At 54.7% G+C, this 51,127-nt stretch carries 45 protein-coding genes; 20 read left to right on the top strand and 25 right to left on the bottom strand.

What is annotated here, in order from left to right:
• Positions 1 to 125 precede the first annotated feature (125 nt).
• On the bottom strand, positions 126 to 701 hold the full coding sequence (locus tag J0A66_RS03145) for a Swt1 family HEPN domain-containing protein (protein ID WP_206572302.1): 576 nt from the start codon (positions 699 to 701) through the stop codon (positions 126 to 128).
• On the bottom strand, positions 698 to 1,348 hold the full coding sequence (locus tag J0A66_RS03140) for a DUF5343 domain-containing protein (protein ID WP_206572301.1): 651 nt from the start codon (positions 1,346 to 1,348) through the stop codon (positions 698 to 700). The genes J0A66_RS03145 and J0A66_RS03140 overlap by 4 nt, the downstream gene beginning before the upstream one ends.
• 351 nt (positions 1,349 to 1,699) lie before the next feature.
• Between J0A66_RS03140 and J0A66_RS03135 the strand changes: the two genes are divergently transcribed.
• On the top strand, positions 1,700 to 2,671 hold the full coding sequence (locus J0A66_RS03135) for an IS110 family RNA-guided transposase (RefSeq protein WP_439098858.1): 972 nt from the start codon (positions 1,700 to 1,702) through the stop codon (positions 2,669 to 2,671).
• A gap of 28 nt (positions 2,672 to 2,699) precedes the next feature.
• Here the strand turns inward: J0A66_RS03135 and J0A66_RS03130 are convergent, their stop codons facing one another.
• Positions 2,700 to 3,224, bottom strand: coding sequence for a hypothetical protein (locus J0A66_RS03130; RefSeq protein ID WP_206572299.1), 525 nt, complete (start codon positions 3,222 to 3,224; stop codon positions 2,700 to 2,702).
• Positions 3,225 to 3,326: 102 nt separating this feature from the next.
• Positions 3,327 to 3,755, bottom strand: a complete 429-nt coding sequence (locus J0A66_RS03125) for a hypothetical protein (RefSeq protein ID WP_206572298.1) — start codon at positions 3,753 to 3,755, stop codon at positions 3,327 to 3,329.
• A 244-nt stretch (positions 3,756 to 3,999) separates the two neighbouring features.
• Between J0A66_RS03125 and J0A66_RS03120 the strand changes: the two genes are divergently transcribed.
• Positions 4,000 to 4,965 carry an integron integrase gene (locus tag J0A66_RS03120; RefSeq protein ID WP_206572297.1) on the top strand — a complete coding sequence of 322 codons (966 nt, stop codon included), beginning with the start codon at positions 4,000 to 4,002 and terminating at the stop codon, positions 4,963 to 4,965.
• Between the two features lie 399 nt (positions 4,966 to 5,364).
• Complete coding sequence (locus J0A66_RS03115; RefSeq protein WP_206572296.1) at positions 5,365 to 5,853, top strand: acyl-CoA thioesterase; 489 nt, start codon at positions 5,365 to 5,367, stop codon at positions 5,851 to 5,853.
• Positions 5,854 to 5,905: 52 nt separating this feature from the next.
• Here the strand turns inward: J0A66_RS03115 and J0A66_RS03110 are convergent, their stop codons facing one another.
• Positions 5,906 to 6,505, bottom strand: a complete 600-nt coding sequence (locus tag J0A66_RS03110) for a porin family protein (protein WP_206572295.1) — start codon at positions 6,503 to 6,505, stop codon at positions 5,906 to 5,908.
• A 245-nt stretch (positions 6,506 to 6,750) separates the two neighbouring features.
• On the opposite strand from J0A66_RS03110, the gene fldB reads away from it, so the two are divergent.
• The 5 genes from fldB to J0A66_RS03085 all read left to right on the top strand — a co-directional run bounded on the left by fldB (position 6,751) and on the right by J0A66_RS03085 (position 9,922).
• The gene (fldB, locus tag J0A66_RS03105) at positions 6,751 to 7,281 is read left to right on the top strand and encodes a flavodoxin FldB (protein WP_206572294.1); all 531 of its coding nucleotides are present in this window, start codon (positions 6,751 to 6,753) and stop codon (positions 7,279 to 7,281) included.
• A gap of 67 nt (positions 7,282 to 7,348) precedes the next feature.
• The gene (folM, locus tag J0A66_RS03100; protein WP_206572293.1) at positions 7,349 to 8,056 is read left to right on the top strand and encodes a dihydromonapterin reductase; all 708 of its coding nucleotides are present in this window, start codon (positions 7,349 to 7,351) and stop codon (positions 8,054 to 8,056) included.
• Between the two features lie 7 nt (positions 8,057 to 8,063).
• The gene (locus J0A66_RS03095; protein ID WP_206572292.1) at positions 8,064 to 8,846 is read left to right on the top strand and encodes a CLCA_X family protein; all 783 of its coding nucleotides are present in this window, start codon (positions 8,064 to 8,066) and stop codon (positions 8,844 to 8,846) included.
• A 65-nt stretch (positions 8,847 to 8,911) separates the two neighbouring features.
• On the top strand, positions 8,912 to 9,373 hold the full coding sequence (locus J0A66_RS03090) for a MarR family winged helix-turn-helix transcriptional regulator (protein ID WP_206572291.1): 462 nt from the start codon (positions 8,912 to 8,914) through the stop codon (positions 9,371 to 9,373).
• A 129-nt stretch (positions 9,374 to 9,502) separates the two neighbouring features.
• Entirely contained in the window at positions 9,503 to 9,922 is a 420-nt protein-coding gene (locus tag J0A66_RS03085) for an organic hydroperoxide resistance protein (RefSeq protein WP_206572290.1), read from the top strand.
• Positions 9,923 to 9,961: 39 nt separating this feature from the next.
• On the opposite strand, the gene J0A66_RS03080 is transcribed toward J0A66_RS03085, so the two are convergent.
• Positions 9,962 to 10,858: a diacylglycerol/lipid kinase family protein gene (locus J0A66_RS03080; protein ID WP_206572289.1), complete on the bottom strand. Its 897-nt coding sequence runs from the start codon at positions 10,856 to 10,858 to the stop codon at positions 9,962 to 9,964.
• A gap of 114 nt (positions 10,859 to 10,972) precedes the next feature.
• On the opposite strand from J0A66_RS03080, the gene J0A66_RS03075 reads away from it, so the two are divergent.
• Positions 10,973 to 11,446, top strand: coding sequence for a LabA-like NYN domain-containing protein (locus J0A66_RS03075; protein WP_206572288.1), 474 nt, complete (start codon positions 10,973 to 10,975; stop codon positions 11,444 to 11,446).
• Positions 11,447 to 11,476: 30 nt separating this feature from the next.
• Here J0A66_RS03075 and J0A66_RS03070 read toward each other — a convergent pair whose 3' ends face one another.
• The gene (locus J0A66_RS03070) at positions 11,477 to 12,223 is read right to left on the bottom strand and encodes a DUF4386 domain-containing protein (RefSeq protein ID WP_206572287.1); all 747 of its coding nucleotides are present in this window, start codon (positions 12,221 to 12,223) and stop codon (positions 11,477 to 11,479) included.
• 104 nt (positions 12,224 to 12,327) lie between these two features.
• Positions 12,328 to 12,780, bottom strand: a complete 453-nt coding sequence (gene soxR, locus J0A66_RS03065) for a redox-sensitive transcriptional activator SoxR (RefSeq protein ID WP_206572286.1) — start codon at positions 12,778 to 12,780, stop codon at positions 12,328 to 12,330.
• Between the two features lie 201 nt (positions 12,781 to 12,981).
• Between soxR and J0A66_RS03060 the strand changes: the two genes are divergently transcribed.
• Entirely contained in the window at positions 12,982 to 13,401 is a 420-nt protein-coding gene (locus J0A66_RS03060) for a VOC family protein (RefSeq protein ID WP_206572285.1), read from the top strand.
• A 26-nt stretch (positions 13,402 to 13,427) separates the two neighbouring features.
• Here J0A66_RS03060 and J0A66_RS03055 read toward each other — a convergent pair whose 3' ends face one another.
• Both J0A66_RS03055 and J0A66_RS03050 read right to left on the bottom strand, forming a co-directional pair.
• Positions 13,428 to 14,777: a GGDEF domain-containing protein gene (locus tag J0A66_RS03055; protein WP_206572284.1), complete on the bottom strand. Its 1,350-nt coding sequence runs from the start codon at positions 14,775 to 14,777 to the stop codon at positions 13,428 to 13,430.
• Between the two features lie 289 nt (positions 14,778 to 15,066).
• Complete coding sequence (locus tag J0A66_RS03050) at positions 15,067 to 15,696, bottom strand: glutathione S-transferase family protein (protein ID WP_206572283.1); 630 nt, start codon at positions 15,694 to 15,696, stop codon at positions 15,067 to 15,069.
• Positions 15,697 to 15,858: 162 nt separating this feature from the next.
• Between J0A66_RS03050 and J0A66_RS03045 the strand changes: the two genes are divergently transcribed.
• The gene (locus J0A66_RS03045) at positions 15,859 to 16,809 is read left to right on the top strand and encodes a helix-turn-helix transcriptional regulator (protein ID WP_206572282.1); all 951 of its coding nucleotides are present in this window, start codon (positions 15,859 to 15,861) and stop codon (positions 16,807 to 16,809) included.
• A 26-nt stretch (positions 16,810 to 16,835) separates the two neighbouring features.
• On the opposite strand, the gene J0A66_RS03040 is transcribed toward J0A66_RS03045, so the two are convergent.
• From J0A66_RS03040 to tkt, 12 genes are all read right to left on the bottom strand, one after another.
• Positions 16,836 to 17,825, bottom strand: coding sequence for an SPM autocatalytic domain-containing protein (locus J0A66_RS03040; RefSeq protein ID WP_206572281.1), 990 nt, complete (start codon positions 17,823 to 17,825; stop codon positions 16,836 to 16,838).
• Between the two features lie 61 nt (positions 17,826 to 17,886).
• Complete coding sequence (locus tag J0A66_RS03035) at positions 17,887 to 19,245, bottom strand: tetratricopeptide repeat-containing sulfotransferase family protein (protein WP_206572280.1); 1,359 nt, start codon at positions 19,243 to 19,245, stop codon at positions 17,887 to 17,889.
• A 93-nt stretch (positions 19,246 to 19,338) separates the two neighbouring features.
• Complete coding sequence (locus tag J0A66_RS03030) at positions 19,339 to 21,765, bottom strand: TonB-dependent receptor (RefSeq protein ID WP_206572279.1); 2,427 nt, start codon at positions 21,763 to 21,765, stop codon at positions 19,339 to 19,341.
• Between the two features lie 81 nt (positions 21,766 to 21,846).
• Entirely contained in the window at positions 21,847 to 22,707 is an 861-nt protein-coding gene (locus tag J0A66_RS03025) for a carbon-nitrogen hydrolase family protein (RefSeq protein WP_206572278.1), read from the bottom strand.
• A 125-nt stretch (positions 22,708 to 22,832) separates the two neighbouring features.
• Entirely contained in the window at positions 22,833 to 24,629 is a 1,797-nt protein-coding gene (gene pdxR / locus J0A66_RS03020; RefSeq protein ID WP_206572277.1) for a MocR-like pyridoxine biosynthesis transcription factor PdxR, read from the bottom strand.
• 43 nt (positions 24,630 to 24,672) lie between these two features.
• Positions 24,673 to 25,821, bottom strand: coding sequence for an MFS transporter (locus tag J0A66_RS03015; protein ID WP_206572276.1), 1,149 nt, complete (start codon positions 25,819 to 25,821; stop codon positions 24,673 to 24,675).
• A 140-nt stretch (positions 25,822 to 25,961) separates the two neighbouring features.
• On the bottom strand, positions 25,962 to 28,895 hold the full coding sequence (locus tag J0A66_RS03010; protein WP_206572275.1) for a choice-of-anchor D domain-containing protein: 2,934 nt from the start codon (positions 28,893 to 28,895) through the stop codon (positions 25,962 to 25,964).
• 144 nt (positions 28,896 to 29,039) lie between these two features.
• On the bottom strand, positions 29,040 to 29,837 hold the full coding sequence (locus tag J0A66_RS03005) for a DUF481 domain-containing protein (RefSeq protein ID WP_206572274.1): 798 nt from the start codon (positions 29,835 to 29,837) through the stop codon (positions 29,040 to 29,042).
• Between the two features lie 241 nt (positions 29,838 to 30,078).
• Positions 30,079 to 30,978 carry a fructose bisphosphate aldolase gene (locus tag J0A66_RS03000; RefSeq protein ID WP_206572273.1) on the bottom strand — a complete coding sequence of 300 codons (900 nt, stop codon included), beginning with the start codon at positions 30,976 to 30,978 and terminating at the stop codon, positions 30,079 to 30,081.
• A 134-nt stretch (positions 30,979 to 31,112) separates the two neighbouring features.
• Entirely contained in the window at positions 31,113 to 32,288 is a 1,176-nt protein-coding gene (locus J0A66_RS02995; protein ID WP_206572272.1) for a phosphoglycerate kinase, read from the bottom strand.
• Positions 32,289 to 32,300: 12 nt separating this feature from the next.
• Positions 32,301 to 33,314, bottom strand: coding sequence for an erythrose-4-phosphate dehydrogenase (gene epd / locus J0A66_RS02990; RefSeq protein ID WP_206572271.1), 1,014 nt, complete (start codon positions 33,312 to 33,314; stop codon positions 32,301 to 32,303).
• Between the two features lie 104 nt (positions 33,315 to 33,418).
• Complete coding sequence (gene tkt / locus J0A66_RS02985) at positions 33,419 to 35,419, bottom strand: transketolase (protein ID WP_206572270.1); 2,001 nt, start codon at positions 35,417 to 35,419, stop codon at positions 33,419 to 33,421.
• 277 nt (positions 35,420 to 35,696) lie between these two features.
• Here tkt and metK point away from each other — a divergent pair, with 277 nt between their 5' ends.
• Together metK and J0A66_RS02975 are read left to right on the top strand one after the other, a co-directional pair.
• Complete coding sequence (gene metK / locus J0A66_RS02980) at positions 35,697 to 36,848, top strand: methionine adenosyltransferase (RefSeq protein ID WP_206572269.1); 1,152 nt, start codon at positions 35,697 to 35,699, stop codon at positions 36,846 to 36,848.
• 178 nt (positions 36,849 to 37,026) lie between these two features.
• Positions 37,027 to 37,824: a M48 family metallopeptidase gene (locus tag J0A66_RS02975; RefSeq protein ID WP_206572268.1), complete on the top strand. Its 798-nt coding sequence runs from the start codon at positions 37,027 to 37,029 to the stop codon at positions 37,822 to 37,824.
• A 68-nt stretch (positions 37,825 to 37,892) separates the two neighbouring features.
• Here the strand turns inward: J0A66_RS02975 and J0A66_RS02970 are convergent, their stop codons facing one another.
• Complete coding sequence (locus tag J0A66_RS02970) at positions 37,893 to 38,750, bottom strand: mechanosensitive ion channel family protein (RefSeq protein ID WP_206572267.1); 858 nt, start codon at positions 38,748 to 38,750, stop codon at positions 37,893 to 37,895.
• Between the two features lie 320 nt (positions 38,751 to 39,070).
• Here J0A66_RS02970 and J0A66_RS02965 point away from each other — a divergent pair, with 320 nt between their 5' ends.
• The 5 genes from J0A66_RS02965 to J0A66_RS02945 all read left to right on the top strand — a co-directional run bounded on the left by J0A66_RS02965 (position 39,071) and on the right by J0A66_RS02945 (position 47,376).
• The gene (locus J0A66_RS02965) at positions 39,071 to 40,777 is read left to right on the top strand and encodes an autotransporter assembly complex protein TamA (protein WP_206572266.1); all 1,707 of its coding nucleotides are present in this window, start codon (positions 39,071 to 39,073) and stop codon (positions 40,775 to 40,777) included.
• Positions 40,777 to 44,559 carry a translocation/assembly module TamB domain-containing protein gene (locus J0A66_RS02960; RefSeq protein WP_206572265.1) on the top strand — a complete coding sequence of 1,261 codons (3,783 nt, stop codon included), beginning with the start codon at positions 40,777 to 40,779 and terminating at the stop codon, positions 44,557 to 44,559. Before J0A66_RS02965 ends, J0A66_RS02960 begins: the two co-directional genes overlap by 1 nt.
• Before the next feature lie 50 nt (positions 44,560 to 44,609).
• A complete protein-coding gene (locus J0A66_RS02955) occupies positions 44,610 to 45,056 on the top strand; it encodes a DUF4174 domain-containing protein (protein WP_206572264.1) in 447 nt (148 codons plus the stop codon).
• An 84-nt stretch (positions 45,057 to 45,140) separates the two neighbouring features.
• Positions 45,141 to 45,872 (top strand): 16S rRNA (uracil(1498)-N(3))-methyltransferase, encoded by a 732-nt coding sequence (locus J0A66_RS02950; protein WP_206572263.1) that lies wholly within the window; start codon positions 45,141 to 45,143, stop codon positions 45,870 to 45,872.
• A gap of 79 nt (positions 45,873 to 45,951) precedes the next feature.
• Positions 45,952 to 47,376, top strand: a complete 1,425-nt coding sequence (locus J0A66_RS02945; RefSeq protein ID WP_206572262.1) for a sensor histidine kinase — start codon at positions 45,952 to 45,954, stop codon at positions 47,374 to 47,376.
• A gap of 20 nt (positions 47,377 to 47,396) precedes the next feature.
• Here the strand turns inward: J0A66_RS02945 and J0A66_RS02940 are convergent, their stop codons facing one another.
• Both J0A66_RS02940 and J0A66_RS02935 read right to left on the bottom strand, forming a co-directional pair.
• On the bottom strand, positions 47,397 to 48,038 hold the full coding sequence (locus tag J0A66_RS02940; protein WP_206572261.1) for a response regulator: 642 nt from the start codon (positions 48,036 to 48,038) through the stop codon (positions 47,397 to 47,399).
• Entirely contained in the window at positions 48,035 to 49,168 is a 1,134-nt protein-coding gene (locus tag J0A66_RS02935) for a sensor histidine kinase (RefSeq protein ID WP_206572260.1), read from the bottom strand. The genes J0A66_RS02940 and J0A66_RS02935 overlap by 4 nt, the downstream gene beginning before the upstream one ends.
• A gap of 168 nt (positions 49,169 to 49,336) precedes the next feature.
• Between J0A66_RS02935 and J0A66_RS02930 the strand changes: the two genes are divergently transcribed.
• Both J0A66_RS02930 and J0A66_RS02925 read left to right on the top strand, forming a co-directional pair.
• A complete protein-coding gene (locus J0A66_RS02930) occupies positions 49,337 to 50,086 on the top strand; it encodes a hypothetical protein (protein ID WP_206572259.1) in 750 nt (249 codons plus the stop codon).
• A 64-nt stretch (positions 50,087 to 50,150) separates the two neighbouring features.
• A complete protein-coding gene (locus tag J0A66_RS02925) occupies positions 50,151 to 51,101 on the top strand; it encodes a tetratricopeptide repeat protein (RefSeq protein WP_206572258.1) in 951 nt (316 codons plus the stop codon).
• The last annotated feature ends 26 nt before the right edge of the window (positions 51,102 to 51,127 follow it).

Here is a 51,127-nt window from a genome sequence, read left to right as displayed (position 1 = left end):
CAGGCTGGATTGGTCTCACTGCGTGATGGATGGATCAAGCTTCACTACCCTGAGTGAAACGCCCTGTGCGGAGCCGCATGCAGGGTGTTGTGGGGACTGGGGGCTAGAAACCTCCGGTTACCCGATTAGCCCCCTACTTGCGTCAACCAATCACGCATAGCCATAGCCAACCGCTCTACATCCTCTGGTTCTAGTTCACCACTATGCATAATGATATTTCTCGATCGCTCCACAGATTTGAATATATGCTTTGCCCACTCGAAATCTGGAATAAAATCGGCAAAATGATCTGGATTAGTCGTAATAATTGCAGAGAGGTCCTCCAGCTCAGTGTAGTCGAGAAGACTATCCCCCCTTTTAGCGTGATACCTGATCTTATTCTCTTCGTCTCTCCGTGACTCTGCTTTTTTCCTTCTCTTTTCAGGTACACACTCCTCCCACCAGTTCTCGCCTACCACTTCTGGGTCCAGTAGACGGCTTTTAATAAAAGATCTGACTGACCGCTCGAATCCAGATATCGCTGTATAGACAACCGCCATTTCATTAGCTACTTCAATGTGCACATCTTCGATCAGCTCTAGCGGCAATCGTCTAGCTATTTTACTTTCACCATCAGAACGAAAGGAGTGATTAAGAGCCTGCCTTGTAAGCTGTCCTCGATAAACAAAAGAATATACTTGGTCAACATCTATTTTGGTCATAACAAGTGCTTCTTAAGGCTGGTGAACAATGCGTCAAAGACGGCTTGATCTCGAGAGTTTGGCAGAATCAATTGAATGTTGTAATGTAGCTCTAATTTCTTTTCCGCATCCGCTAGTTCTTCTTTCAATTGTGAGCTGTCGGGGGATTTATGTGGTGCCTGGTTCGCAGCCTCATTTTCTTTACTAACTGACTCTTTCTTAGCTTCTTTAGCTTTGCTTGGCTTACTCCAGTCGGCTTGCTCGCATAAAGCCGAAAAGGTCGCAGCCATATTATTTATTACGTTGTCCGACTTTTGGCCTTGAGTCAGGCTCTTAAATTTACCCTTTACTTGGGCAATCTCCATATTTTGAGCATCTTTTCTAAGATTAAATAAGTCGCTGTAAGCCTCCTCTATAGCCTCAGCTAAAACTCGCCCGGAGTTAGATTGGTCAAGAAATTCGAAATACCGTTGTTGAGGAACACCACTATCATCAATAAAACCCAGCCCCTTTAGTACGCCTACAAGCAACCGGTCATTACTACTTCGAAAATCCAAGTCTTTTAGGAATTGTTGAGTGAACCTTTCTGGGGCCCTTGCCGACTGAATTGCATTAAAAAATTCCCCTAAATTGCTCGTCTTCAGTAGGTACGCCGTCATCAATGCCATTTTATATTTCCTATTTCTGAGTTCGTTTCGTAGGGCTAACGCTTTGCCAAGGGGCAAATGCGAACGTTGTTGGGCGAAGCCCAGTGAGTATTTGTCCCAGCCGCGATTTTTGCGGCGAACTTACGCAACTTGTATGGTTCAGAAATCATCAAAATTCCTTTTCCTTTTGGGTAAATTAGAGGCCCACCCTCAATGGCCGTTGAGGGTCTTTATGCAGCAGCTCGATTGAGCGGCGGCTCCTCTTCTGAGAGACCGGTAACAAGTGGGTAGCGCTGCATAACTCTTAAGCAATAACTCGGACAGTCATTGGGGCCTCGAGCCCGCATAGCAAGCAAGAGTCAGCTTATTATGATGAACCAAAAAGAACAAATAGAAGTGAACGTAGGTGTAGATGTTGGTAAGTCGCAGTTGGATATCCAACTACATCCGCTGGATCTGCATTTCAGTATTGCTAATCACCAGGATGACATCCTTAAACTGGTCAGGATCCTAAAGGGTTACCCGGTAAAGCGCATTGTCACTGAAGCTACGGGGCGCCATGAGCATGCCTTTGTGTTTGCCTGTGACCAGGCAGGATTACCGGTGGTAGTGGTAGATCCGATTAAAGTCAGGCGTTTCGCCCAGGCCATTGGCGTATTAGCCAAAACAGACAAGATTGATGCCTCTGTCATTGCCTTGTTTGCTGCCAAGCTGGAGCCTGATATCAAGCCCATCCCCGGCAAGCAGGCAAGGTTAATCAAAGATCTTCTCGTCCGGCGAAGCCAGTTGCTGGAAATGGCGACAATGGAAAAGAATCGTCTGCATATTCTGCCCAAACCATTGCACATTCTGCCCAAACCATTGCACAGCTCCATCAAGAGTCTATTGAAGCAACTACAAAAACAGATAGAGAAGATTACCTGCCAAGTGGATGAACTCATCTGCCAGAGTAAAGCCTGGCGAATGAAAGTGGAAATACTCACTAGTGTACCTGGCGTCGGCAAAGTTCTGGCCTACACCCTGCTGACAGAGCTACCTGAGCTGGGAGAACTGAACCGCAAAGAGATAGCGGCATTGGTTGGCGTCGCGCCCATGAATAAAGAGAGTGGCAGTTATACCGGCAAACGGCGAATACGCGGTGGCAGGCACCGTGTGCGGACCGTCATGTTCATGGCCATGATGTCGGCCATCCAATGCAACCCGCTCTTCAAAGGCTATTACGAGCGGCTAAAGGCTGCAGGGAAGCTGCCCAAAGTGGCACTGATTGCCTGCCTTCGGAAACTGATAGTGATTTTAAATACCATGCTGAAAAACGAGGAGAAATGGCGTGAAAACCTGGCTTAATTTATTGACTTTTAACCACAGTCACTTGTTATGCATTGCTCGCCCCGAATAATTGATTAACCTTTGGCTGAATAAACCAAATACCTATAGGAAAAAACCAAAACAGGAAAAATGGACCTGAGTATGAGAAAAACGAAACATCTTGGCCTTGTTCTAATTTTACTAATTGTTTGGCGGTAAAACCAAGAGCGTAAAAAATGGCTGCCATTGCCAGCAAATGCATGACTATTACGTAGCCTGGAGGCTGTTTACCGGCACCAAAGAAAAAGAAACCGCCAAAGACTAGATAGACAAGCGCATAAACAAGCCCTGCTTGCATAGGTATTGGTGAAGATTTTAATTCAGGCGGTAAAGCTTTTGAGCATGCAGAAGAAACGGCCCAAAGCCAGCCAAAAAACAAGATGCCCATAAGGAGCGTTGGTATGACTAGCGCTAAGGCGCTGAGAGGACCACCGCTCATTGCAGAGCTAATCATAAGGCCTTGTGCTGCAAACATTGTCCCGACTAGAACAATGAAGAGCTGCCAGTGTTTAGCCTTTAGATAAATGCTCATAACTCTCCTTTATGCATAACGCTTTAAACAGCGGAAAACGCACGCGCCTTGGCCGCCTTTTGGCCTGCGGGTGGTTTTCCGCTGATTCAACTTGTTAGTTTTTTAGAACGGTAATCCACCATTTATTGGAATCAGAGCCGAGTGCGCACTGTTTACGGAGTAAACTTGACGTCCATTGGCTACTACAAAATTTTTGGCTCCTTCATCACTCGATTCACTTGTAGTAATGAACCCATGACCAAACTTATTGCTGCTATTTTTTTGCAAACAGAAAGATGCTGAAGACTTTGCTGGTAAGTTAGTATCTTGGTCGAGAGCAGAAATATTGACAGGGTACAGTAAGGCACCAGAGTATTTGCTACCATTTTGGTCAAACAAAGTAACTTTAAATCCAACATCAGAACTAGAGATGTTTGAGACGCTAAAACATGCCGTTTCTGATGCAGTAACTGTCCAGTACGGTATAACTGCATTCCCTGCATGAGCACTGAGGTTTGAGAAAGCTAAAGCTAAAATAGTATATTTTTTCATTTTCGATACCTTTTTATTAAAAACTAACAGTTATATAGCGAGCAAAACCCCGTGTTTAAACACAGGTCTTTGCCGTACTTTTACGTCAGACCTTTTTACCATGCCCCGCAGCCATTGCCCAGCTTGACTTATAGCGATACTGCTATGTTGGGCCGGGGAAAGGCGGGGGTTTACTAATATATTGCTGTTATGCGGCTTACAAACTATAACTGTACATACATACAGTTATAGTTCGGAGCCTGCTATGGCTAAATCGCCTTTTTTGCGCCACGTCGCCGAGGAAATGTACGCGAGGCGCTATGCCAAACGCACTATTGAATCTTACTTAAAGTGGATCAGCAGTTTTATCCATTTTCATCAGAAGCGGCATCCGGCCAGCATGGGTGATAGTGAGGTGGAAGCTTACCTGAATCACCTGGTCAATGAACTGGATGTAGCCGCTGCTACCCAAGCCTCAGCACTGAATGCACTGGTGTTTCTGTATAAGGAAATTATTGGTAAGCCTTTGTCCGTGAAGCTTAATTTTGTCAAAAGCCAGCGACAGCAAAAGCTGCCTGTGGTACTGACCTGTGGCGAGGTGAGACAACTGCTGGAGCAGGTTGCCGTTACCTATCGATTGCCGGCTTCGTTACTTTACGCCAGCGGCTTGCGCCTGATGGAGTGTGTTCGTTTGCGGGTGCATGATATCGATTTTGATTACAAGGCCGTACGGATTTGGAACGGCAAAGGGGGAAAACACCGGATCGTGACATTGGCCGCAGAGCTGCTCGATGATATTCGCCGTCAGATTACGCTGGTGGAACAGTATCTTGAGGCCGATTTAGACACGCCTGACTACGCTGGCGTCTGGCTACCGCATAGGTTGCAGCAGAAGTACCCTGGCTCCAAAAGTCAGTTGGGCTGGCAGTATCTGTTTCCCTCCAGACAATTGTCAGATGATCCGGAAACAGGCCTCACCCGGCGTCATCATATCGACGAAACCTGCCTGCAAAAAGCAATACGACAGGCCGCAAAAAAGGCCAAATTGGCAAAACATGTTACCCCTCACAGCTTGCGACACTCATTCGCCACCCATCTGCTTCAATCAGGCGCGGATATTCGCACCGTCCAGGATCAACTGGGGCATGCGGATGTCCGCACCACACAAATCTACACCCATATTCTGCATCAAGGTGCCAACGGGGTAACCAGCCCTTTTTCCAGACTGTGAACGCTCTCTCGCCTGCGAGTAGGTGAAGAACCCGGTTTCAGCAGCCGGCTGCGTGAGCAGGCGGTCTGCCTGCAAACTCTTTCCCTACAGATAGAGAAAAGGCTGAGAGGCAGTGTCGGGTTGGCCTTTGCGGACCTTATGCAGCAGGGATGTTGCGTAAGAGCCCCCACGGAAGGGTTCACGGCGTGTCTGCGAAGGCCAAGCCGGCGCTGCCTTTTGGCTTCTTTATTTGGTTTCATGTTTCCGACCAGTAGCAAAGCATCTGCCGGACAGAGGTCCTGAATCCGTCATGCTGAATTTATTTCAGTATCAGGATGACGCCTAAAGCCGACTCTACCTCTATCACTCCTCCCCGCTTCCGCCTAGACTAAAACAAACTCAATAAAAACAGAGGTTTCAATGGCCGGACAACAACGACAACTGACCCTGCGCTTTCTCGCCGAGCCGGCGGATGTGAATTTCGGCGGCAAAGTCCACGGCGGCGCCGTGATGAAATGGATTGATTTGGCCGCTTATGCCTGTGCCGCAGGCTGGAGCGGCAAATACTGCATCACTGCCTACGCCGGCGGCATCCGCTTTGTCCGCCCCATTCAGGTGGGCAGCCTGGTGGAAGTCAGTGCCCGCATTATCTATACCGGACGCACCTCTATGCACCTGGCACTGGACGTAATGGCCGGTGACCCCAAGGTCAGCGAGCGCAATTTAACCACCCACTGTATCGTGATTATGGTGGCGGTGGATGAACAGGGTAGCCCAACCCCTGTGCCTCAGTGGCAGCCGGACACCGAAGAGGATAAATACCTGCAGGAGTCGGCCATCCGCCTGATGCAGATGCGCGAGAAAATCGGCCAGGAGATGGAAGCCCATATCAAACATCTGGGCCTGTGATCAGCCAAATTAAAAAGGGGCCGAGGGCCCCTGGTGCAAGTCTGATAAACCATCAGAATGTAAAACGACCACCCAGATACCAGATATCAAAATCATCGGCGGCCCGGTAACTGGCACCGACAGACAACTGAGGGGTGAAATAGTAATTGGCACCCAGGCGGTACAGAGTCTCGGATTCGTCAATATCGATATAGCTGATGGAGCCATCCAGCTCAAGTTGCCCGGTCAGCATGGAACGTACGCCCACGGTCAGCCCATAGCCGTTGTCGTCACCCGACTCGGATTCGCCGTCCAAAGACGCCTTCAGCTCAAAAGATTCGTAAGACACTATGCCGTACAGGTCTGTTTGCCCTGACACCGCGTAGCGATAACCCAGGCCTGCGCTGAACCAGTCCAGATCCACATCCACCGACTCACCCAGCACCTGGAAGTCATCTGACAATGACGTGAAATCACCCTTGAGAAACACGCTATCGCCCAGCAGGGCCGAGCCGCTCAGATTGAAGCCCGCCGGGGAGATACCATCGGCATCGTCGATATCGGCTTTGGCATAAGACAACTCCACCAGGTTCCACTCGGGCGCAGCAGCAGAAACGGCAACGGAAAGCAGTGAAAGGCTGAAAAGTGAAGCCACCATAACTTGGGATTTCATTGAAATTGGTTCCTTGATTGACGAAAAGCGCCTCACCATTGGGCGCCCAGGAATTATGCGCCAACCGGCCACAAACGAAATAGAGGCAAATATCTTTAATCTGTAACAAGCTGTTGAAGCTGTAACCGTGCGTTATCAAAGGCTTTCCACATGTAATTGCACAGCCGGGGATCATCCCGCTCAACTGGATTTGTGTCCGCATAAAACGCACAATAGGGCCAATTTTTTACGCAATCCGGCAGGCAATGACTGACACAAGTTCCAAGATTGGCCTTTTCTATGGCTCCACCACCTGTTACACCGAAATGGCGGGCGAGAAAATCCGTGCGGCTCTGGGGGAAGAGCTGGTGGAAATGCATAATATCAAGGACGTGCCGCTTAGCCGGGCCGAAGGCTATGACATTCTGATCTTCGGCATCTCCACCTGGGATTTCGGCGAGATTCAGGAAGACTGGGAGTCCCATTGGGACGATATCCGCAGCCTGAATTTGCAGGGCAAGATAGTGGCCCTGTACGGTCTGGGTGACCAGATTGGCTATACGGACTGGTTTCAGGATGCTCTGGGTATGTTGCATGACGAACTGCTGTTACTGGGATGCCAGGTTATCGGCTACTGGCCCAACCAGGGCTATGAGTTTGCCAAATCCAAGGCGCTGACAGCCGACGGCGGCTATTTTGTCGGCCTGTCACTGGATGATGAAAACCAGTTTGACCAGACCGATGCCCGCATCAATCAGTGGGTGGATCAGTTACTGGACGAACTGCAACAATTGTGAGCTTATTACTCCAACCCTGCCATGTTGACCTGCCCTCCCTCTGCCAACTAAGGAAATTGGATAAGCCATGAACTCAGCCCCTATTCTGATTACCGGCGCTGCCCAGCGTATCGGGCTTTTTTGCGCCAAAGCCCTGCAGGAAAAAGGTCACAAGGTGGCAATCAGCTACCGTCGCCATCGCCCGCTGATTGACGAACTGCAAGAAACGGGCATCGATTGTATCCAGGCAGATTTTGCCACCACTGAAGGTATCGTGGCTTTTATCCGCCAGATTAAGCAGCGCTATCCTAAGCTGCGCGCCATTATCCACAATGCCTCTGACTGGCATAGTGACAGTGACGGCGACCTGACGGAGGTATTCGATCAGATGATGGCCGTCCATGCCAAAGCGCCGCTGATGATCAACCAGGCGCTGGCTGACAGGTTAAGTCATATCAAGGCCGATATTATCCATATGAGCGACTTTGTCGCCCAGACCGGCAGCGCCAAACACATGGCCTATGCCGCTTCCAAGGCGGCGCTGGAGAACCTGACCCTGTCTTTTGCCCGCAAGCTGGCGCCGCGGGTCAAGGTGAATGCCATTGCTCCGGCACTGATCAGCTTCAACGAGGGGGACGACGACCAATACCGGCAAAAAGTCCTGCAAAAATCCCTGCTCGGCATCGAGCCCGGTGAGCAGGAAGTCTTTAAGGCCGTCCAATGGCTGCTGGAGTCAGACTATATGACCGGCCGTATCCTGCATCTGGATGGTGGCCGGCATTTAAAACTCCCCTGAGATAAATGTGTCTGGCTCTCGCTTACACCGCCCTTATTTTCGTAACGGCCCGGATCACCGGGACGGTCAGGATGTGGGCTTTGCCGATATCGTCAGGACATTCGGCTTTCGCACCATCAGCATCGGCAGGTGGGTGAGCAAGGCAGAACAACAACTGGCCGCCAACCTGTTTTTTGACGCCCTTTGTGATCTGATGAGCATTCTGGCCGTGCCCGAACAGGTGATTTCCTTAAACGGCACCCTGTCCCTGGCCTTTGGCACCGGCGGCCGTAAGCACAGCAGCGCCCATTATGAGTCCACCAGCCGCACCCTGGCCCTGGCCAAGAATGCCGGCGGCGGCGCCCTGGCCCATGAATGGTTTCATGCGTTTGACCACTATATCTGCGCCAGACTGTTCAGGAACGCCAAACCGCAGGGTTTTGCCTCTGACTGCTGGCTCAGGCATCTTCCTGTGGTGGAACATCCTCTCAACCAGAGACTCGCAGACTGTTTCCGGTTGATGTTCCTGCACGGGCAGGAAGGCAGCGATTATCTGAAACGCGCCGTAAGCATCGATAAGAAACTGCAGATCTTCTACTATGCCCAGCCTCAGGAGTTGGCAGCCCGCGCCTTCGAGGCCCTTGTTCAGGACCAGCCCGTCAAGAATGCTTTCCTGGTACAGGGCACCAAGCAAAGCCAGGAAGCGGAAGTGGGCCTGTATCCCATGGGGCAGCACAGGGACGATATCGCAAAAGCCTGGCTTGGCTATTTTCATCTGCTGGGACTGGCGCTGGACCAGCGCAGCCCTTAAGTGCCGTCCCTTGAAAAATTCTTCCGCTGCAACCACTATGGCCAAAAGCCCTAGGCTGGAACCTGATGAAAAACAAAGTCTGTGAAGCCCTTAAACTGGATAACCAGCTCTGCTTTGCCCTTTATTCGGCCTCCCTGGCCATGGGCAAATACTACAAGCCACTACTGGAGAAGTTAGGGCTGACTTACCCCCAATACCTCATGATGCTGGTGTTATGGGAGCAGGACGGCATTACCTCCACCGAATTGGGGAAAAGGCTGCAGCAGGAGTTGGGTGCGTTAAGCCCGGTGATTAAACGGCTGGAGTCCCAGGGACTGATTGAACGGCTGCGCAACCCCAAAGATGACAGGAAAGTCCAGCTCTTCCTTACTGAACAAGGCAGAACGCTGCAGCAACGTGCCGAGTCAGTCCCCCACACCACCCTGTGCGCCAGCGGGCTGAATACCGAGCAGGCCATGGCTCTCAAAGAGCAGCTCGATGCCTTGCGACAGAGCATGGCAGGATACCGGGCGCCGGCACGGGAATAGCTCCCTCACAGAGACGTCTGTTCAGTTTTATCTATCAGCTCTATTGAATTTTTCAATTATCGCGATAACTATTATCGCGATAATATAATCCCGTAGTCAACAAACTGAATCAGCCAACAGGAAATCACCATGCAAGTACTTTATAAAGCCAGTGTTACTTCTACCGGCGGCCGTGACGGTCAGGCCAAATCCAGCGACGGTATTCTGGACGTCAAACTTACCACCCCCAAGGAGCTGGGCGGTGCCGGGGGCAGTGCCACCAACCCAGAACAGCTGTTTGCCGCCGGTTATTCGGCCTGTTTTATCGGTGCCCTGAAGTTTGTCGCCGGTAGCCAGAAACAAGCGCTGCCGGCAGAGACCAGCATCCGTGCCGAGGTGGGTATCGGTCAGATTGAAGGCGGATTTGGGCTGGATATCGATCTCTTTATCAACCTACCTGGATTGGCGCAGACAGCGGCTGAAGCACTGGTAGAAAAAGCCCATCAGGTCTGCCCTTACTCCAACGCCACCCGCGGCAATGTGGATGTGCGCCTGCACACCCGCGTGTAAAGACTCACTTCATCCTAAGGGCCTGGTTCAGGCCCTTTACTATGAGGGGTTGGCAATGCTGCGTGGGGTTTTGATGCGGATAGCCTTTGGCGCCACCGCTATCCTGGCCGGGGTCAGGCCAAAAAACTCACCGTCTCCCTCAACAGGCAAATCCGGCGTAGACACATAGAATTCCTTGTCCTGCCAGTAATCCACCGCATCGGCTTTAAGATGGGTGCCGTAAAAGATCCTCGCCAGGTAATACAGCTTCTTCCACAAGCTGGTCCTAGCCACCCAGCAGCAATCCAGCAGGCCGTCGTGAATATCCGCTTTGGGCGCTATCTGCATGCCGCCGCCGAAATACCTGCCATTGGCAAAGGTAGCGATAAAGGCCGCTTCCTGTTTATTCCTGCTGCTTTGCAGACAGGTGTGCTTTTCCCGGTAGAAAAAGATCTTACCGGCGGCCACCAACAGGTACCGCCAACGACGAAAGTACCTGGGCTGCTGATCGTACAGACTGGCAACAACGGCGCCGTCAAATCCCACGCCCAGCACATTGGCAAAGTACCGCTCATTGCAACGGCCCAGATCCATGGCTTCGCTGTGCGTACCAAAGGCCACCTCCACAGGGTCATCTCCCTTCTGATACAGATTTCGGGCAAAATCGTTGCCGCTGCCGCAAGGAATCAGACCAAGGGGAACATTGGAGCCTGCCAGGGCATTGACCAGCAGATTCAGGGTGCCGTCGCCGCCAATCATCACCCAGTCGCTGTAGAGGTCCCGGCATTGGGCCAGGTGGCGTTGGTTGGCCTGATCATTGGCACTGGTATACCAGACATCGAAGCGGTCGTTACGAATGCTCAGGGCTTCGGTCAGTCGCTCAAGACAAGCTGTGGCTTTGTCGCTGGCCAGGGGGTTGACCACTATCAGAAAATAACGGGATACGGCTGCCGTCATAGGAGACTTCACATAACTTCAATCTGCCCAGTTTGCGGTAAACTGTCCGGCTGTCAATGGTAATCAGCCGGCAATGCTGCCACTATTGAGCCCCTTCAACCTGTGGCCAATGATATGCAGCGTGTCGCCCTATTCGTCGATGTCCAGAATGTTTACTACACCACCCGACAGGCCTTTGGTCGCTCTTTTGACTACAACAGGTTCTGGCAGCAAGCCACCCGGGACAGGGAAGTAGTGGCAGCCTTTGCCTATGCCATCGACCGGGGAGATGAAAAACAGCGTCAGTTTCAGAATATCCTGCGTGCCATCGGCTTTGAGGTGAAACTAAAACCCTATATTCAAAGAAAAGACGGTTCGGCTAAGGGCGACTGGGATGTGGGCATTGCCCTGGATGTGATGGAACTGGCTGAACAGGTGGAGGCGATCGTGCTGGTATCGGGTGACGGCGACTTCGACCTGCTGGCACAACGCACCCTACAGCGTTTTGGCATTCGCTTTGAAGTCTATGGCGTGGAGAGTCTGACGGCCCGATCTCTGATGGACTCTGCCTCGGTTTTCATGCCCATTGAGGACAAGCTGCTACTGTGAACAGACGTGAGTTGGGCTATCTCTGTCCCCTTAACTGATCTGCGCCTGCACCGGGCCGGTGCTCTCCCTCCGCTCAGACCAACGCTGCATATTCACGCCTTTAATGGTCATCCACAGGGCCAGGGACAACTCGCCCAGTAGTATCGGCGCGAAGATGGCCGGTACCAGAGAGTCATTCAGCGATGGAGCCAGGATCAGGGCAAAGCTGTTGAGCAGATAACAAAATCCTGCCAGCGCCAGCAGCAGGCCAATCAGTTTGGGGAAATAGCCGGATTGGTAAATCAGATAGCCCCGCAACAGGCAGGCGGCACCGAAGAAGATTAAGCCCAACGCAAACCCAAAGCCATGCAGATTAATGGCCGTATAAGCCAGGGCATGAAGTTGCTCAGGAGGGATGGCAGCCAAGTAACCTGCTCCGCCAAGCAGCAACAAGGGCAGAATAAGGGTCAGCTTATTGGCCACCAGCACCGCCGTCTGTACCAGATTCATCAAGGTGGCGGTCAGGTTAAGACCGGCATTGACCGGCCTCAGCAAGAGATAAAAGATGACTATCACCGGCAAGTCACATAACTGCATCAGCAAGTCGCCGGCGAGCCCGCCGGCCCAGAGCAACCTTGAAGCGGCAATCCCCTGTGCCGTCGCCTGCACATCACCGGGGATAATCAAGCTTCCCCTGGCAAAGACTTCGCCAAAAAGTCCCAGCACAATAATGAGTAAATAGAGCAAGCCGCCCAAACGTATATAGGGTTGTGGATTCTGTTCGAAGGACTTGCCCATGACCGTACTCTGGTTGGAAATTATGAAGCGTCACTTTACAGGCAGGCCCGATTTCGGGCCCGGATAGAATGGTAAGCAAATATGAGCGGAACTTGCGTCCTGCACTAATCGCTGCCATTAGCCTGTTCCAAAATGACCGGCCCAGGCCCCTGATCTTCCAGTTTGTCCGCAGGGTTATAGATGGGGCAGTTAGCCATAGACAGACAGCCACAGCCGATGCAGCCGGTCAGATAATCGCGCAGGCGCTCAAGGTAACGAATCCGGCCATTCAACATGGCCTGCCAGCCGCTTGACAACTGTTGCCAGTCTTCCCGGCTCGGTGCCTTGTGTTTGGGCAGAGAGGCAAAGGCCTCGGCGATTTCATTCAGGCCGACCCCCATCTTCTGCGCGGCTTTGATGATGGACACGCGCCGGATCACGTCCGGGCTGTAGCGTCGCTGATTGCCTGAATTTCGGCTGCTGTGGATCAGGCCCTTGTTCTCATAGAAATGCAATGCCGATACCGCCACCCCACAACGCTTGGCTACCTGACCAACTGATAAATTCTGTCTGTCCATATCTATTTTTCCGATTAAAAAGCACTTTACCTAAACTTTAATTGAGGTTTTATCTTACAGCCGGACCCAACAGAAGGACAACATCATGCAAGATCAAAAAGACCTCCGCCCGGTACTGAAAACATCAGGTAGCAGGTGTTTCTGGAAAGAGTTTTTCCGTTACTTCAATCAAACCATGCATTTCAAATAAGGAGAGACAATATGCTGAGACTAGAACATCTAAACCTGGTGGTCAGGGATATCCCCACCGCCCTGAAATTTTACCGGGCCGCCTTCCCCCACTGGAAGATCAGGGGCGAGGGCGTGGCCGACTGGTACGGTACAAGACGTAACTGGTTGCACTTTGGCGACGACTATAATTACCTGACTTTCAACGACAATGGCAGCGGTGAAAACCGGGATCTGAAAAGCAACAGCCTGGGCCTGGCCCACTTTGCTTATGTGGTTGAAGATTTGGATAGACTCATTGATCGAATGGCCGGATCCGGATTTACTCCTGCCAAACAGGGCAGCATTGATCCGCACCGTCGCAATATCTACTTTGTTGACCCGGACGGTTTTGAAGTGGAATTTGTCCAGTACCTCAGTGATATTCCTGCGCAGCGCAATCTGTATGGCTGATACTAACTGTGTCACGAAGCAGACGGTCAGTTCTGCCGGGCCAGCTCCCAGTCGGGTTGTGGGTCCGGCTCCAGCTCCACCCGGTTTCTGCCATTGTGCTTGGCCGCATAGAGCTGTTCATCGGCCGCCGTGTAGATAGTCTCAAGCGTAACCCGCCCTTCTGAGCTTGCGCCACCAATGGAAACAGTGATGGGCGAATAGCTGTCTGTCCAGCCCGGCACCCACATAGCCGCAACCTTTTCACGCAAATTTTCCGCCACCGTCAGGGCTCCGTCACGGTCCGTACCGGGCAAAACAATGGCGAACTCCTCACCGCCTATGCGCCCCACGTGATCGATTTTCCGCACTGCCGAACTGATCACTCTGGCCAGTTCCACCAGCACCTTGTCGCCCATGGCATGCCCGGCCGTATCGTTGATCAGCTTAAAATTGTCCACGTCCAGCAACAATCCCCACATAGTCGTATCTGTCCGTTTACTCAGTTCCAGTTCATGGCGGGCATTCTCAATCAGCTTGCGTCTGTTGTATAACTTTGTCAGAGGATCGATGGTTGCCATTTCGCGCAGATGTTCCTCCATCTTCCTGCGCGAGCGCTCCACTTTGTCCTGCACCACTGCGCTGGCGGTCACCAGGATAAAGATAAACCATATCAGTGCCACCACATACAGCCCGAAACGATTGGCCAGGCCCGATTCGATAAAGCTACTGACTAACAGCAATCCCAGGGCGAAGGGTACCAAAAAGCCAAACAACATCTGGTAGCGGGCCAGGCGACCGCCCAGGTGGCCGCTCATCAGCGCATGGAGGGGATCCACCTGCATGGTATGGAGAAAATTGGCCAGTATCAGCAACAGGCCCATGGTGACGGTCAGCAAGGACATTTCTGCATAAAAATCAGGAATTTGGTAGACATAGCCAATCAGAGCCTGCAAAGGGAAAAACAGGGCAACAAATGAAAATGCCTGGGCGAGCCGCAGGTAACCCCATAGCTGGCAACCCATCCCGATAACCAGCAACAGCAGCATGATAGAGGTGTTCAGGCCCATGGCGTGACTGAACAGCGGACTGTCCGTAATGACCGCAGGCATAACAAACCAAGTGGATATCTGTTGCAGCAACCAGACCCCGCTCATACGCAACAGCAAGAAGATCAATACCAACAGTAACAAGGCCCATTTGACGCTGCTCAGGGCGGGCCGTAACAAAGCCGCCACAGAGATAAGCAACATGCAAAGAGCGGTGAATATATTAGTGGCCGGCCCGTCAGCTTGAGGCCGGAACAACCACTCAATACCAGACCAATAACCAAACAGACACAGGGAACTGGCCAAAAAACACAACAGCAGAGCGATAAAGGGCGGGCTGTGGAATAGCATGGATTAATCCCTTAATTTCAGCTTTGGCTTATCATCTGGGTGAATTCGCGTCCCTTAAATTTAGTCAACTCCTCCTGTATTTACCTAACAGGCCATATTTAATCCAAACAGCGCGGCACAGAATGTTAACAACAGCAGGTTGTATAAAGAAAAGGTTGTATAAACGGAAGGCATAACGGAGGAATTGAAGCGCGGCTCCCCGTGCGTCGACCACAGGGCTTGATCAATAGTCTCAAATAGGGATAACCGGCAAAAACAATCGGCCAGGGCAAGCCTGGCCGGTAGCAGGTCAGGCCTGGGCTTTCTGCTCTATCAGGGCGTCATCCAGTTGGTTGGCACGGATGGCCGCTTCCCTGGATTCCAGGCGCTGTACATAGGCTTTAAAGGCAGGCCGCTCTTCAATACTTTTGAACATCATGCCCCAGCCCAGATGACTGCCCACATAGACGTCGGCTGCGGTGAATTGCTCGCCGCACAGATAAGGGCCTTGTTCCAGGGCCTTCTCCAGGGTATTCAGTACGTCCTGGTAATAGCCTGAGCCGACAGCCTGAACATTGTCCTCATCGATACGCCAGTCATAGGATTTAGCGGTAGTGGCCATCTCCAACGGACCGGCAGCAAAAAACAGCCAACGGTAGTAGGTGCCGCGTTCAGGGCTGTTCAAAGCAGGCGCCAGCTTCTTATCGACAAAGTGGTCGGCCAGGTAGGCACAAATGGCGGCGCCTTCTGTGACCACCAGATCTCCGTGCTTCAAAGCGGGCACTTTGCCCATAGGGTTAATCTTCAAAAACTCTGGGGACTTAATACTTCCCCCGTATTCCATGACCTGAACACTATAGGGAACTCCCACTTCCTCAAGCATCCATCGGATAATCCGGCCACGGGATTCGGGGTTGGTGTATAAAATCAGATCTTGCATAGTTTCATTCCTTGTCTGGGTTATGCTGCATTTCCGGCCGGCGTCCGGCAGGGCTGTCAAAAGGCGTTGCCGCCACTTCCAGGACAATATAAGTGTAATATAGGACAGAATCCGTCCTATTAATGCGGTATATTTTTCATCATTTGGAACCCAAGGAAAACCATGAGCGGACCCACTATCCGGGTACTGACACTGCTGGAGTTGTTGCAGACCCATGGACGTATGACGGGCACGGAGCTGGCCAGGCGCCTGGAGGTGGATAAGCGCACCGTGCGCCGCTATATCCGGGCTTTGGAAGACCTGGGTATTCCGGTTACCACCGAGCAGGGTCGCGATGGTGGGTACAGGCTGATGGCCGGTTTTAAACTGCCGCCCATGATGTTCACCAACGAAGAAACCCTGGCTCTGTCGCTGGGCCTGCTGGCGGCCAGCGCCCTGCAAATGGCCGATACCCAGCCCGCCATCAGTTCAGTGCAGGCCAAACTGGAGCGGGTGATGCCGGACAAGCTTAAGTCCAGGGCAAGAGCCATTTCTGAGCATATACGCTTGATGCTGCCTTCTTCTTTACCTGAGCCGTCCCCGACCCATCTGGAGCCCTTGCTGACTGCGATCCAGGCCCAGCAGGCCATTAACCTGAGTTACGCCACCGAGGAGCAGGGCCTTACCAACCGAAGGGTGGAGCCCTATGGCCTGCTGTTTCGAAGAGGCCGCTGGTATGTAAGTGGTTACTGTCATCTGCGCAGGGATCTGCGAACCTTCAGGCTGGACAGAATACAGCGGGTGCAATTACTGGCGCTGACGTTTATCCGGCCGGACGGCTTCGACGCCGCCGAGCACTTCCGCCACAGTCTGAACAATATGCAGGGCAACCTGCATATCAGGGTCCTGTTGCATACGGACAGAGAACGCGCCTTTGATATGCTCGGCTCTACCGCCGCCATGTTGGAGGAACGGCCGGATGGCCTGTTGCTGGATATCCGCAGCGATTGCGCCCAGTGGTTCGGCCAGTGGCTGTGCCAGATGCCGTTTGATTTTACTGTGATAGAACCTGAAGAACTTAAACAGGCGATCCAGGATCAGGCACAAAGGCTGATGACACTGGCGGGTCGTTAGATTGCGATGATGCCGTGGTTCTGGGCTCAAATATAAAAATCAAACTGCTGCATCAGTCCCATCTGATAGCCCTCACTGGCAGGCGCCGTGCCGGCCTGCGTGGAATCCTGACGGTAAACAAAGGCACCGGTTTTACGCAGTTGGGCCACAGGCTCGCCGTCAGGTTTCAGGGTGGCCTGAGTATTGGCGCCACTGAGCAGCAGGCCTTCTACCTTAAGTTCGGACAGTGACGCCAGCCGGGTGGCGGCGCCGGGCTGCCACCAGTAAAGCTGACTGAAGCCTGCGTCACGGTGGTCCAGCCAGTTGTCCTGATTCTGATCCATGGACTGAATGTCTGACCAGGCATCGCCACTGACTGCGCCAATCAACTCGTTGACACCATCCACCGTACCATTGAGATTTTGGTCCCGGACCAGATAGCCGGCATTCCCATGGGGGGTGGGCAAAGGGTCTTTCTCGCCGTCGCCGTCCAGATCGAAATAGGACTCGCCTTTAAACTGCACCGCCTGCCAGTCAAAATTCAGCACCAGGGGATCTTTGAGCTGCTGTTCGCTCATCAGCACAGTGCGGCTGGAGATGTTTAATTGCTGCCAATCCAGTTCTGCCTGAAAGCTCAGAGCCTGGCCCTCGCTGGTCTGCATATCAAGGCCCATTTGCAGATGATAGGCTTGGTAATCCAGCTCGGTTTCTTTAACCAGCAGGCTAACCTGGCGTTCGGGAGTGGGGGCCGACTCAGCAGATGAATCCGACGCTTTGGCGTCCAGTGCCTTAAAGTCCTGCCAGTCCAGCTCACGCTGGGCCAGCACCTCAATCATGCGACGTTTTACATACTGGCGATAGTCTTCCAGATGCTGTTCATCGGCTTGGCTGAAACTGTCGGCTTCCGGCTCCCTTTTTTCATGGGTGGGCCAGGACGGCTCCAGTTCACTGGCTGCGCGCGCCAGAACCTGGCGATCCTGATAATACAGCCGCTGTTGTTGCAACTCGAATTGTGCCTGATTGACCGACATTTGCATAAACCTCTCCTCCTATCCTGTTATCGGCTGGGGGTGAGGCGAATTTAGGCCGGGATTGCACTTAAATTGGCTTTGATAATGCCTGTTGCAGGGGCTGTAGCTCTTTGTGGTAGTGACGCCATTTACCGACAGAGCCGGTATACAGGGACTGCCGGATTTGTGCAGCGCTACCGGTAGTGCTGGCAGCGCGGTTTTTCTCAAAACTGAGGCAGGCGTCCTGCCACTCCAGTTGGCAGTGTTTAAGCAGATGGCGCAGCACCGGCTCGGGGCTGTCGGTCAAAGACTCGTAGCGAATGGTATGGATGCGTCCCGGCAGAGACTCTTTCCAGTGACTCATCAGCTTCTGATAGCCCTGGTAGTAGGCCCCAAGCTCTTTCAGGTCATAGGAAAAGGGGTAGGCGTGGGTAAACAGATGCTTGTAGACGGCATAGCAGCAATCCATGGGATCGCGCTGTACTTCAATGATCCTGGCGTTAGGCAGCGCCAGATGAATCAACCCCACATAAAGAAAATTCAGCGGCAGCTTGTCGATAAAGTGCGCCTTCTGGCCGGTGTCGGGGCGGGTGCTGTCGATATAAGCCCGGCCAAGGGAGGCAAAATCCAGTTCGCCACTTGCCTCAATGGCTTGTTGCATATTACTGACTTGTGCCTGGCGTTTGATCTGTCCCATCATCTGCTGGGCAAAGTTGTTCAGCTCGCCCGCCATACTGACCTGGCTGTGACTCCCCAGCATCCGCTCCACGACAGTGGAGCCGGTACGCGGCATGCCCAGGATAAAAATGGGCTCGGCATTGTCACATCCCGCCCCAGCCCGCTGCAGCTTCGCGGCGTTAAATACTCGGGCAAGTTGGTCCATCACTGACAGGTCCTGACGCACATCGTAGTTTAAGTGCTGACGGCGCTTATCCGCTCCGGCCTTGAGAGCAGAAAATGCCTCTTTGTACTGACCCAGATCTTCCAGTTCCTTGGCCAGGGCATAGTACAAGTGCACACGTTGCTTGGGCGGCAGTCCGGGCATATCCAATTGCAAACGAAGCTGGTCAATATGGTTCTGTTCGCGGGTCTGGGTACGCAGACTGCTGCGCAGGTGCTGAGCTTCCCCGTCGGCAGGATTCAGTACCAGGGCCTGATCCAGAGCCAGTTCTGCACCCGGCAAGTCTCCAAGAATACGGCGCATGGTGGCCAGGTTATAAAGAAACAGTGGATTGTTAGGGGAAAGCCTGACGGCTTTCTCAAACCATTCGGCAGCCTTGTCGAATGCTTTGATCTGGCTGAAAAAAAAAGCCAGCTCAGCCAGTGAGCCGGCAGAATGACCGGTTGAATCGCCCTGCTCCCTCAGGGCATCTGCCAGTCGGCTCAGCAGGCCGGCTGCCTGCTGGCGCTGCCCGGTCTCTATCAGGGACCGGGCCTGTTGGAGCATGTGACTCAGGTTAATACTGTCTGCCTCACTAGATCACCGTTCGGTTAGATTATGACCACCAGAGCGGGGCTCATTATCTAACCGATCGGTGCTCTAAAATCGGTAGGTGAACGAGACCCCCACGGTTCTTGGCTGACCAATATAGTCCTTCGAGGCATTGCCGTAAAAGTTTTCCGCCGGATCGGTACCCATGTAACTCTCAGACAGTACCCCGGTGACCGCATCTTCGTTGAACAGGTTCTTGATGTAGAAGCTGGCCATCCACTCATCCGCATGCAGGGTCACGCCGGCATTGGCCAGCCAGAAGCCAGGCAGATCAATATCAAACTTCGGATTGCTGGACAGGGCATTGCGGGTCCCGGACTGGTAGTAGACACCGAAACGGCTTTGCAGGTAGAAGTCGGCATTCAAATCAAAGCTATGATCCAGACCGGCACTTAGGGTATGACGGGCGGTACTGGGCAACTGGGCGCCGGCTTCGGCCTGAATAAAAGTGCTGGGGTCGGCCTGGGTACCGGCCGGCACCACCAAATCCTCGCTAAGCTCCGCATCGGTGAGGGCGTACTGAAAACTGAACTGCAGGTTATCGGTCAGATAGCCGCGGGTTTCCAGCTCAAGGCCCGTGGTTTCTGCCGCTTCACCATTGACCGCCGCATAGAAGCCCCAGTTCGGCGTTGCCACGTTAAGCTGAGGGTTGTCCCAGTCCATATGGTACAGGGTAAAGGCGTAGAACAACTGGCCGGTATTACCCTTAATACCCGCTTCATAGTTGGTCACCTCATCGGCGTCATAGTTCAGATAGGCTGGGTTTTCGGCAAAGCCGCCGGTGATGGGCACCGCGCTGGTGCCGCCCCGACGATAACCTTCTGATACTGTGGCATACAGCATGGCCTCGTCGGAGAGATCGTAGCTCAGATTCACCTTGAACAGAGTGCCGCTGTCGTCGTTTTCCGAGTTCACCTTTGAAGCACCCGGATAGATGGGCAGCTCGATGGTGGTCTCATTACTGATGGTATTTTCGTAGCGACGCAACCCCAGGGTCGAGCGGAAGCGGTCACTGAAATGATAAGTCAGCTCGCCGAATATGGACTTGTCCTTGTTATTGCTATTATCCCGGTAGCGGAAGTCCTGATCGGTGAGGGTACCACCCCAGGAGGCCAGGGTATCGTCGAAACCACTGGCCTGAGCCCATTCTGAAAAGCCTGGCATAAAGCTGTCCTGGCTGGCGAATTTGTCCTGATCCATATAAAAAGCGCCGACAATCCAATCGATAGCCCCTTCGGTGTTGGAAACCAGGCGGATTTCCTGGGTGAAGGCCTCATCGGCGTAATTTCTGACGGCCTGGGCCATAGGTCTGGGCGAACCGCCGTAGAACCAGGCAAACCAGTTGTTCTGGGCATAGAAGCCGGTGTTGTCACTCACCGAGCTGCCATCATGATCATAGCTGGAGGTACTGGAAGACAAGGTGGCAAACCCCAGATCCCATTCTATTTCCAACGCCATCAGGTCCACTTTCCGCTCGCTGGGCTCCAGTTGGATGGCGCCATTCTGGTATTCGCCATAAGGCTGCTCCTCGCCGGTCACCCAGTGAGTGCCGCGGGTAACCTGTCGACGCCCGCCGATCTCGTCTGACTGGTACTGGTAAGACAGCAACGCTTTGAACGCTTCGGACGGCTGAAACAAAAGACTGGCCCGGCCATAGTCGATGTCCACAGTGTCGGCATCTTCCTTACTGGTGAACAGCGGCCCCCCGTTGGCGATATCGCCGCCCTCCGCCGCCGGTTTACCTTCATTGTCCAGTTGGTACAGGGTGGTATAGTCCACGACCCCGTCATTGCGGATAAAACCGGCATTGGCCCGAAACGCCAGGGTGTCGGAAAGAGGAATATTGATCAGACCGTCCACATTTTTGTTGAAGCCTTCGGAGCCCGAGGTGCGGCTGAGACTGGCACTGGCGGCACCGGACAGATAATCCAGCTCGGGGGCTTTCATCTTGTAACGCACGGTACCGGCCAGGGCCCCTGAGCCATACAGCGTGCCCTGCGGTCCACGCAGCACTTCCACCGCGTCAATGTCCTTTAGGATGAAATTGGCAAAAATGGGCGTGTCGTTCACATAAGAGGACACTGTGGGCGCCGCATTCAGGGCAAAGTCCCCGTTACCGGACGAGTCCACGTTCATGCCGCGGATAATAATATTGTTCAGTACGCCGGAGTTGCGATAGCCCCGGTCCACTGCCGTCACCCCGGCCACCTGACGGATCATCTCCACCGAATCGACTATCTGGGCTTCTGCCAGGGAACTGCCGTTGATTACCGAGATATTATAGGGGGTTTCCTCCACCGTGGAGATGCGCCGACTGGCGGTCACTTCGATGCGCTCCACCTCGGCGACACGCTTCTCAGGCTGGGCTTCCTGGGCCATGGACTGGGACAGGGGCAGCAGGCTGGCGGCACCGATGGCCAGGGCCAGGGGGCTTAAACGAAAGGTTCTGGTGTCACACTTGTTAAGGGTTGTCATACAAGCTTCCTCGTTGTTCTTATAATCTGGCTTTTACTCTAATTAACCTCTAACCGGCCTCGTAGGGCCAGTTGGCAACAATCAATCGGACCAGTTGACCTTGCTGCCCTTGATCAGGGGGCCAAGACTCTCCAGGACTTCTGAACGACCGCCCTGGTACTGGGGAAACTGCACGGCGTTGTCGCGAAAACTCTTCAGCGGCTGGCCGAGATGGTGCCAGCCGGTTCGCCGCACCCGGCGCAGGTAGTCGAAATCGATATCCACGACAATGGCTTCATGCTGAGCGCCGGCCTGGTGAATGACTTCACCGCCAGGCCCGGCGACAATGGACCTGCCCACCGCCATGCGTCCGGCGCCGTTGATATCCACCATGTAGCATTGATGGCTGGCGGCACTGGCCCGTGTAATGGCCAGTTCCACGTCCCGGTCAACGGTATTGGTCAAGGTGGGATGCAAAATCACTTCGGCCCCTTGCCAGACCAGCGCCCGGGTGGTTTCCGGGAACCACATGTCATAACAGATGGACAGGCCGAAGCGCCCGGCGCCGGGTACATCGAAGAGCACAAATTCTTCGCCGCTGGAGACGCCTTCTTCATAGGGCAGGAAGGGATAGATTTTACGATATCGGGCGATCACCTGGCCTTGGGGGTCGATGGCCGAAGCCGTGTTGTAGATCCTGTCCCGGTCGCGCTCAAATAAAGAGCCGGTGATAAGATACAGCTCGGCTTCGGCGGCAAGCTCTGCATAACGGTCCTCGGCAGGCCCCGGCAGAGCTTCGGCAAAGCGCGGCGCCGGGCCAAAGGTGCAAAGTTCAGAGAGCAGTACCATGCCCAGATTGGGAAAGCGTTTTTTCAGGGCCAGCACTTCGCTGCGGATCAGCTCGAAGTTGTCCTGATGGGGCGTCAGTTCCAGTTGCAGCCCCGCCAGCGTAAAGACCGTCATAAGTACTCCTTACAGCACAATGGTTTATCGCCAAGCTTAGGGACAGGCAGGACGGGCGAACAGGGCCAGTTGAGGATTGCATGCTGGGCCAGTTGGTCAGATGGCGAGCAGCACTGACCTGATGATTATTCCGGAATGGTAAAGAATGCGGCGTCCACCAGTTCGCCGTCACGCACCCAGTGGATACGGTTGTCGTTGATATGGATTTCGAATCCGAGCAGTTCACCGTAGGACCAGCGCTGCCACTGGCGATACCAGATATCCTCCTTTAGCCACCAGGTGCCGGTATCCTGTTTTTCGTCCTGATGACCTTCCCAGCCTTGCATGCTGCCATCTGCTTTAAGGCGAATGCGGTAAGGGTCACCAAATACGGTGCGGCCGATAAACTGACAATTGGAGACAAATTCCAGCAGCGCCTGGCCGGTCAGCCGCCTGCCCCAATTGCGATCCTTCTGCTGACGGAACTCGGCGATTAACTGGGCCAGGCGCTGGACACCAGGCCGTATCTTAGCGGTGGGAATACTGCGCACCCCCAGGCGGAAATAATGCTCTGGCTTGTCACGCCCGCCGTAAAAACGGTGCACAGGCTCCACCAGGATCCCCACCTTGGCCGCCTCGGCGGCAAAGCGCTGGCTGTTAAGTCCTGGAGGACCTTCTATCCAGCAGGTGCTGCCACCCATGGTTTCCGAGGTGACGATATAGGGACCCAGGTAATGATTTAGGGCTTCGCGCAATTCGGCCCAGCGCTGATTCAGTTCCTGGTGGATTCTGCGCATGGTCATGTCGTAATAACCCAGTGACAGGAACAAAGCCATAATACGCTGGTTGTTGGCTGGCGGGTGGCGCAGGGACAGAGCGCGCAGGTGCCTTGCCTGTTTGACCAGTGCTGCGGGGCCCACCATAAACCCCAGCCGCAGACCGGGTGCCAGCACCTTGGAAAAACTGGACACATAGACCACCCTGCCCTGGGTATCCAGGCTTTTCAGCGCAGGATGCGGGTTGCAAAGGAAGTTGGCTTCGCTTTCGTAGTCATCCTCGATAATAACGAAATCTTCCTCGTTGGCACGCCGGATCAGAGCATCACGCTTATCCCGGCCCATGGTTACGGCCGTGGGCACCTGATGACTGGGGGTGACATAAAGCACATCGGTCTGTGGACTGATTTGCGCCAGATCCACTCCGTCGCTTTCCAAACTGGCGTACTGGATTGGGCAGTAATTGAGCTGGGCCAGTTGGCGCATGCCCTGATAGCCTGGCTCTTCCATGGTCAGCAACCGGGTATGGCTGAGCAGCAGCTTGGACAGCAGATACAGGGCATGCTGGGAGCCCAGGGTGATGAGGATTTCATCCGGCTGGGCAAAAATGCCCCGCCTGGGCAACACCTTGGTGCGGATTTCCTGGACCAGCAAGGCATCGTCCCTGGCACCGCTGTCCCTGGCCCAGCCCTGTATTTCGTCCACATTCAGGCTCAGTCGCGAACATTCGCGCCATTGATTCAGCGGAAACAGAGACTGATCATACTGTCCATCGATAAAGGGATAGGGATAGTCCTGCCAGTTATCAGGATAAGGAGGCGGACTCTTCTCCACCTTGATGGGATGCAGGATGGCCTGCCAGTTAAGCTGATCGTCTGACTGCTGGGGCACCGCCGCGGCCAGCGCATGATCCTCAAAAAGCTGGTCATTGACAAAGATGCCGCTGCGCTCACGGCTGACCAGATAACCTTCATCTATCAGTTGTTCATAAGCACTTACTACAGTATTGCGGGACACACCAAGCTGTTCGGCCAGTTTACGTGATGATGGCATCTTGCTGCCCAACGAGAAATAGCCACTTAATATGGCATCGATCAACTTCTGCTGAATCTGCTTCTGCAGGCTGGTGTTGCCCTCATCGTCCAATACAAACAAGTGCTGCGGCATACTTTATGGAACCATGGTGCTAATGGGTTCCATCTTGCAGTTTTCAACTTTGCTTATCAAGCAAACGGGCCGGGAACAGGCAGATCAGCAGACTCAACACCAAGGCCAGGGCGGCCAGATTGATCAACGGCCCATAGCCTTGGTCGGTCAAAAGCAATGCCGCCACAAAGGGGCCCGACGCCAGACCCGTCTTGGAGGCAAAACCACCCAGGGCCGCCATGCGTCCTGCCTTGTCGAATTCGGCGCAGATACCCAGCAGATAGGCGATGCTAAAAGCCCAGGTGACCCCGACCAGCACATTGGCCAGCCAGAAGACCCAGGCCACTTGGCTGTAGTGCAACGCGATGGTGGCCAGCACCGTGAGAAAAATAGCGCATCCCAGCGGCAATGCCCGGCCAAAACGGGTGGAAAACAGGATCACCAGCGATGCCCCCAGCAAACCCACCCAGGCGGCCACCCCCAAAGTGGGGGAAATAAAGGCGATATCCAGCCCCGCCATCTTGCCCAAGTCAATAATATAAGCGTACAGCCCCATGTTGGCGGCCTGAAACAGGAACACCGCCAGCAGGGCCGCCAACAAAGGTCTGATCTGCACAGGCGCAATTACCTCATCCAGATCCGGCCTGGCGACGGGATAATCATTCAGCATACCCAGCATCAGCAGGGAGGCGGCACTGAATGCCATCAGGGCAACAAACAGTGCCGCAGTGCCGAATACAGGTGCCAACGGCGGCAGCACCATAACGCCCACCCCGCCCAGACCAAACTGCACAAACAACAGGTAGCCGAAGGTTTTGTGCACTTGGTCAACCCTGGCAATGACCGCAAAACTGATACCCACCAGCAGGCCTCCCACCGCCCCGTGCAAGGCACGAAGGGGCATCATCACCTCCGGGCTGCTGACCAGGATGGACAGGCCGTCGAGCAGTATTAATCCCAACAGCAACATAAAAGCGGCGGGCTTCCAGGAGATCCGCGCCACGACAAACACTGCCGCCAGTGCGCCTACGGCAGCCCCATAGATATTCAGGGAAGCCACCAGGCCGGCATCGGCCCGGGAAAAGTTCAAGGATTCAATCAGCCCGGAGACGATGGCTGGCATAATATTGACGTAAAACAATCCTGCGGTGGCCAGGAAAGCCAGCATAATGCGCGCGGCCGTGCCGGCGGGTGCAACTTTGGGTAAAAACATAAAGGTACTGCTTGTTGTAATCATCATATGAGCCTATCAGCTTTGATGTCGGGGTTAAGGGCCAGTTGGCGCCAGTCCGTGGCACCAGTTGCACGTACTCGTTACCTGTTACTCCTTACCTGTCACCCGTTATTAATCACTCAATTACATACCGGGCTGATTTTGTTCAGCTCCTTCACCGTTTTGGTAAAGCCGTATTCATTGTTGTCGCTGACATAGTAGTAGACCATGCCGTTGGGCAACATCACCAGACCGATGCCGCCAAAGCCTGACATATAAGGCACCCAGGTCGGATTGGCACAGGCTACCTGGGTGGAGGCGCTCAGGTCATAGGCCCAGAAACCGTTCTGATAGCGACTGCTGCTGGTTCCGGTCGTCAGTCCTCTGTTGCTGGTTTGCTGCAGGGCATCGGCCAGCAAGGTGGGGTCCAGCATCGTCTGGCCGCCAATCTGACCTGAATTCAGCGACAGGAAGGCGCCAACCTTGAGGAAATCATCACCATGGAGGCTTAGTCCATAGCCGCCCCAGACCTGAGCCTGGCCGTCGTAGGTGCGCTTGCTCTCCCAGGTCAGGGGGCTTAACCCAAGAGGTTGGTAGATCTCCGCCACCAGCATGTCCCTGAAATAATCGGCCTGACTGCCCTGGTTGGCTTCAACCACCTGTTGCATGGCGCGACTGAGAATATAGGTATCTGAGGTATGGTAAACAAAACTGCTGCCCGGACTGACCTTGCGCGGATAGTCACAGGCATGGCTGATTTTGCCCGCATGGCTGCCGACCAGAAAGAATTCGTCGATAGTGGCCTGGGCGCCTTCGTCCACCGAATCCCCGGCCGAGTCGTAGTTGCCGGTCGCCATATCCAGTGCATGTTCCAGAGTCACATCGCCCCAGCGTGATGCGGGGCACTCGCTGACATAATCACTGATCTTCAGATCCTGTTGTGAGCCTCCATATTTCTGTTCCAGGCGCATCAGACCTATGCCTCCTACCATGGACTTGGCAGTGGAATAAGACGGCAGCGCCATCACCGCGCAGAAGGGATAGTCCCCCTGGCGGGTACTGCAGTTCCCCTGGTAGTGAGTGCCCTGATACAGCACCCCGTAAGCACTCAGATGGCCGGCGGTCTGGTCACTGCCGATATTGGCCGCCAATAGGCCGACACCGGGGTAGTCACTGGCCAGCTCGCTGATGGCCTTCACGGGAAGCCGCCCCGCCACTTCCTCTACATAGTCAGTTATCAATTGGGTAGCACCGCTGATCGCTGCCGGCGTATAACTGGCCTCCAGTTTACCGTGGAGATTGAATTTGAAGTATTCGCAGGTTTCCTGGGCAATCTGATAGGCCACCCGCGACACGCTGCCGTCATCCTTGAACAGGAAGGTCATCACCCCGTTGTGGGTGCAGTTGGCGTTGACCTCCTGCAAGGCAAAGGGCAGCGCTACCCGGCTGTAGCCGTTATCGCCGTTTTCCTGCCAGACCCGTCCGGGCAGCAGGATCCACTCCCAGGACGGATGAGTGGTAGCGACGATCTGGCGCTCAAGGGGAACAAGATGTGTGCCGTACTGAACAAAACTGAAACTGAACGGCGGTAGCCTGTCTGGATCCGTATAGGCACCGGCCAGACTGGTACCCTGTTCGCTCAACGTGCCGGGCACAATGGTCAGACTCAGGTTGCCGCTGAAACTGTTGTCCGGGTCGGCCCCATTGGCAGGAATACCATAATGACTGTAGTTGATCAGCGCCTGACTGCTGGTGCCAGTCAACTGACTATAGGTGAGCTGACTGCGACTGACATTGCCGCTGCCACCCAGGCAATCAAAATCACAACTGCCGCTGATCAGACCGGTGCCGGAGAGATTCAGGACATAAGGGGTCTGATCCGTATCGTTGGACGGAATACTGACACTGCCGAAGAAGCCGCCATCGGTCGTGGGAGTAAAGCCAAGCGTTAACTGGCAGGACTGATTTTCAGCCAGGGTGATCCCCGAGCAGTTATCACTAAGCAATGAAAATGGCGTTACGGGGGCGTTAATCACACCAATATCAAGAGGCGCATCGCCGTTATTGCTCAGGCTCACAATATTTTGTGCGCTTTGCCCCACAGGAACCTGACCCAGGTTGCCCGAGCCGGTGACCCTCAGCTCAGGTTCGTCACCGCCGCCGGAGATGGGCTGGCCGGCCAGGCTAACATTATCCAGATAACAGTAATTGCCATACAGGCTATAGGCCCGGGCTCTGATCTGAAGATTGGCGTTGTCGTCCAGGCCACTGCCAAGGCTGGCGGACTGGAACTGACCGCTATCCTGACCATTACTCAGTTGCAGCAGGGTCTGCCAGCTCTGGCCGCCGTTAGCTGAGACTTCCAGATAGCAATGATCTCCGTTGACCAGATACAAAGCCGCCAGTTCGCCGCTAAGGCTGACTGCCTGATAGCCGCTGCTGGAAAGGAATTGCGTGGCCTGGCGCAAACCATCCAGACGCAGAGAATAGTTACCCTGATACAAGTTGGCGGCATCGTTGCCATTGCCGCTTAAACTCCAGTCCGCGTAGCTGCCATCCTGGAAGTCATCACTGTACAGTGCTGCAGCGGCAGATGCCGTGCCGGTCAGGGTGACATTGTCGCCATAACAGTAATTGTCATACAGGGTATAGGCACGAAACCTGAGGCGAAGATTGGCTTGATTATCCAGGCCACTGCCCTGGTTGAAGCTGACAAAGCCACCGCCGGACTGACCAGAGCCAATACTGCCAAGGCTGGACCAACTCGCCCCTCCATCAGTGGAATATTCGGCATGGCAGGTATCGCCGTAAACCAGATAAGCGCCTGTCAGTGCCATGCTCAGACTGACGCCGGTGAACCCCTCCGTCGACAAGGCTATCTCTGACTGGCGCAAACCATCCAGGCGCAGCGAATAGTTTGCCTGATACAGGTTAATGGCATCTTCGCCATCGCCACTACTGGTCCAGTTGGCATACTGGCCGGACTGAAAATCTTCACTGAAAATCTCTGCTGCCGACACTGTGCCGGCGGACAGGGCGAGGCAGAAAAACAGCAGACTGGACAAAGGTGACATGGCGTGCTCCGGTTAAAAAATCACCACACCACGCTACTCTGATGAAACCAGATGTTTAGAGCCAGTTTGCACAAAATGATAGGACCAGATAAGCGAAAGCCGGCACAGGCCGGCTTTTGCAGAGATTTCCGAATCACAAAAGAATCAGAAGAAAGTATACACCAGGGTAACGGACGTCTGCGTATCCAGTTCTTCGATACCCGGATCCACGTCTGTATTGTGATTGAGAATCAGAGCGACCTTAAGGGCCAGAGATCCGTTGATACGGGCAGCCACAGAGGTCTCAGATTTTGACTTGGTATTATCGCTGCCCACTTCCGTACTGAACAGTTGGCGGAAGGTAGAGGTGTCTGAAATTTTCCATTTGTAGTCCATGGCGCCACGGACAATGACGCTGTTAGCACTCTCACCATCCTCTTTCTCGGCGAAGGAGTAACCCGGACCGATACTGTAGCTGAATGAGGAATTTGCATTTTTCCACAATTGCTGCGCCCAACCGGCTGCAATGGTGGCCTGATGGGCGTAACCGCTGAACCTGTCATCTTCGTATGAAGCAAACGCAAACAGGCGGTGGTTGGGATTTTCCAGCTTGTAGTTACCCTGGCCGGACATAAAGATCTTCTGCGCGGTAGTCTGCTGTTCGGTAGTTGACTCTCCATCAACTTCTACTGTGACCTCATCTTCCTTGTAGAATCCTTCGATGATGTAGTCATTACTCCAGGACTCCAGTTCCTGGTGGGCGTTGAGTTTGCCGTTGAAGGCTGAAGACTCGGTATTGCCTGTGGTCAGGATCAACCCCAGCTCTGCGTCCATGCTGAAAGGCTTGTCTGCTTCTTCCGGTGTGGAAATGTCAGGAGCGAAAAGTTCGTCCAGTGCATCGGCATGCACGGCAGAAGAGACAAACAAGGCGGCGCACAGGGCCAACGAGGTTTTCTGTATCATCAAGCAGTTTCCGTGGTTTATAGGCAAATCGAGCGGTTCGGCGCTATTGTAACGAAATAAATTATTCCTTTGCAGGTTTATCCGTATGTTTTTTAATCAATTGGTAACGCGCAGAAGGAAAAGGTTCAAGCCACCGGGCAATTTTTCCTCTTTTTTTGTAACTTTACTACAAATTTCTTTGGACTTTCATTGCAAAGCGATAAAAAAACGGGCCTGCGGCCCGTTCCCTTATTGTCGGGTCTCAGCTACGTGAAGCCTGGAAGATACTCTCGACTGCCTGATCCAGTTTTTGATTAAAGTCCTGATCCGACTGCCTGGCCGACAAGCCTTCAGTGAGAGCCCGCGAAAAGCTGGCGATCATGCCGTGATTGCGGCTTAGCATGTCATTGGCTTCTTCGCGGCTATACCCCCCCGACAACGCCACGACGCGGATTACGTTGGGGTGCTCGATGCAATCCCGGTAGAAATTGTCGACGTCGGGCAGAGTCAGCTTCAGCATGACCTTCTGGCTGTCGTCCAGCTTATCCAGTTCGGCCAGAATGGCCTGCTTGAGCAATGCCTCGGCTTCAGATTTCTGCGGGCAGTGGATATCCACTTCCGGCTCGATAATAGGGACCAGCCCAGCAGCCAGGATCTGTTTGCCTACTTCAAATTGTTGCTGGACTACGGCGCGGATCCCCTCGACGTTGGCCTGCTTGATTACCGAGCGCATCTTGGTGCCGAATACGCCCTGGTCGTTGGCTTTGGCCAATAGTGCGTCCAGGCCGGGGATGGGTTTCATCAACTGCACGCCATCGGCTTCTTCGGCCAGTCCTTTGTCGACCTTGAGGAAGGGCACCACGTGCTTGGTCTCCCACAGGTAACGGGAAGAGGCTTTTCCTTCGATCTGGCGATCCAGGGTATCTTCAAACAGGATGGCGCCCAGAATACGCTCGCCGGTAAAAGCCGGACTGGTGACGATGCGGCTGCGCATCTGATGAACCAGATTGAACATCTCGTCATCATTTGACCAGGCGGATTCTTCCAGGCCGTAAAGCTTCAGGGCCTTGGGCGTACTGCCGCCGCTCTGATCCAGGGCAGCGATGAAGCCGTCCTGGTTGCGGACTTTGTTCAACATGTCTTGTTTGGCTTGAGCTGCCATCGGCAACACTCCTTTTTACGTTAAGGTACAGAATCGAAAATGCGTGTTGGCCGACTAAGCTCGGCCATCTGAGGGCTCAGGCCCTTCTTGTTTTTTAATCAGGGAAGGCGACTGCACTACTTAGCACCGCCGGGTTATCTGGCGCGTTTCTCCAGCATAGCCACCGCCGGCAGCGTTTTACCTTCCAGGAACTCCAGGAAAGCACCACCACCGGTGGAAATATAGGATACCTTATCGGCAATGCCGTATTTGTCCACCGCCGCCAGGGTATCGCCCCCACCGGCGATAGAGAAGGCTTCACTTTGGGCAATAGCCATTGAAAGGGCTTTGGTGCCTCCGCCAAACTGATCGAATTCAAATACACCTACCGGACCATTCCAGACAATAGTGCCGGCTTTTTTGATGAGTTCAGTCAGTTGCGCAGCGGTCTTCGGACCGATATCGAAGATCATATCCGATTCCGTGACCTCTTCCACCGCTTTGTGGGTGGCCTGGGCCGACTCGGAAAATTCCTGACCAACCACCACATCCACCGGAACCGGAATATCGGCGCCACTGGCACTGGCCTGGTCCAGCAGTCGCCTGGCTTCGGGAATTAAATCCTGCTCGTACAGGGATTTACCCACCGGCTTACCGGTAGCGGCAATAAATGTATTGGCGATTCCCCCCCCGACAATCAACTGGTCCACCCTGGCGGACAGGGATTCCAGGACCGTCAGCTTGGTTGACACTTTGGAACCGCCGACTATGGCCAACAGCGGTCTGGCAGGATTATCCAGGGCCTTGCCCAGGGCTTCCAGTTCTGCGGCCAGCAGCGGGCCGGCACAGGCAACCGGGGCATGCAGTCCCACCCCGTGAGTGGAGGCCTGGGCCCGGTGCGCGGTGCCGAAGGCATCCATCACATAAATATCGCAAAGTGCGGCATATTGTTTGGACAGGGTTTCGTCGTCCTTACCCTCGCCTTTATTGAAACGCACGTTTTCCAGCACCACCAACTCACCGGCAGCCACATCCAGACCGTTGAGGTAGTCTCTGGCCAGCCTCACCGGGATCTTGAGTTCTTCTTTGAGGTAGTCCACCACCGGTGCCAGGGAATATTCGTCTTCATATTGTCCTTCGGTTGGCCGTCCCAGGTGGGACATAACCATTACCCTGGCGCCTTTGTCCAGAGCGTGCCGGATAGTTGGCAGGGAGGCCCTGATGCGGGCATCGGAGGTGACCTTGCCGTTCTTGACCGGTACGTTCAGATCCTGGCGGATTAACACCCGCTTGCCAGCCAGATCCAAATCAACCATTTTCAGTACTTGCATAGAATATTCCTTTTAATTGTCCAGACCCGCCATTACCAGGGCGGTATCCAGCATGCGATTGGCAAAGCCCCATTCGTTGTCGCACCAGATCAGGGTCTTGACCAGCCGTTTATGGCTGACCCGGGTCTGGGTGCCATCGACGATGGCCGAATGAGGATCATGATTGAAATCCACCGACACCAGGGGTTCCTCTGTATAGCCCAGGATGCCTTGAAGTCTCCCCTCCCTGGCTTGCATCAGTGCCTGGTTGACCAGGGCAATATTGACATCTTCCAGCACGGTCACACTTAAATCCATGGCCGTCACATTGATGGTCGGCACGCGTACGGCAATGGCTTCGAAGCGGCCGGCAAACTTGGGCAGGATACGCTCAATCCCAGCCGCCAGGCGGGTATCCACCGGGATAATAGACTGGCTGGCGGCGCGGGTGCGACGCAGGTCATCATGGTAGGCGTCGATGACCTGCTGATCGTGCATGGAAGCATGAATAGTGGTGATGGTGCCGCTGTCCACGCCGAATGCCTGATCCAGCGCCTGGATCACCGGCACGATACAGTTGGTGGTGCAGGAACCATTGGAAACAATACGATGGCCCGACTCCAGCAAATGCTCATTGATGCCGAAAATAACGGTGGCGTCCACATCGGCGCTGGCCGGCTGGGAAAACAGCACCCGCCCGGCGCCTTGCCTGAGATGCGCTTCGCCGTCCTGCCGGGTGCCGTAGATGCCGGTACATTCCAGAACCAGGTCGACCCCCAGCTCCAGCCAGGGCAGCTCATCGATTTTGGCCCGCTGTAATAATTGGATGCTGTCGCCGGCGACATTCAGCTTGTCGTTGCAAAGGCTCACGGCAAAGGGAAAACGCCCATGGGAGGTGTCGTACTTAAGCAGGTGCGCCACCCCTTCCGGCCTGGCCAGCTCGTTGATGGCCACGATCTGGCACTGGCGGTTACGACCGGTTTCATACAGCGCCCGCAAGACATTGCGGCCAATTCGTCCGAAACCATTGATGGCTATTCGTAGCATGAGATCCAACGACTCAAAAAGTGGTTATCCGCCAGCACAGACATCCAGGCTGCCGGCAGAAAAAACAAAGGGCGCTTAAAAGCGCCCGTATTGTACTGGTTTGTTTATTCGCCAAGCAAGGACAAGGCGGTACCGGCAACATTCTCGGCTGTAAAGCCAAAATGCTTCAACAACGCACCGCCCGGAGCCGACTCGCCGAAAGTGGTCATACCCACCACTTTCCCCCCAAAGCCCACATACTTGCTCCAGTAATCCACATGAGCCGCTTCTACCGCTACCCTTGATGTGACGGCAGCCGGCAATACGGCTTCTCTGTAGGCGGCATCCTGGCGGTCGAATACCGAGGTGCTGGGCATGGACACTACGCGTACCCGCTTGCCTTTGTCAGTCAGGGATTCGGCTGCCTTGACCGTGATATCAACTTCCGAACCGGTGGCAATCAGAATCAGTTCGGGCTGGCCGTCACAATCCCGAAGGATATATCCCCCGCGGGCGATATTGGCCAGTTGCTCGTCATTGCGCCCCTGAGCATTGAGGTTCTGACGACTGAATACCAGCGCATTGGGGCCGTCCCTGCGTTCCAGGGCCGCTTTCCAGGCCACGGCCGTTTCCGCCGCGTCACAGGGACGCCAGGTGTCCATATTAGGGGTCAGCCGCAGGGTGGCCAGTTGCTCCACAGGCTGGTGGGTGGGACCGTCTTCCCCCTGACCGATGCTGTCGTGGGTATAGACGAAGATATTCGGGATCCTCATCAGCGCCGACATGCGCACCGCATTACGCGCATATTCCATAAACATCAAAAAGGTCGCGCCATAGGGACGCAGACCACCATGCAGACCAATGCCGTTCATGATGGCGCTCATGCCGAACTCACGCACCCCATAGTAGATGTAGTTGCCGCTGGCATCCGCGGCGGTGAGGCCCTTTGAGCCGGACCAGAGGGTCAGGTTGGAGCCGGCCAGATCCGCCGAGCCACCAATGACCTCGGGCAGCAGTGCGGCAAATTTCTCGATGGCATTCTGTGAAGCCTTGCGACTGGCAATATTTTCACCCTTGGCCTGGCATTCGCGGATAAAAGCATCCGCCTTGGCGGAAAAATCCGCCGGCAGATCGCCGGCAAGGCGACGTTTGAGCTCCTGGGCCAGGTCAGGGTGATCTGCGGCGTAGGCGGCCAGTTTTTCGTTCCAGGCTTTTTCCAGTTCGGCGCCTTTGGCTTTGGCGTCCCAACCTGCATAGATACTATCCGGTATCTCAAACGGAGCATGGGGCCAGTTAAGGAATTCGCGCGCGGCGGCGATTTCATCGTCGCCCAGGGGCGAACCATGGCAGTCATGACTGCCGGATTTGTTCGGTGAACCGAAGCCGATTATGGTCTTGGTACAAATCAGGGTCGGTTTGCCGTTTTCGGCGCGGGCCGCTTCGATGGCAGCCTTTACCTGTTCAGGATCGTGGCCGTCGACATTTTCAATCACGTGCCAGCCGTAAGCCCGGAATCGACCGGGCGTGTCGTCGGTAAACCAGCCTTCCACATGTCCATCTATGGAAATGCCATTGTCGTCCCAAAAAGCAATGAGTTTACCCAACCCCAGCGTGCCAGCCAGTGAGCAGGTTTCGTGGGAGACCCCTTCCATCAGGCAGCCGTCGCCCAAAAAGCAGTAGGTATAGTGGTCGATAATCTGATGCCCGTCCCGGTTGAACTGGGCAGCCAGGACTTTTTCAGCAATCGCCATGCCCACAGCGTTACTGATGCCCTGCCCCAAGGGGCCGGTGGTGGTTTCCACGCCCGGCGCATAACCATATTCTGGATGGCCCGGGGTTTTGGAATGCAACTGGCGGAAATTTCTGATCTCTTCCATCGGCAGGTCGTATCCGGTCAGGTGCAGCAGGGAGTAAACCAGCATCGAGCCGTGACCATTGGAAAGCACGAAGCGGTCCCGGTTAGTCCAGTCAGGATTGGACGGATTGTGCTGCATAAAGTCGCACCACAATACCTGCGCGATATCGGCCATGCCCATGGGGGCCCCGGGGTGACCTGACTTGGCTTTCTGGACCGCATCCATTGACAAGGCACGGATGGCATTGGCGAGTTCTCGACGTGAGGGCATAAATTCTCCTGCTTGGGGCTAAAGAGCCTGCTGTTCGCTGCTATATGGGCAAAAACGGGCAACTATTCTTACCCAGCCTGGCGGTGACTGCAACGAACTTGGCAGATTCCACCATGGTAAAAGTGAATAAACTAAAGCGAATGGTTGTATGGAAAGCAAACTTAACAAACAGACATTTAGACGTCTAGATGTAAAGATTGGAAAAATACTGCCGATTTTGTAAAATGGAACCCATCTGTGTCGATACAGGGCACAAGAATTCAATTGAGGATCCCCTATGACAAGACACCTGTTTACCTCCGAGTCAGTCTCTGAAGGTCATCCTGATAAGATTGCCGACCAGATCTCCGACGCGGTGCTGGATGCCATCCTGACCCAGGATCCCAGGGCCCGGGTGGCCTGTGAAACCTTCGTTAAGACCGGCATGGTGCTGGTGGGCGGGGAAATCACCACCACCGCCTGGGTGGATATTGAGGAGTTAACCCGTAACACCGTACGGGAAATCGGCTATGTTCATTCAGACATGGGTTTCGATGCGGATTCCTGTGCGGTACTCAATGCCATTGGTAAACAGAGTCCGGATATCAACCAGGGCGTGGACCGCTCCCGTCCCGAAGAACAGGGCGCCGGTGACCAGGGCCTGATGTTTGGCTTTGCCACCAACGAAACCGATGTGCTGATGCCCGCCCCCATTACCTACTCCCACTTGCTGGTCAAGCGCCAGGCCGAAGTGCGTAAAAACGGCACCCTCGAATGGCTGCGTCCCGATGCCAAAAGCCAGGTGACCTTTATCTATGAAGACGGCAAGCCGGTGGGAATCGATGCGGTCGTCCTGTCGACCCAGCATTGCGGCTCCATCAACCTGCCCACCCTCAAGGAAGCGGTAATGGAGGAGATCATCAAGCCGGTGCTGCCGGCAGAATGGCTCAGCCGGGACACCAAGTTTTTTATCAATCCCACTGGCCGCTTCGTTATAGGCGGTCCCATGGGCGATTGCGGCCTGACCGGGCGCAAAATTATTGTCGATACCTATGGTGGCATGGCCCGCCACGGGGGCGGTGCGTTCTCCGGTAAGGATCCGTCCAAGGTGGATCGCTCTGCTGCCTACGCCGGACGTTATGTGGCCAAGAATATCGTCGCTGCCGGCCTGGCTGAAAAATGTGAGATTCAGGTCTCCTACGCCATCGGCGTGGCCGAGCCCACGTCAATCAGTATTGAGACCTTCGGCACCGGCCGCCTGGACGAGGAAAAGCTCATCGCCCTGGTGCGTGAGTATTTTGATCTGCGTCCCTATGGCCTGATCAGGATGCTGGATCTTGAACGGCCAATCTTCCAGGCCACGGCCGCTTATGGCCACTTCGGCCGCGAGGAGTTTCCCTGGGAGGCTACTGACAAGGCCCAGTTGCTGCGCGACGCAGCCAATCTGTAAGCCGAACACCGGGTTGCCCTGGTAGCTCAGCCCGGTGTATAGGTCCATGGATGGACCCTATACAGCCAACGCCGGGAAATTTCACCGGCGAATGGCATGAAACATTCTTCTTTACCATTATTGGCATTCGCCGCTGGACTGGATCACAATAAGGGCAGTTCAACCAATGAGAGACAGGATGAAACTCAAGACCCTGACCCTGGCCCTGTGCACCGCTTCCCTGCTGGTGGCCTGCGCCAAATCCCCCCTCGGTCGCAACCAGCTTAAACTTTATTCGTCGGATCAATTGTCGGCCATGGGCTCCCAGGCCTTCGACAGCATGAAATCCGAGCAGAAGGTTTCCTCTGCACCGGTACAGAACCAGTACGTCACCTGTGTGGCCAGGCATATTGCCGATCAGGTCTCGGATGACGTCTATGCCGGCCAGTGGGAGATCGTGGTTTTCGACGATGATCAGGTCAACGCTTTCGCCCTGCCGGGGGGCAAAATCGGTGTCTATACCGGCCTGCTCAAAGTGGCCAAAAACCAGCATCAACTGGCTGCCGTGCTGGGCCACGAAGTGGGCCATGTGATTGCCGGCCACAGCAACGAACGTATGTCCAACAGCACCCTGATCGGTATCGGTATGGAGGCCACCAGCCAGATCCTGCAAGCAGGCCAGGTGGGTAACAGCCAGATGATCATGGCCGGCCTGGGTCTGGCCAGTCAGGTGGGTATCCAGCTGCCTTTCAGCCGGGTACACGAATCGGAAGCGGATCTGATAGGCTTGCAGTTGATGGCCAAAGCCGGGTTTAATCCCCAGGAATCGGTGGAACTGTGGAAAAACATGGAGCAGGCCAGCGGGGGCCAGCGCCAACCTGAACTGCTTTCCACTCACCCAGCGCCGCAAAGCCGTATTGAGAACCTGTCGGCCAATATGTCCCCCGCCCTCAAGGACTATAAAACGGCCAAAAACAAACCGGATTGCCGGGAATAGTCAAAGTCAGATGCTGATTGGCTGGAAACAAAAAGCCCGTCGATGACGGGCTTTTTTGACGCTGCACCTTATTGCTGCGCTTTAGTTTCCTGTTTATCCTCGTTTTCCGCATCGTCCTTGTGCAGATAGACATCCATCTGCGGGTAAGGGATGACAATGCCTTCCTCATCGAAGCGCAATTTGACCGCCTCGGTAAAGTCCCATTTCAGCGACCAGTAGTCGGCCACCTTGGCCCAGGGCCGGACGATAAAATTGACGCTGCTGTCGGCCAGCTCAGACACTGCAATAGTAATGGCCGGCTCCTTGAGGACCCGCTCGTCGGCCTCCAGCATCTCTCTCATAATCTGCTTGGCTTTGCGCAGGTCGCTGTCATAACTGATCCCCACCACCATGTCCACGCGGCGCGTTTCCATGGCCGAATAGTTGGTGATATTGTCTGAATAGATGGCACCGTTGGGAACGATGACCACTTTATTGTCCGGCGTGGTGAGGGTGCTGGTAAAAATCCCAATGCTGTTTACCGTGCCGGCAGTCCCCCCCGCTTCCACGTAGTCCCCAGCCTTGAACGGACGAAACACCAGCAGCATGACGCCGGCAGCGAAATTGGCCAAAGAGTCTTTCATGGACAGGCCAATTGCCAGGCCTGCCGCGCCAAGCAGAGCGACCAGTGACGTGGTGTCCACACCCAGTTGATCCAAGGAGGCGACAACCACAAACAGGGTCAGTACGGCGCCTAATATCGACTTCACGAACTCGATCAGCATGCTGTCCCACTTGGAGCGGCCCATGACCTTGCCAAACAGGTTGATCAGCAAACCCACCACCAGCCGGCCGATAACAAAGATCAGCAGGGCCAGGACGATATTGATGCCCCAGGGGATCAAATAGGTTTCAATCAGTTCGGCCACATTTACCGATTCAATCATGCGAGTTCTCCATATCCAGTGTTGTTATTCTGTGCCGCAGCGCCTGTCAAACGGGCAGATCAGTCATCAAGCATATCAGATTTTTACCACAAATCAGTTAATTGTCAGCGGCCCACGCAGGCAGATATGCTGCTGTTCAATCCCGGTGGCAAATTGGTATCATGCCCTCCCGCCCGGCCTGGCGCGCCAGGGAAAAAGCCGCGGATTTAAAACAGCCGCCCGCCTTTGGCTACACTAGGTTGGGATTGATTTATTTTTGCCATTCAGGATGAAAGCCATTGCGACCTTACTCCAACCTTTTGCTGTTCGGAATTCTCTGCATGCTATTTTGCAGCAGCGCGCATGCCCAGCAGCAAATCGAACTGAGTATTCAGGGGGCAAACGAAGCGCAACAACAGAATATCCGCGCACATCTGGGGTCCTTACCTACCGAGCCCCACCAGATCAACGCCTTTATTGCCAAAGCCAGGGAGAAAACGCTGAGTGCCCTGGTTGCCCTGGGTTACAACAATGCCCATGCAAAAGTGCAGGTCAACCGAGAGGTACAGCCTCTGCGGGTCACCATATCTGTCGACCCTGGTGCCCCGACCCGCATTACCCAGATGGACCTGAGCCTCAAGGGAGACGGCCTGGACGATGACGAGTTTCAGCAACTGCTGGCCGGGATCATCCAGCAGCAGGGCCAGATACTGAACCACCAGAGTTATGAAAGCTGGAAAGACAGGATCCAGACGTACGCCCGTAACCACGGTTATCTTTCAGCCAAATGGATTACCCATGAATTGAGGGTCAATACCGAAACCCGGGAAGCCAGGGTGATACTGGAGTTTGATACGGGTGTCCGACATCAGGTCGGCGAAGTAAATTACAAAGGGTCGGATGTGTCCCGGGAGCTGCTGGAACGCATGTCCCCCCTGACCCTGGGTGAACCCTATCAAAGCTCCCTGCTGAGTTCGCTGGAATCAGCCTTGCGGCGGTCAGGCTATTTCGATGATGTGCTGGTTACCCCAGACCTCAATAAGGTGCACGACCACCAGGTGCCCATCAATGTGGCGCTGTCCGACGCCCCTACCCACAGCTTTAAGGTGGGAGTGGGATACGTGACCGATACCGGGCCAAGAGCGCAGTTCAACTGGCGTACCCCCAGAATAAACCGCTATGGTCACAGCCAGGAAACCACCCTGCGCTACTCCACAGTGAATCCCTACATCAATTTTTTCTACCAGATCCCCGGCGAGGATCCGTTAAACGAGCATTACCTTATCAGCCTGGGGCTGGAGCAGAATGACTATGGCGATCTGACCAGCACCCAGAAACGTCTGGCGCTGAGCCGGCAATCTACCCACAAAAAGTGGGTGTGGGCGACCCAGTTGCGCTGGCTGGATGAAAACTGGAACTTCGCCGAACAGGACTACCGGGCCCAATATCTGTTGCCGGGCCTGACCCTGTCCCGCACCCGGCGCGAAGGGCCCATCCGGGATCCCGAGGCGGGCTTTTTGCAGAATTATCAGGTAGAAGCCACCGACCAGAACCTGGGTTCGGGGGGCCGGCTGTTGCGACTGACGGGTTTCTGGAAATGGCTGCACCGTTGGGGCGATCACCGGGTGGTCCTGCGTGGCCAGGCAGGCATCAATGTCACGGAGGAGGAAGGTGTGGAGAGTCTAGCACCATCCCTGCGTTTCTTTGCCGGCGGTGATCAGAGCATTCGTGGTTTCGACTACAACAGCCTGGGTCCCACTACCACAGTGCAAACAGACGATGGCCCGGAACAGCGGGTGATAGGCGGCAAGATGCTGGCTGTGGCCTCAGCCGAGTACCAGTACTACCTCTACGATGACTGGCGGCTGGCGATTTTTACCGACGCCGGCAATGCCTTTAACCGTGACAAGTTCAACCCGGTCCAATCCGTGGGTACAGGGGTTCACTGGCTGTCCCCGGTGGGGGCCGTGCGTGTGGAAGTAGCCTATGGCATCAGTGAAGAGGACAGGCCCTGGCGGTTGCATATCAGTATGGGGGCGGAACTCTGATGAGGCCCTTTTCCTTCAAGCCACTGCTACGCACAACGCTTCTGGCCCTGGCGATACTGGTGTTCCTGTTTGTTGCGGCATTTTATCTGCTGACAGCCACCCGCATCGGCACTGGGATTCTTCTGGGGCAGGCTGAATCCCGGTTGGAAGGCCTGACACTGAACCACGATTCAGGCAGCCTGCTGACCGGGTTGATACTGACAGATATCCAGTATCAACAAGCCGGTTTAAAACTGACAGCCAGCCGTCTGGAGCTGGATATCTCCGCCCGGGCATTGCTCATGCCGAGACTGGTGATACAGAAACTGGATTTGCAACAACTGAGGCTCCGGTTGCCAGCCAATGAACAGACCTCTGCCGCCCCGGCCAACTTTGCTGGCACCAGCAAGCTTGATCTGCCTGACTGGTTACCCCCCATGATTATCCGGCAGATGCAGGTGACCGACAGTCGAATCAGTGCTCCGGCCATGATCCTTGCCTGGCAGCAACTGGATTTGGCAGCCAGTCTGCAAGGCCAGTGGCTCAATCTGGATACATTCTTGCTTAAGGGGCCCCAGGTGGAACTCCTGGAGACCCGCACGCCAACGGACGACGCCGGATGGCCGCTGGCCAACTTGCCCACCCTGCAGGCGCCGGTGAATATTCGTCTGCGCGATGTACAGATTAGCGATTTCCAACTGCAGCAATCGGGCCGGCATTGGGCCATGGAGTCCCTGGCATTGCAGATGCATTGGCAGGACCAACGTGTTCAACTGGACAAACTGGCCCTGAGAATGCGCAGCGTTGGTCAGTTGGATCTGCAAGGTTCGGCGACTCTGGCAGGCCCATACCCCCTGAGCCTGAACGCCAGGTTAAGGCCCGCTGCCGAACTTCTGCCGGCTCCCCTTGAGGCCTCACCCTGGCAGTTACAGGCCAGCGGTAACCTGCAGGAACTGTCACTGCGCGTGAAAGAAACAGAGCAATTGTCGCTGGCGCTGCAGGGACGGGCCGATCTGACCGACAGCCAGCTCCCCTTTGAAACAGAATTTTCACTGCAGACAGAGGCCCTCAGTCCTTTGCTGAGTCTGCCAGACGAAGCCAGCTTCCGCCCGGGTAAACTGACCGGCACGGCCAGCGGCAATCTGGCCTCTCAACAGGCCAGTCTGCAACTGGCCGTGCAGGGGTTCGGTTTCGGTCAGCCTACCCCGGCCAGCATCAGGCTGAAGGCCAACCATGGGGCGGGTCAACTGAACAATCTGATCCTGACCTTCAAGGATCCCGACAGCGGTTCTTCCATGACCTTTGAGGGACAGTTGGATTACCGCCAGCCCATCCGCTGGCAATTGGATGGCCAGATTGACAAGCTGGTGGTGGACTCCCCTCTGATCCCCGTTGCCGGTAACATCAGCGGCAGCCTCTCACACCAGGGGGAATGGCATGACGGACAATGGGCCGTACAAGTTAAAGATACCAGGCTGCAAGGCACCCTTGCCCAGACGCCATTGCGACTGAGGGCGGTGGCAGACATCAGCCACCGGGGACAGCTCAGGGTCGAAAACCTGGATCTGGGTGTGGAGGCCTTTATGAGCACCCTGAAGCTGACCGGTCAGGCAGAACAGGACTGGCAAATTGAGGGTCGGCTGATAGCGCAGGATCTCAGCGCCCTGTCCAGCCAGCTTGAAGGCCAGTTAGAGTCCGACCTTAGCATCAGCGGTCCCATTAAAGATCCGAAACTGGATCTGCAAGGCAAGATTTCCCAGTTGCATACCCAGGGCCTGTCGCTCAGCGATACCGGCTTCGAGGCCCGGTACCAGCCAGCGAGCCAGCACCAGACCAAAGTGGAAATCAGCTTGCCGAGTATTACCTGGGACAACAGTCAGCACTTTTATGGCCAGGCCAGCCTCGAAGGTAACCTTGAACAACACCGCCTGCACCTGGAACTGGACGGCGATGTGCACTCGACCCTGGAATTGACCGGCAAGGCGGATCCTGACTTCGGACGCTGGCAGGGACAACTGTCACAAGCTCGTCTGGCTTTGCTGCAGGAGGAGTGGCAATTGCAGGAGCCCGTTGATTTGGCAATTGGCGGGCAGACCTCGGTATCAGCCCACTGCTGGCAAGGGCGGTTCAGTGAACTCTGTCTGCAACAACCCCTGACGCTGCCAGGCCAGGAGCCCATAGTGGTCAGTGCTGAGGTAGATTATGGCGCCTGGGTGCAGGCCAATCCGGACAGACTCATCCAACAGGATCTGCAAGGCAGAGCAACGCTGCAGGCCAGTATCAGACTGCCGGAGCAAGGGCTGCCGATTATCGATCTGGAGGCTTCGCTTTCATCTGGCCACCTTAAACAGCAACTCGAAGAAAAAACCCTGGATTTGCTGGATTGGCAGGGAGGCACCCTGACCGTCCACACTGACGAGCAGGGGATAAAATTAGAAGGCCGCCTGACGGACGAACAATCTGCCCCAATGGTACGGCTAAATGCCCAGATAGGGCCCAAGCCGGATATGTCCTTGAATGGCGAACTGCAATTGTCCCCTCTGCCACTGGCAGGCTTTATGCCCTTATTTCCTGAACTGAGCCGATTGGAGGGCATGCTGGGGGCAGATATAAGATTGTCTGGCAGACTGGACCAGCCTCAACTGGCGGGCAATCTTCAACTGCAGCAGGGGGCCATCACCCTCGCCCGCTCGCAGAGTACAGCGGAACAAATCGCATTGTCAGTGGAGTTCGAGGGTAACCGGGCCGATTTTTCCGGTCAGTGGCAAATGGGCGAGGGACAGGCGAACCTCAATGGCACCAGCCGCTGGGATCCCGGGCAGAGTAACTGGCAGGAAGCCCTTTATCTGAAAGCCAGGCTGCAAGGCCAGAAACTACAGATTAAATCGTTACCCGAGCTGTATGCCGATGTCAGCCCGAACGTGAATATTGAGCTGGACAAAAAGCTTAACCTGACCGGCAAAGTCACTATAGACAGCGGCGTTGTCAGGTTGGCCAGTCTGCCAGAGTCGGCGGTTTCCGTTTCCGACGATATGGTGCTGGTTAATGAAAATCAACGGCAGATGGAGACCATGCTGGCCAGAAACATTGATTTGGACATTGAGCTTGGAGAACCTTTCAGCATCAGCGGATTTGGTTTCAACGGCAAGCTGGATGGCAGCCTCAACGCCAGGCAAACCAGCCCCGCTCCTCTTGAGCTGTACGGTACCCTGACCTTCACCGAAGGGTTTTACAAAGCCTATGGGCAGAATCTGGAAGTAAAAAGCGGCCGATTGCAGTTTCTCGGCCAGGCAGACAATCCGGTAGTGCAACTGCAGGCCATCCGGCCGCTCAAAGGCACCTCGGTGGAGGCAGGCATTCAGGTATCCGGACCAGCCAACAACCTCAAGGTGGACCTGTTTTCCAACCCCAATATGGAGCAAAGTGCCATCTTGTCTTATATTTTGCGCGGTTCCGCACCACAGAACGGCACAGACATAGACGGAAGCTCGATGGCGCTGGTCATGGCGGCCAACCAGGGCATCGGTATTACCGGGGCCAGCGGCCTGACGGATGCGCTCAATGAAATCCCGCTGATCAGCGACATTACCCTGGATACGGAAACGGATGCGGTCAGCGGCGACAGCCTGGCCACAGTCAGCGGTTACATCGGCGAACGTATCTATCTGAAATACGGAGTGGGAATTCTTGAGCCCGTCACTCAGGTGACGGTGCGCTTCTACCTGATGAACCAGCTCTGGCTGGAAGCCGTCAGTAGCCTCGAACGGTCAATGGATCTTTATTACAGTTTTGATATTGAATGATCCGCATCGGCCCTGTGCCGTAACCAGAAGCTGAACAGGAGGTTTAGCCAATGAAAAATCTGATACCCTTTTTTATCTTTACCTTGTTGACAATGAGCCTAGTCTGCAACCCGGCCTTTGCCAGTCAGTTAGGGAGTCTCGACGAACTGCAGCAGCACCGGCTGTTGCTGCTCAAAGCTGTTGCCGGGCAGGAACATGATGTCAGCGGGCTGCGGGATGCCCGGGATAAATTTGCGCAGAGGGATCTTTATTGGTTTGTCATACAGAATGAGCAAATCGTCACCAACTACCCGGCCCCGCTGACCCCTGAATTCGGAGAACATCTGGTGACCCGCTACTTTCGCGACCACAACCATAGCCTGGTGTTGATTGGTAAGGACGGTCTGGTCAAGCAACAGGCAGCCGACCTGGACATTGACCAGATACTCGCTGTGATCGACAGTATGCCTGTGCGTCGCATGGAGGCGAACCGGCAGAAAGGCTCAAATCCCCATTAATGCAACGGCGAAGAAAAGCTACGGGGTGCGTTTACCGGCGCTTTGGCTTAGACTGGCGCCAATATTAATCCGCTGCCAACAGCCATGCGTATTCCCCGCTTTTTTCATTCCCAGATCCTTATCGTTGACCATGAGGTACAACTGGAACCGGATGCCGCCAATCATGCGGGCAATGTGTTGCGCCTGAAGGAAGAGCATCCCGTTGTGCTGTTTAATGGCGACGGCAATGAATATCCGGCCACCCTGTGTAAGGTGGACAAACGCCAGGTATGGGCCAGAGTCGATGCCAAATTAGGCATCAGTTGTGAATCCCCCCTGTCCATTCACCTGGGTCAGGGAGTCTCCAAGGGCGACAGAATGGATTTTGTCCTGCAAAAGTCGGTGGAGCTTGGTGTGACAGAGATTACCCCCCTTCTGACCGAGCGCTGTATGGTCAAACTGAACCCTGATCGCTGGCAGAAAAAGCACGAACAATGGCTTAAGATCATTGTGGGGGCTTGTGAACAGTGCGGCCGTAATACCTTGCCCGTTTTGCATCCTGTGGCCAATCTGGCCGACTGGACCCGACAATCCACCAACGCCCTGCGACTGACTCTGGATCCCAGAGCGGAAAAACGTATTGCGGAGCTGGACAAGCCTGCCGGAAGGGGGATCAGACTGCTGATAGGACCAGAAGGCGGACTGAGCGAACAGGAACTTTACCAGGCCGGTGAACATGGGTTTCAGTCTGTCCTGCTGGGCCCAAGAGTGCTGCGTACAGAGACGGCCGCCCTGACTGCCATTGCCAGCCTGCAGAGTCGTTTCGGCGACCTTTGAATTGCCCAGAATTGATTATTTTGCAAGCAGGTACCGTTCTGATACATTGAGCCATGCGTTGTCGCTGGGTAGCCTGTAAATGCCAGAAGCCGCTATTGCTAATCCGTCTGACCTGCCCCTGAGGGTCAGCCAGTATTGCCAGAAGGCCATCGAAACCGGCCGGACCAATGCCTTGAATCTCTGGGTGGCAGGGGCACCACTGGACAGGATTCTCACGGAGCTGGTAGAGGCGCTGGAAACCATGGACAGGGATCTGAAGTGCTCCATCATGCTGCTGGATCGCCGCAAGCAAACCCTGCATTCCTTGGTGGGACCGGCCTTACCCGCCGAGTACTGTCAGGCCATCAGCGGTATAAAAATAGGTGCGCAAGTGGGGGCATGCGGTGCCAGTGCCTTTTTGAAATGCACCATTATCGCCACCGATATCCAAACCGATCCCAACTGGATCCCCTTCCGCTCCCTATGCCAGCAACATAATCTGCGGGCCTGCTGGTCACAGCCTATCCTCAGTGCTTCGGGTGACGTATTGGGTACCTTTGGCATGTACTACTCCCAGCCAAGGACACCTTCGGAGGCGGACCGGGAACTGATCGCCATTGAGGCGAGCATCGCTGGTCTGATTATCGAACGGGTACAGGCGGTGGAAAGCCTCAATCAGGACAAGCAGAAACTGGAAAAACAGGTCCAGCAACGTACCTGGGAGCTGACGCAGACCAATAAACGACTCAGGGACGCGTTGGAGCAGCGTAACGAAGTGCAGCAACAACTGCTGGATATTGAAAACCTGTCCTCCCTTGGCACCATGATGTCCAGCCTGACCCATGAGATCAATACCCCACTGGGGGTGGCCATCACGGCGCTCAGCCACCTGCAGAACCTGCAGGACAAATCCCGCCAACAGTTCGAGCTGAACCGAATGACCCGAAGCGGCCTGGGCAGGTTTTACCTCGAAGCCGAAGAGGCCTTGCAGATAGTCGAGCGCAACCTGCAACGTTCTGCAGAGCTCATCAGCACCTTCAAGCAGTTGTCTTTGGATCAGCACAACCAGGAGCAGCGTGAATTCAATGTGAGCGCCTATGTGTGTGAAATACTGCTGTCGCTTAAGCCCAGACTCAAGCACTTCCGCTTACAGTTTTGTCTCGATCTGGATCCTGACCTGACCATTCACAGTTATCCCGGGGCCATCAGCCAGATACTGATCAATCTGATCGTCAATTCCATGTTGCATGCCTTTGAGCCAGGCCACAGAGGCCGTATCCATCTGCGTATTGTCCGGGAGGGTGAAACGCTGCTGCTGGACTACCGGGACGATGGCAAAGGCATGGATAAAACGACCCTGGCGCATATATTTGAGCCCTTTTTTACCTCGGCCAAACATCGCGGCGGCAGCGGCCTGGGCATGCATATCTGCAAGGATCTGGTAGAAAAGCTGCTGGGGGGCAGTATCCGATGTGAGTCCTCATTGGGACAGGGGTGCCGCTTTGTGATTCGTTTTCCTTTCTGAGGTTTGCCGGTCTGAATAAATCAAATCAGGCCGCTTTCTATAGCCTTGAGCACCGCCCGGGTTCTGTCCCGGGCACCCAGTTTGGTCAGCAGCACAGAGACCTGATTTTTGATGGTACCTTCTGATTTAAACAGGGCCTCGGCGATTTCCCTGTTGCTGCAGCCGGCCGCCATCAGGCGCAGAATCCTTTTCTCGTTGTCAGTCAGGGGCTCATCGGGCAGGTAGGGCTCGAAGGGCCGTTCCAGCCCTTGCAAACCCCGCAATACTTTCTCAGTTACCGCGGGCTGGATCAGGGTTTTACCCCCATGAACTGTCTCTATGGCCTCCACCAGGGTTTCAAGGGACACGTCCTTCAGAAGATATCCCTTGGCTCCCGCCTGCACGGATTCCAGGATCAACTTATGATCGTCAAAGGTTGTCAGCATGATAACCGGAATGTGGATGCCGGCCTGCTGCAGTTGCCTCAAGGTGGCTATGCCTGACAGGCGGGGCATACGAATATCCAGCAGGATCACATCCACCGTTGTCTGCTCGAGTATTCCTTGCACCTGATCCCCGTCACTGGCTTCAGCCACCACCTCCAGATGCGCCGACAGGCGTAACAGGCTGTGGATCCCTTCCCTGACCAGGGTCTGGTCGTCCACCAGCAACAGACTGATCATGCCATTTCTCCGGGTAACAGAATGCGGGTATGAAAACCACGAGGGCCGGATTCAAACAAGGCCTGTCCGCACAAACCACTTGCTCTTTCCTGAATGCCCCTGAGGCCATTTCCCGTCCTGAAGCCTGCTATCTTCTGCTGTCCGTTGTCATGAATATCCAGTTGCAGATTCCCCGATGCTTCACTCAGCGAGATGCTGATACGGTCGGCACTGGAATGCTTAAGACTATTGGTCAGACTTTCCTTTACGCACATCAGGATGGCGTGAGCCTGCTCGACGTCCTGCACCTCGGCTTGGATATTCAAGTCCACCTGGATGCGAGGGAGATCGGTGGTCAGTTCCTGAAGGGCTGATTGCAGATCAATCAGGGACTTCTCACGGATTTCTGCCACTGCTTCGCGCACATCGCTGAGCAACAGGCCGGCAATAGCATGACACTTCTCCACTGCCTGCTTGACCTCTCCGTCAGCCTTGCGCCCGGCCACCTGCAGATTGATGGACAACGCGGTCAGGTGATGACCCAGCAGATCATGGATATTACGGGCAATGCGGGTGCGCTCTGCCTGTTTGCCCGCCTGATTGAGCAAGGTCTGAGTGGCCATCAGCTCCCGGTTCAATTGGTTAGCGGCCTCCCTGGCTTTCTGTTCGCGGAGGGTGGTTTGCATGGTCACCAACGCAAACAGGTTGAAGCTCCAGAACAGCAACGCCGTAATCAGGGCATAGTCATGACCCCAGTAAAATGCCTGCGTCAGCCACAACGGCGCTGACCACAGGGGAGACAGCCAAAGCGCCAGGCGAAAGGCGATAAAATGGGGAACAAGGGCGGACCAGACTGCCATCAGTACCGCATTGTACGAATAGGGCACGACTATATACAGGCAGTTCACGATGCCAAACAAGGCGAGTAGCAGAAGCGTGCGGACAAACTGATCATGCCTGAAACCGCCCTCCCGGGTGACCAACAGAAATCCGGCCATATACAGGCTGTACAGGAGAGCAGACAGGTAGACGCGCCAGTGGAACCAACCCAGATCCATTTGCGTGTAGTACAGGGAAGATCCCGCCACCAGAGCCCAGGTAATCATGGCGCTGAGCAACTCGATGCTGATGTTATCCCGCCAGTTAGTCATTGGATTCCTGTCTCCCCCGGTTCATCAATAGATAGTCAACGGCCAGAATAGGGAAGCGTCAAAGCGTTGCCAATAGGCCGAAAGTCATGATTATACCCATGACCAATGGCACTGATATGCAGTTATGCCAACCATTAGACTGGACGCAGTCCATTTAGGAGATTGATCATGCTTGGTCTGCATAACGGCTTATTTATATTCCACATTCTGTTTGGCAGCGCAGCCCTTATTCTGTTCTGGATGCCGGCGCTGACGCCCAAGGGCAGCCTAGATCACATCAGGTTTGGCCGCTACTACGCCAATGTCATGTATGGGGTAGCTCTCAGTGGCGCACTGATGAGTCTGCTGGTGCTCAGCGACCCGCTCTCCATCCATGGACAGCATACGCCAGCACATCAGGCACAGCAGGCTGCCAGCCAGATCAGGGGGTTTTCCTGGTTTCTCCTATACCTCAGTCTGCTGACCCTGACCAGTGTGAGGCACGGCATACTGGTGCTCAAATGCAAACAAAACCGTCAGCTTCTGCGCCAGCCAAAACATTTGCTCCTCACCAGTGGCCTGGTTTTAGGCGGTGGCGCCTTGTTGCTACTGGGGCTTCAGGCCAACAAAGTTTTACATATTATCTTTGCCCTGTTGGGCATGATACTGGGAGGCCAGATGTTACATTACAGCTTTCGCCACCAGTTGACACCGCGCCAGTGGTGGATTGAACACCTGGGGGCCATGATCGGCTCAGGCATCGGTGCTTACACGGCTTTTTTTGCCTTCGGCGGCAGGCAGTTGCTGTCGGGCATTGGCCAATGGCAACTGGCATTTTGGATTGTCCCCGGGGTAGTCGGCGGATTGGTGATCACCTGGCTGGCGCGTAAATATCAGCGACAGTTCTGTGAGCAAAAAGCGCCGACAAGTGACAAGTGACAAGTGACAAGTGACAAGTGACAAGTGTTCAATAATAAATAAGGACAGGGACATGATCAGGACAATGACGTTAATAACATTAGTGTTTTGCGGTCTTGCCCAGGCCAGCCTGGAAGAGGCGAAGGTGGCTTATGAGCAAAATGATTCTGAACAGGCTTTGATCCTGCTTGAAAAGCTGGAACCCTCAGTGGAAGCATTGGTATTACAAGCCAGAATCTGGCTGGACAGGGATCTGGATGAAGCCGAGGAATTGATCGATGCTGCCGTAGAGCAAGCACCAAACCACGCCGGGGCCCATTATGTCCGGGGTATGGTAATGGGCAATCAGGCCAGCAACAGCTTTTTGTCGGCCATCAGCTATGCCGGCAAGTCCCTGGACAGCTTCAAAAAGGCCGTGGAACTGGCCCCGGAAGATGTGGCCTACCGTCAGGGGCTGGCGTCCTTCTACCTGCAGGCACCGGGCATCGCCGGCGGCGATCCGGAACTGGCCCTTGAACAGATTGAGGCGTTGGAAAAACTGGACAGCAAGGCAGCCCTGGAGACACGTCTTAATTATCTTGCCGCCAAGGAAGATGAACAGGGATATGGGCAACAGATGCAGCAGGCCATCGCGGAGTATGGCGATTTGCCGGACTTCTACTTCCAGGCGGGCATGACATTGCAAAGAGAAGAAAACTTCAGTGGCGCCATGGAATACTTCCGCCAGGCCGTGGCCAAAACACCTTCCAACGACGAGAGTCGCCTGGCCTGGTTCAATGCGTTGTATCAGATTGGCCGGACCGCGGTAATCAGCCAGGAGAATGTCCCTGAAGGTATAGCCGCACTGCAACGATTCCTGAACGAAACACCGGCCAAAAGAGGCATACCGGAAGCACACTGGGCCAGGTTCCGCCTGGCCAACCTCTATCAGCTGTCAAATCAGGATGAACAGGCCAAAGCCATCTATCTGGCACTTAATCAGATAGAAGACGATAAACTGGCAAGCCAGGTGAAGAAAAAACTGAAAAAGCTCTGATGCCTGAAATCTGCATGCCCTGTATC

It is taken from the genome of Bowmanella dokdonensis (genome assembly GCF_017254865.1).
Classification (GTDB): Bacteria; Pseudomonadota; Gammaproteobacteria; order Enterobacterales; family Alteromonadaceae; genus Bowmanella; species Bowmanella dokdonensis.
The sequence above is the reverse complement of the archived record's forward strand: the minus strand, read 5'-3'. Positions and strand labels throughout refer to the sequence as shown.

Bases quoted from the DNA above. Each gene is read 5' to 3' on its own strand.
- J0A66_RS02975 (WP_206572268.1), top strand. From the start codon at position 37,027: ATGAAACTCAAGACCCTGACCCTGGCCCTGTGCACCGCTTCCCTGCTG.
- metK (WP_206572269.1), top strand. From the start codon at position 35,697: ATGACAAGACACCTGTTTACCTCCGAGTCAGTCTCTGAAGGTCATCCT.
- J0A66_RS02945 (WP_206572262.1), top strand. From the start codon at position 45,952: ATGCCAGAAGCCGCTATTGCTAATCCGTCTGACCTGCCCCTGAGGGTC.
- J0A66_RS03120 (WP_206572297.1), top strand. From the start codon at position 4,000: ATGGCTAAATCGCCTTTTTTGCGCCACGTCGCCGAGGAAATGTACGCG.
- epd (WP_206572271.1), bottom strand. From the start codon at position 33,314: ATGCTACGAATAGCCATCAATGGTTTCGGACGAATTGGCCGCAATGTC.
- J0A66_RS03080 (WP_206572289.1), bottom strand. From the start codon at position 10,858: ATGACGGCAGCCGTATCCCGTTATTTTCTGATAGTGGTCAACCCCCTG.
- J0A66_RS03125 (WP_206572298.1), bottom strand. From the start codon at position 3,755: ATGAAAAAATATACTATTTTAGCTTTAGCTTTCTCAAACCTCAGTGCT.
- pdxR (WP_206572277.1), bottom strand. From the start codon at position 24,629: ATGCCGCAGCACTTGTTTGTATTGGACGATGAGGGCAACACCAGCCTG.
- J0A66_RS03015 (WP_206572276.1), bottom strand. From the start codon at position 25,821: ATGTTTTTACCCAAAGTTGCACCCGCCGGCACGGCCGCGCGCATTATG.
- J0A66_RS03030 (WP_206572279.1), bottom strand. From the start codon at position 21,765: ATGACAACCCTTAACAAGTGTGACACCAGAACCTTTCGTTTAAGCCCC.
- J0A66_RS03140 (WP_206572301.1), bottom strand. From the start codon at position 1,348: ATGGCATTGATGACGGCGTACCTACTGAAGACGAGCAATTTAGGGGAA.
- J0A66_RS03055 (WP_206572284.1), bottom strand. From the start codon at position 14,777: ATGCTATTCCACAGCCCGCCCTTTATCGCTCTGCTGTTGTGTTTTTTG.
- J0A66_RS03070 (WP_206572287.1), bottom strand. From the start codon at position 12,223: ATGGGCAAGTCCTTCGAACAGAATCCACAACCCTATATACGTTTGGGC.
- J0A66_RS02935 (WP_206572260.1), bottom strand. From the start codon at position 49,168: ATGACTAACTGGCGGGATAACATCAGCATCGAGTTGCTCAGCGCCATG.
- J0A66_RS02940 (WP_206572261.1), bottom strand. From the start codon at position 48,038: ATGATCAGTCTGTTGCTGGTGGACGACCAGACCCTGGTCAGGGAAGGG.
- J0A66_RS03060 (WP_206572285.1), top strand. From the start codon at position 12,982: ATGCTGAGACTAGAACATCTAAACCTGGTGGTCAGGGATATCCCCACC.
- J0A66_RS03010 (WP_206572275.1), bottom strand. From the start codon at position 28,895: ATGTCACCTTTGTCCAGTCTGCTGTTTTTCTGCCTCGCCCTGTCCGCC.
- J0A66_RS02955 (WP_206572264.1), top strand. From the start codon at position 44,610: ATGAAAAATCTGATACCCTTTTTTATCTTTACCTTGTTGACAATGAGC.
- J0A66_RS02950 (WP_206572263.1), top strand. From the start codon at position 45,141: ATGCGTATTCCCCGCTTTTTTCATTCCCAGATCCTTATCGTTGACCAT.
- J0A66_RS03135 (WP_439098858.1), top strand. From the start codon at position 1,700: ATGAACCAAAAAGAACAAATAGAAGTGAACGTAGGTGTAGATGTTGGT.
- J0A66_RS03040 (WP_206572281.1), bottom strand. From the start codon at position 17,825: ATGCAAATGTCGGTCAATCAGGCACAATTCGAGTTGCAACAACAGCGG.
- tkt (WP_206572270.1), bottom strand. From the start codon at position 35,419: ATGCCCTCACGTCGAGAACTCGCCAATGCCATCCGTGCCTTGTCAATG.
- J0A66_RS03050 (WP_206572283.1), bottom strand. From the start codon at position 15,696: ATGCAAGATCTGATTTTATACACCAACCCCGAATCCCGTGGCCGGATT.
- J0A66_RS02995 (WP_206572272.1), bottom strand. From the start codon at position 32,288: ATGCAAGTACTGAAAATGGTTGATTTGGATCTGGCTGGCAAGCGGGTG.
- J0A66_RS03045 (WP_206572282.1), top strand. From the start codon at position 15,859: ATGAGCGGACCCACTATCCGGGTACTGACACTGCTGGAGTTGTTGCAG.
- J0A66_RS02970 (WP_206572267.1), bottom strand. From the start codon at position 38,750: ATGATTGAATCGGTAAATGTGGCCGAACTGATTGAAACCTATTTGATC.
- J0A66_RS03035 (WP_206572280.1), bottom strand. From the start codon at position 19,245: ATGCTCCAACAGGCCCGGTCCCTGATAGAGACCGGGCAGCGCCAGCAG.
- J0A66_RS03000 (WP_206572273.1), bottom strand. From the start codon at position 30,978: ATGGCAGCTCAAGCCAAACAAGACATGTTGAACAAAGTCCGCAACCAG.
- J0A66_RS03025 (WP_206572278.1), bottom strand. From the start codon at position 22,707: ATGACGGTCTTTACGCTGGCGGGGCTGCAACTGGAACTGACGCCCCAT.
- J0A66_RS02960 (WP_206572265.1), top strand. From the start codon at position 40,777: ATGAGGCCCTTTTCCTTCAAGCCACTGCTACGCACAACGCTTCTGGCC.
- J0A66_RS03085 (WP_206572290.1), top strand. From the start codon at position 9,503: ATGCAAGTACTTTATAAAGCCAGTGTTACTTCTACCGGCGGCCGTGAC.
- J0A66_RS03145 (WP_206572302.1), bottom strand. From the start codon at position 701: ATGACCAAAATAGATGTTGACCAAGTATATTCTTTTGTTTATCGAGGA.
- folM (WP_206572293.1), top strand. From the start codon at position 7,349: ATGAACTCAGCCCCTATTCTGATTACCGGCGCTGCCCAGCGTATCGGG.
- J0A66_RS02965 (WP_206572266.1), top strand. From the start codon at position 39,071: ATGCTATTTTGCAGCAGCGCGCATGCCCAGCAGCAAATCGAACTGAGT.
- J0A66_RS02930 (WP_206572259.1), top strand. From the start codon at position 49,337: ATGCTTGGTCTGCATAACGGCTTATTTATATTCCACATTCTGTTTGGC.
- J0A66_RS02925 (WP_206572258.1), top strand. From the start codon at position 50,151: ATGACGTTAATAACATTAGTGTTTTGCGGTCTTGCCCAGGCCAGCCTG.
- J0A66_RS03090 (WP_206572291.1), top strand. From the start codon at position 8,912: ATGAAAAACAAAGTCTGTGAAGCCCTTAAACTGGATAACCAGCTCTGC.
- J0A66_RS03110 (WP_206572295.1), bottom strand. From the start codon at position 6,505: ATGAAATCCCAAGTTATGGTGGCTTCACTTTTCAGCCTTTCACTGCTT.
- J0A66_RS03005 (WP_206572274.1), bottom strand. From the start codon at position 29,837: ATGATACAGAAAACCTCGTTGGCCCTGTGCGCCGCCTTGTTTGTCTCT.
- fldB (WP_206572294.1), top strand. From the start codon at position 6,751: ATGACTGACACAAGTTCCAAGATTGGCCTTTTCTATGGCTCCACCACC.
- J0A66_RS03130 (WP_206572299.1), bottom strand. From the start codon at position 3,224: ATGAGCATTTATCTAAAGGCTAAACACTGGCAGCTCTTCATTGTTCTA.
- soxR (WP_206572286.1), bottom strand. From the start codon at position 12,780: ATGGACAGACAGAATTTATCAGTTGGTCAGGTAGCCAAGCGTTGTGGG.
- J0A66_RS03075 (WP_206572288.1), top strand. From the start codon at position 10,973: ATGCAGCGTGTCGCCCTATTCGTCGATGTCCAGAATGTTTACTACACC.
- J0A66_RS03115 (WP_206572296.1), top strand. From the start codon at position 5,365: ATGGCCGGACAACAACGACAACTGACCCTGCGCTTTCTCGCCGAGCCG.